Origin of the sequence: Brevibacillus sp. B_LB10_24, assembly GCF_046036945.1 — a bacterium.
Lineage (GTDB): Bacteria > Bacillota > Bacilli > Brevibacillales > Brevibacillaceae > Brevibacillus_C.
On sequence record NZ_JBJQOQ010000013.1, the window covers coordinates 1 to 57,086 of the forward strand.

Sequence of the window (57,086 nt, forward strand, 5' to 3'; positions counted from 1 at the left end):
TTTGACGATGCGGTATGATTGTTTGTGCAAAAAATCCTTGCGCTGTTGCGCGACTTTTTGGTGGATTCTCGCAACCTTCCGTTTGGCTTTCTGCCGGTTGCGGGAACCGCGTTGTTTGCGGGATAGCCGCCGTTGGGCACGTCTCAACCGCTTTTCCGCTCTTCGCAGATACCGCGGGTTGTCCACCTTCGTCTCATCGGACAGCGCCGCAAAGGTACTCAGCCCTACGTCGATGCCCACCGCCGTTTCTATCGCCTGGCCTGCTTCCGCTGCCTCCGTTTTCACGCCGATGTTGGCCATCCACCCGTCCGCATACCGTTTCACATTGATTTGCGTCACATTCGTCCGGTCGAAAGGACGGTGTGCATGCATGCGGACAAAGCCGATTTTGGGCAGATAGACGAATCCGTCGCGGGCGAATGTCTTGCTTACCGCACCAGGCTGCGGGAACGTAAAGGAGAGGTACCGGTCGGTCGACTTGTAATGGGGAAAGCCCGCCTCCCCGCGAAAGAAACGCTGATAAGCATCATCCAGACGCCGCAGGCAGTCCTGGAGCACTTGTGAATGAACTTCCTTGTATGCGGGGAATTCCTTCTTGAAGGCGGGCAATTCATTCTGCTGCATGGCATAGGTGATGGTTTTGCCCTCTCGGTTGTAGGCGGTATCCCGTTGTTCCTTGGCTCGATTGTACAGCTTCCGGCACAAGTCCAACGTTCGAATCATGAGCTGTTCCTGTTCGGGAGTCGGATAGAGTCGAAACTGAAACGTAATCTGCACGAAGGACCACCACCTTAACGGGAACGTATATTCCTACTTTATCACAAAAACCTCCGTCAGTCGTCTCTCTCTTAGAAAATAAGACAACATTTTTTTGACGATGGACGACTCAGGCAATAGCCAAGTGCATGTAGGCTTCGCCTAACCAAGATTCATCCCCTACCTGCAGAGGAAGGGGACTTCTCTCGGAAACATGTTAAATTTCCAGCATATACTAAAAAGAGCCTTTGCTGCTCAAACAACAAAAGCTCTTTAAGGGAAGCTGTGGACACCCACAGCGCGCTAATGATCAGTCTTTCAAAGAAGCGAACCCACCGAGGCGGCCAACCTAAGCGGTGGGTTTTCGCTTGTTACGCTTGCGTTTCCACATGCGGAGAAGCTTCCAGTCTCTCTTTACTAGCCTTAGTGCCCCATGTCCTCCGCAGCGCGGAACATGGGGCACTCGCTTTTTATGTTCGCAGGCCGGCCAACTCTTCCGGCTTGTAGATCCCGGTCTCGGTCACGATCGCTGTGATCAGTCTGGCCGGGGTGACGTCAAAGGAGGGATTGTACACTTTGATCCCATCTGGCGCCACCTGCTTGCCCAACCCGTGGGTGATCTCTTCAGCCGGCCGCTCCTCGATCGGGATTTCCGCACCGGTCGGCGTGTCCAGATCGATCGAAGAAAACGGAGCCGCGACGTAGAAGGGGATGCCGTGAGCGTGGGCCAATACCGCTACGCCATACGTCCCGATCTTGTTGGCGACATCGCCGTTGGCTGCCACCCGGTCCGTTCCGACGATGACTGCCTGCACCCTTCCTTGAGCCATGACGGTTGCCGCCATATTGTCGCAGATCAGCGTCACATCGATCCCCGCGCTCTGCAGCTCGTAGGCGGTCAAGCGCGATCCCTGCAGGACGGGGCGTGTCTCGTCTGCGTACACCCGCAAATTCCAGCCCCGCTCCTTCGCCAGGTAAAACGGAGCCGTCGCCGTCCCGTAGGCGGCCGTTGCCAGCGAGCCGGCGTTGCAGTGGGTCAGGACCCCGATCCCGTCCTGCAGCAAGGTCAGCAGGTTCTCACCGATCGCGCGGCAGACGCGCTCATCCTCTTCCTGAATGGCCAGCGCCTCCGCCAGGACAGCCTGCTTGATCTCTTCGATCGGCTTGCCCTCTTCCTGCCTGACCCGCGCCTTTACCCGGTCTAAAGCCCAGAACAGATTGACCGCCGTCGGTCGGGAGGAGGCCAGATAGTCGGCTTGTTCTTCGACGTGCCGCCAAAAATCGCCAAAGTTCCCTGCCGTGCTCTCCCTGATGCCAAGGTAGAGTCCGTAAGCCGCAGCCATGCCGATGGCAGGCGCGCCCCGCACCTGCAGGTGGCGGATCGCCTCCCAAACTTGCTGTACCGTCGTCTGCTGCAAATAGACCTCTTCGACTGGTAAACGGGTCTGATCGAGGAGCCGCAGATGATCTCCCGCCCATTCCAGCGGCACCAAACGTTTTGCCGCACTACTCATAAGACTGCCTCCTGTCCAAACGCTGCCGTCACCCGGCATGCGAGATCGCTGATGTCAGTGCTGCCTTTTAACGAGCGGCGCTCCAGGATCAGAGCCTGCCCGATCGCCAGCGCCAGCCGCTCTGCATCGGCCCGGGCCGCATCGTCCTGAATGCTGTTCAGGTCGGCAACTCCGGCCAGCCCGATCACTCGGCGAAGCATCTTGCAGCCGGCATACCCTGCGCTGTCAGCCAGCAGGTTGACCACGTACTCCTGCCAGAATCCTTCTACATGGGCACTGCGCTCTTTTGCCTGGCGATGCCAGAGTTGCACAAATTGCGAGACGAATTCTTCCCAAACGTTTTCCGCCGTCTCCAGGAGGTATTTCCGGTACTCCTTGCGCTGTTCCTGATCGCTTTGCAAGCCGGACTGGGCGGCGTAATTGAGCAGCAGGTTGGCGATCACGGCACCGATGTCAAAGCCGATCGGCCCGTAGTAAGCAAACTCCGGATCGATCACCTTCGTGCTCGTTTCCGTGACGAAAATGCTGCCCGTGTGCAAATCGCCGTGCAGCAGCGCCTCCGCCTTCGTCAAGAAGCCGTACTTCAGATGGGCAATCTCCCGCTTTAATTCCGCGTTGTTCCAGATCGCTTCCACTTCCTTGCGGATCAGCGGGTTAAAATTGTTGGTTGGAGCATCTTCATAAGGATCAGTAAAGACCAAATCCTCCGTGATTTTGCACAATTCCGGATTGATAAACTTCCCTACCAGCGCTTTTTTCTCGAACGGGTCGCAGCCCAGGTCGGAAGTAAAAAACAGCGTATGGGCTATAAAACGTCCGATGTGCTTGGCAAACAGCGGATAGCGGTTGCCCGCGATCAGCCCTTGGCGCATGATCACGTGGTTGCTCAAATCCTCCATCACCGTCAGCGCCAACTCGCTGTCGTAGTGATAGACCAGCGGAACCAGCCCGGGTGCCAGCTTGTGCTGAATCTTCAAAGCTTCACTCTCAATCCGGGACCGGTCCAGCGTCAGCGGCCAAGACTCGCCGACGACTCGGGCATACGGCAGCGCTTGCTTGACGATCACACTCTTATCCGCTCGATCATCTCGGATGTGAAATACCAGGTTCAGGTTGCCGTCGCCAATCTCACGGCTTGTCAATGCGGCATTACGGTCAAATAGATCAGGCAAATTCCTGACGTATTCAACGGCTTCTTGTTCAGACAACGGACGATAAGCCATATCCTCTCTTGCTCCCTTCGGCTGATAATCAATCAAAAATGAAAAAAAACGACCTCTTCCCCGGAGAGAAGAGGTCGTTGTATCCAGTAGTCAACGTTATTCCCCTTATCTTCCAGAATTGTTTGTTTCTGCAGGATTTAGCACCGTGCATTGCGACTGTTGTGATCTGTCGAAATGTCGGTTGCCGGGTTTCATCGGGCCAGTCCCTCCACCGTCTCTGGATAAGGTCATCCAAGTCGTATGTGATTGTTAGTTGAATCTTACACAGTGGAGCAGCATCTGTCAAGATTCTTCCGCACGCATTTCAACTGGCAGCAGCGGGGCGGCAAACTCAGGCTTGACGCTTGCAGTTAAACGTCATATGATTTTACTAGCAACAGCGAAAGTGACAAACGTATACTTCCATAAACTCTTATCGCGAGATGGCTGAGGGACTGGCCCGATGATGCCCGGCAACCGGCGCGCTGCTTTTCATAAAGTGCGAAACGGTGCTAAATCCTGCAGAACCGCATGTGGTGCGGCTTCTGAGAGATGAGAGGAGAACGCTTGGAAACCCTGCCGCCTCTCCTCTCGTAGGCGGTTTTTTTATTGTCTTATATCCGAAAGGAGGCCTGCGCACGTGAATGAGGAACGCATCCTGGTCACCTACTTGACGCAAGCGAAAGATCTGGAAAAAAAGGCTGCTGCCATTGCTGTCGGCATGACCGTAGGCTCGTGGACCGACCTGCCCGCGGCCAAACAAGCGGAACTTCGCCCATATCTCGGCGAGCCGGCCGGCACCGAGCCGCTGTCCGTGCTTGAAAACGGCGAAACCCGCGGCCTGATCACCGTAAGCTACCCGGTTCGCAACTTTACCAAAGACATCCCCTCGCTCTTGACCGGTATATTCGGAAAGCTGTCGATGGACGGAAAAATCAAGCTGATCGACGTCCAGTTCCCGCCTTCCTTTACATCCGCCTTTCCCGGCCCCAAGTTCGGAATTGACGGACTGAGAGAGCTGACAAAGGTTCACGGACGGCCGCTCTTGATGAGCATTTTCAAATCGTGCCTGGGCCTTCCTTTTGACGACTTGAAAACGCAATTTCGCGCACAGGCGCTAGGCGGCGTCAACCTGATCAAGGACGATGAAATCTTCTTTGCCGACGACCGCGCCCCGTTCCTCGAACGCATATCCGCTTTCGGGCAAATCGCCAAAGAAGTCGAGGCAAAGACCGGCAAACCCGTTCTCTACGCTGCCAATCTGACCGGCCCGAGCCACCAGCTGCCGGAAAAGGCAAAGCGGGCGGTCGAAGCGGGAGCCACCTGCCTGTTGTTCAACGTGTTGGCATATGGCTTTGACGTGCTGCACCGCCTGGCTGCCGATCCCGACATCACCATCCCGATCATGTCCCATCCGGCATTGGCGGGAGCCTATTACCCTTCGCCCGACTACGGCATCGCCACGCCGCTTTTGCTGGGCAAACTGATGCGGCTGGCCGGCGCCGACCTGGTCTTGTTCCCGTCGCCGTACGGCAATGTCGCCCTGGATAAGTCGGATGCGCTCAAACTGGCAGACAGTCTGACGCAGCCGCATCAGACGTTGAAGCGTCCCTTCCCTGTGCCGTCTGCGGGGATTCATCCCGGCCTTGTGCCCCAGCTCTATGCCGATTTCGGCGTCGATCAAGTGGTCAACGCAGGCGGCGGTATTCACGGCCATCCGGGCGGTGCCACTGACGGAGCAAAAGCGTTCGTCGCGGCGATCGATGCTGCCGTCAGCGGAATTTCCCTCGAGGAAGCTGCCAGACATTCCGAACCGTTGGCGATCGCGCTAGAGAAGTGGGGTGGCGCCAAGTGAGCAAGCAAATTATCCTGTTCTGCGACTTTGACGGCACGATCACGGAAAAGGACAACATCGCTGCGATCATGCGCCGTTTTGCCCCGCCGGAAGCGGAACCCCTGATGCAAAAAATCCTGACGCAGCAGATGAGCATCAGAGAAGGAGTCGGCCAATTATTCGCCATGCTGCCTTCTGCTTTAAAAGATGAGATCGTTCAGTTTATCGTCAAAGACGCGAAGATTCGCCCAGGTTTTGAACAGTTCGTCCGTTTTTGCGACGAGGCGGGCATTGAGCTTTTGATCACCAGCGGCGGCATCGACTTTTTCGTCTACCCCATCCTCGCCCGCTTCCAGCTGGAAAATCGGATTTACTGCAACGGCAGCGATTTTTCGCAGGATCGGATCACGATTACCTGGCCGCACCGCTGTGATGAACACTGTTCCAACGACTGCGGCATGTGCAAAACAGCGATCATCCGCGGTTATGATTCCAAGCGTTATCAGCGCATCGTAATCGGAGACAGCATTACTGATCTGGCGGGGGCAAAAATCGCCGATTTTGTCATCGCCCGCTCTCTCTTAGAACAGAAATGCCAAGAGCTGGGCTTGCCTTACCAGCCGTTCGCGACGTTTTACGATGTGATTCATATTCTGCAAAACTTGCAAACAATTGAGGAGGTGAAACTGTCATGATGACAACGACTACTCTCGAACAGCGCACAGATGCTTTTCGGCGTCTGGACGAGGCGAAGCTGAACTTCGCCAAACGTGACTGGTTTCCCGGGACCAGCGGCAATCTCTCCATTCGATTGTCCGATCAACCGCTTCGTTTCGCGGTCACAGCCAGCGGCAAAGACAAGACCAAGCTGACAGCAGAGGATTACCTGATCGTCGACGGCGACGCCGTACCCGTGGAGCCTACTTCCTTGAAGCCGTCTGCGGAAACCCTGATCCACGCTGTGGTCTACAAGCGGATCCCGGAGGCTGGAGCCTGCTTTCACGTCCATACGCTGGGCAATAACCTGATCTCCGAGCTGTACTTTGGCCACCGGGCGTTTTCGATTCAAGGTCAGGAATTGATCAAGGGCCTCGGGATCTGGGAAGAAAATGCATCCATTACTGTTCCGATCGTGGAAAATTACGCTGACATTCCCAAACTGGCGGCTGCGATTGACAAAGTGATTACCGCGGAGGTTCCCGGCGTGTTAATCCGCAACCACGGCATTTACGCCTGGGGGAAAAACGATTTTGAAGCGAAGCGCCATTTGGAGTCGTTTGAATTTTTGTTTGAGTACCAACTGCGTTTGCTTCAGCTGCGCAGCGCCGTCGCTCCGGCACAGGCCAGCGTCTAACCAATCCATAAAGGAGGATGTAAAAAATGGCAAAGGTTCGTTTTCACGACACCAATGAGTACATCGAGGGCAGAGAAGCTGTCGAGAGCTTCCTCTCCTCCCAGGAAGTCATCTACGAACACTGGGGCGTTGACCGTCTGAATGACCGCCAGCGCAACGACTACGATCTAAGCGATGAGGAAAAGAACGAAATCGTCGAAGCGTTCCGCAAAGAGATTGACGACATCAGCACCCGCCGCGGATACACGACCGCCGACCTCATCATGCTTTCAGACAAGACGCCCAATTTAGACGAGTTGCTGAAGGTTTTCCTCGGCGAACACCACCACACTGACGACGAGGTTCGCTTTTGCGTTGACGGACATGGCATTTTCGCCATCAAAGGAAAAGATGGCCGCTATTTTGACGTTGAGCTCTCCGCCGGGGATTTGATTTCGGTTCCTTCCTACTACCGCCATTACTTCACCCTGATGGACGACCGCAAGATCAAGGCGATCCGCTTGTTCATCACACCGGCCGGCTGGCAGGCCATCTACGAAGAACCGTCCGTACAATAAGCCCGAATAAAACGCTGGAGTCTTGCAGAAGTGCACTTCTCCAGCGTTTTTTGTACCGCTTGCTGGATGGCCAAAAAGTCCCTTCATACACGCCGAAAACGGGGATAAGCTATATCTGCAAGGACAACAAATCAACAATGGAAAGGTGGTACCAACAGTGAAAAAGATTGTTTCGATCGCCCTTGCTGTTTGCTTTGTGTTCACCTCGGCTTCGGCATTTGCCGAACATCAACCTGGCCATCCAGGCAAGCACAATGTACAGACGAAGTCCACAAAAACCCATAAAATTCATACCAAAGCAAAAACCCACAAAATTCATACCAAAGCAAAGACCACCAAAAAGCTTCATATCAAGGAAGCTCCGGGAATGCCTAGCACCGGTCTGGGCGGAACGAGCAACTAAAAGAGGGATCTTCCCTCTTTTCCTACGTTTTATGGGGAAGCGTGAACAATGCTGAAACACTTGTGTCTCATCCTGGTGCTTGCCCTATTGGTTTTGCCGGGCTGCACTTCAGCGCCCCCGCCTTCAGCGGTTGAACAGCCACCGATTGAATACCAGCAGAGCCTGCCGGAAGCAGGCAGCGCAGCGGAACCGCCAGATATGGCACAGCCGGCTCCAGCACTCCCCATGGAGATGACTCAACCGGCTCCGACACCGCCTGTACAGATAGCGGCGCCCGAACCTCTTTCGAAAAAGCCGCCTGCTAAGCGAGTCGGAATCACCCCTGCCCGTCTGGAAATCCCGGCCATCAAACTCAACGCTCCCGTCGAGCCGGTCGGAGTATTGGAAAATGGGCAGATGGGCGTACCGAAGGCGTTTGATCGCGTCGGTATCCTCATGCCGTGGACAAAACCGGGAGAGAACGGAAGTGCGGTCATTGCAGGCCATCTGGATCACTATACGGGACCGGCCGTGTTTTACGGCCTGAAGAAGCTGAAGCCGGAGGACAAAGTGATTGTCTCAGATAAAAATGGCCGGAAATTAAACTTTGTCGTCAAGTCGGTGGAATTTTTTCCTGCTGCCAAGGCTCCGCGGCAGCGAGTATTCGGAGAGTCGGACACCCCCCGGCTGAATTTGATCACGTGTGCAGGCAAATTTAATAAAAAGACGCAGCAACATTCGCAGCGGTTGGTCGTATTTACCCAACTTGCCGAAGAACAAGAAAAAGCTGGGGAATAGTCCCCCAGCTTCACGTCATTTAGACTGCATACCCGTCTGCTTTGATCACCCGGTCGGCAATCGTTCGCTTCAAGTGAATGACATTCACCGGATTGCGGCGAGCCAGCTTTCTCAAAATGGACAGCCGCAGGCGCAACTCGTCTCCTTCCTCCATCGCCGCCAGCGCTTCCTTCGCCCACGCCTCCACCTTGTCAAACGCTTCGTGCACGAAGACGGTGGTCAGCTCCCATTTGTGCTGTTCCTTATCTGTACCGTTTATCCCAAAGGCCTTTTCTGTCCGCTTGACAACGCTGTCCATGGCATAAAGCTGGATAATCGTATCGGCGACAAGTGACAGCAGTTCCTGTTCTTTGGCAAGAGCCTGCTGGTATTTCCTCATGGCCGAACCGGCCACCATCAAGATGATTTTGCGGGTCATCGCCAACAGGTGCTTCTCAGCCGCCAGCGGCGCCTCTTCTACCTCTGCCGGATAGTATTGCAGCAGTTCCTCCTGCAGCCTGGCCGCCTCCGCGAGCAGCGGCAGCTCTCCCTTCATCGCTTTTTTGGCCAGCATGTCGGGTATCAGCAGGCGATTAATTTCATTGGTTCCTTCAAAAATACGGTTGATTCTGGAGTCGCGGTACATATGCTCGATCTCATACTCAGACATAAACCCGTAGCCGCCGTGAATCTGCAGACCTTCGTCCACGCAGTAGTCCAGCATTTCTGAGCCGAACACCTTGTTAATTGAGCACTCAATCGCATAATCGGCAATCGCCTTTGCCGCTTCGCCGCCGATTTCCGCTTTTTCCCCCAGCGCAGACATCGCGGAATCAAACAAGCCAACGGTGCGGTAGACGGAGCTTTCGGCGGCGTAGAGCTTGATCGCCATATTGGCCAACTTGTTTTGGATCAGAGGAAAATTGGCTATCGCGGTTTGGAATTGCTTCCGGCCTTTTGCGTATGTCGCCGCAAGCTGAAGGGCGTGCTTGGCTGATCCGACAGTCCCCAATGCCAGCTTGTAGCGTCCGATATTGAGGATGTTAAAGGCAATCACGTGCCCCCTGCCCGGCTCGCCCAAGAGATTTTCCACCGGCACCGGGACGTCCTGCAGGATGACGGTCCGCGTCGACGAGCCCTTGATCCCCATCTTCTTCTCTTCCTGCCCAAAGGAGACGCCGGGAAACGTCCGCTCGACGATAAACGCCGTAAACTGTTCGCCGTCGATCTTGGCGTAGACGATGAATACATCGGCAAAACCGCCGTTGGTAATCCACTGCTTTTCTCCGTTGAGAATGTAGTGTTTGCCGTCCGCGGAGAGGCGGGCCACCGTCTTGGCGCCGAGCGCATCAGACCCGGAGCCCGGTTCAGTCAGACAGTAGGCCGCCAAGCGGGCGCCTGAGGCCAGATCAGGCAGGTACCTGCGCTTTTGCTCTTCGCTGCCAAAGTAGACGATCGGCAGGGAACCAATGCCCACATGTGCCCCGTAGCTTATCGCAAAGCTGCGGGCGAGTGCAAATTTCTCCGTGATCAATGCCGAGCTTACCTTGTCCAGTCCCAGGCCTCCGTACGCTTCCGGCACGTCCGCGCCGAGCAGCCCCAGCTTTCCCGCTTCCTTCAACAATTGGACCGAGAGATCAAAATGCTGTTCCTCGATTTCATCCAGACGCGGGCGAACCTCGTGGATGATAAAATCCTCTGTCGTTTTGGCAATCATCCTATGTTCTTCGGAGATGTCCTCGGGTGTAAACACTTCCTCGCACGACCCGGTATCAATGAGAAAACTGCCGCCGCGAATCACGTTACTTTTCGTTTCCGCCATCTCATTCACTCTCCTTCACAAGAGACTGTCAAAGCAGTTCAAACACACCTGCCGCTCCCATGCCGCCGCCGATACACATCGTCACAACTCCGTATCTGCCGCCCTGCCGCCGAAGCTCCTGAAGCAGGGAAACAGTTAGTTTGGCGCCAGTGCAGCCGAGCGGATGTCCCAGGGCAATCGCTCCGCCGTTGACGTTTATCTTCGCCGGATCCAAGCCCAGTTCGCGGATCACAGCCAGAGACTGCGAGGCGAACGCTTCATTCAATTCAAACAGATCCACATCGGCAACAGATAATCCCGCCATCTTGAGCGCTTTGGGAATCGCCACGACTGGACCGATCCCCATGACGTCGGGATCGACGCCCCCTACCGTAAACGAGCGGAAGCGGGCAAGCGGTGCAATCCCCAGCTCAGCAGCTTTGTCGGCAGACATGACCATAACGGCTGCCGCTCCGTCACTCGTCTGCGAGGCGTTCCCCGCTGTAACTGTGCCCTGCGGGTGAAATACCGGCTTCAGCTTGGCTAATCCTTCCACAGTCGTGTCGTAGCGAACGCCTTCGTCTGTATCAAACTGAAATTCCTTTACATGCACCGCTCCATCGTCGTCGACGTGGTGCTGCTTTACCTGCAAAGGCACGATTTCTTCAGCAAATTTTCCTTCCCTGATTGCCGCCGCTGCCCGGCGATGGCTTTCCGCCGCGAAGGCATCCTGGTCTTCCCGGCTCACCTGATAGCGCCGCGCCACCTCTTCCGCCGTATGTCCCATGCCCATATACGCTTCGGGCATCGTCTCCACCAGCGTCGGATTCAGCGCCACTTTGTGCCCCAGCATCGGCAGCAGGCTCATGCTCTCCACTCCGCCGGCGACGATGACGTCAGCTCCGCCGGCGATGATCTGCTGTGCCGCGTAGGCGATCGTCTGCAGCCCGGAAGAACAAAACCGGTTAATCGTGATACCTGGCACAGACGTCGGCAATCCGGCGCGAAGCCCGATCAGGCGGGCCATATTCATGCCCTGCTCGGCCTCTGGAACCGCTGTCCCCATGATCACGTCCTCGATCAACGCCGGATCAAGAGCAGGCACCCGGCGCAGCAGGTCGCCGACTACAGCCGCTCCCATATCGACCGGGTGCACGTCCCTCAGGCTGCCCCGTTTTGCTTTGCCCACCGCGGTCCGCGCCCCGGCGACGATGACTGCTTCTCTCATGCTCTCTCCTCCTTGCAATCTGATCAGTTGCGCAGCGCCTTGCCCTTGGCCAGCATGTGCTGCATCCGCTGCTGCGATTTCTGCGTCTTGATCAAGTCCATAAATGCCTGTTTCTCCAACTCCAGGATGTACGCTTCACTCACTTCCGTACCGGCTGGCAGACTGCCTCCCGACATGACGTAGGCCAGCTTGCTGGCGATCAGCTCGTCATGTTCACTGATCAGCCCGCCGACCCGCATTGAGTACAGATTTTGCCGCAGGTTCGCGTAGCCGGTCTCGCCGATCACGCGGATTTTTCGCGGCTGGCGCGTCCTGTATCCGGCTTTGTCCATGGCCAGCACAGCCTGCTTGGCGTCGTAGAGCAGGTAATCGGGATGAATGCTGATGCCGTCAGTCGGACGCAGGTAGCCGAGCTGGACGGCCTCGTGGGCGCTCGTCGAGACTTTGGCCAGCGCAATCGTTTCAAAGGCCCTGACTACGAACGGGAAGGGATCGACGGGAAACGTTCCTCCCTGCGGAACGTTCTCCATGGCGCGAAACAGCATCTCCGCTGTGCCGCCGCCTGCCGGAATCAGTCCCACCCCGGCCTCAACCAGCCCCATATAGGTCTCGGCAGAAGCCTGTACGCGATCCGCCAGATAGCATAGTTCCACGCCCCCACCCAGTGTCATGCCGAACGGCGCGGCGACCACAGGACGTCCCATTTGCCTGAATGCCTGTTTCACCGCATGAAACTTTTTCACCAAAAGCTCCAGCTCCGGCCAGTTTTCGTCCTGTGCCTCGACCAGCGCCATCGCCAGGTTCATGCCGACGCAAAAATTCTTGCCCTGATTGCCGATGACCAGTCCGAGGAAGTCCTGCTTGACCACATCGATTGCTGTATTCGCCATGTGCAGGATGTCCATGCCCAAAGCGTTGTTCGGGGAGGTTAATTCCAGGCAGGCGACTCCGTCCCCTAAATCGATCAGCGCAGCCCCGGCGTTCTTCCTGATCAGTTTCCCCTGCTCTTTTAACGCTGCAAGGTTGATTATCTGCTTGTTCTCCTCGATCAAGGCGTATTTGCCGCTGATCGCAAAAGCTGCGATACGGCCGTCTGTGTACTCGTAAAAGCTGGTTTTCCCGCTTGCCAGCAGTTCTTCGACCAAGGGCGGGATCGCTTCCCCCTCCGCCCGCATCCGGGCGACCGACTTCTCGACGCCGAGGGCATCCCAGGTTTCAAACGGCCCCAGTTCCCAGCCGAAGCCCCACTTCATCGCCCGGTCGATGGCGACGATGTCGTCAGCGATTTCTCCCACTTTGGCAGCCGAGTAAAGCAGTACCTTTTTGAACAGGTTCCAAATAAACTGACTTCCTTTGTCGCTGCCCCAGGCCAGAGTCCTGAGCTTCTGCGGCAAGTCTTTGGACGATTTGGCCGCTGCCAGCGACGGAAAGTTCACCTTGACGCGCGGACGGTATTCCAGCGTCTGGTAGTCGATGGCCAAGATCTCTTTGCCTGCGGCTGTCTGTTCCTGTTTAAAGAAGCCTTGCCCGCTCTTTTGCCCGATCCAGCCCTTTTCCACCATACGCAAGATGAATTCGGGCACTTCAAAAACAGCTTGCTCCGCCGGATCGCCGCTTTTCTCCTGTACGTTGCGGGCGACGTGCACATACGTGTCCAGGCCGACGACATCCAGGGTGCGAAACGTAGCGCTTTTTGGCCGACCGATGACAGGACCGGTCAGGGCGTCTACCTCATCGACGGCAAGTCCCAGCCGGACCATTTCGTGAATCGACACTTGCAGGCCGTAGGTCCCGATGCGATTGGCAATAAAATTGGGCGTATCTTTGCAGAGGACCGTCCCTTTGCCCAGGACGGTTTCGCCAAACCGTTGCATGAAGCGGACAACGTCCGTGTCTGTCTCGCTGCCGGGAATAATTTCCAGAAGTTTCAGATAGCGGGGAGGATTAAAAAAGTGAGTGCCGAGAAAATGTTTGCGAAACTCGTCAGAACGCCCTTGGCACATCTCGTTGATGGAAACGCCCGAAGTATTGGAAGAGACGATCGCACCTGGTTTCCGGTAAGCCTCGACCGCAGAAAAAACTTGTTTTTTTACTTCCAGGTTCTCTACCACTGCTTCGATGATCCAGTCCGCCTCCGCCAAGAGAGAAAGGTGATCCTCCATATTGCCTACCGTTATCAGAGCGAGATTGGCCCTGTCGTAAAGCGGCGCCGGCTTGGCCTTGAGCAGCCTGTCTTTGCCTGATTGGGCAATCCTGTTTCGCACGGCAGGATGCTCCAGTGTCAGCCCCTTTTTCGCTTCCTCCGCCGTCAATCCGCCGGGGACGACATCCAATAAATACGTCGGAATCCCTGCATTTGCCAAATGGGCGGCAATCCCCGCTCCCATCACCCCGGAGCCGAGCACAGCGGCTTTGCGAATTTTGCGTTCCATCAAGTACCCTCCTTCTTTGCTTTCTCTCATCTTAAGCCTATGTTCTGTTCCCGCACCTCATGTGTTCGCAGCATTTTGAATGAATATTCATTCATTTTTGGTTAAAAAAAACACTCCACTGCCGTCTAGAGAAAAAGCCCCTCTGATTGCGTATTCGTGGAATGTTTTCGCTGCGTTGCAAGGAAATGAATATCTGTTCAGATTTATTCTAAAACATTTAAAATCCTGTTGCAATGCGAATTTACGTCTGCGGTACAAACGTGCCATCCCGCAGCATGGTCAGTTCTCCCAGGATAAAGGCGAGGTCTTCAGACTCCTCCATTTCGCCGCTTTCATCAAGAGCCTCGAGACGGCGCAGCAGGATGTTGGCAAAATCCTGGATTTGCACGGGATGCGCTTCCAGATCGGCTTCGTCAAGCACTTCAAAGCCGGTCATTGCCTCCAGATGCGTACTGATGTGAAACCCGCCGATTTCCCCGAGGTACTCGCGCTTGTTGAGCGGCGATTTTTGCAGTTTGCGCAGCATGCTGACGATGTCATTCGCATATGTGCTGGGAAATACCACTTGATAAAAATGGCGGTTCGCCGACTCCTCTGTTTTGATGATCAACATATCTATGCCATCCAGCTTTTTTGCCTTTTTGCCAATACCAAACATCAATACCACCTCATTGCCGAAATTGATCACACTTTATCCATCATAGTGGTAAAACCCCAAACAAACAACCCCTTCCTCCCGATTTGCCCGGCATATGACGACAGGAAAAAGTTAACGTGGTTATCCTGCCAGCCGCTTCACATGCTAAAAGCAGAAAATAGCCGACAGGTGTGAGGTGGAAAAGATGAGAAAGTGGCTGTTCATCCTCGCTTTGGCTGTCGCCGTATCAGGCTGCGGCGGACAGCAAGGCACGCAGAAGGCCAGCGAGAAAACGAAATCAACCCAGACAAAGAGCAAAGACACAAAAAACAAAGACACGAAAAACAAAGACTCTAAAAACAAAGCCAAAGGAACGAAAACCGCCGGCACGCAGAAGCCTGCTGCGAAAGATGACAAGAAACTGAAGACAACCGCAATCACCAATCTGGACAAGGACAAGTCCGAACTCGTCCTGTTCTTGAATAAAGCCGAACACGTCGTCCAGGACGTCCTCTACGCGGCAGCCGCGCTGCCAACCGGCAAGACGATTACAGAAGACGGTGTGCGCTACCGTCAGCTCCCGCCGGAGTACGACAGCAAGGAAAAGGTGATTGCGCATTTTTCCACGTTTTGGAGCCACCCGCTGGCCGTAAAAATGTACGACAACCTGACGACGCGGATGGAAAACGGAAAATTGTACATCGCCGCCCCGCAAGTCGATTATCCGGTCCTCATCTCCCTGCGCAATACGACGGCAAAAGTTGACCCGTCCGGCATTACTGCTGTGGTGCAAGGTGCAGCTCCGGCCAACTTTGCGGGAAACCAGTCGATTACCTACCACCTGGTTCGCGACCAAAAGACCGGGAACTATGAAATTGACAAGCGGACGGGCGAATACGGCCAAAGAATGTTCCGCTAAATGAATGCCCCCAGGGACTTGACATAATTATTCACCTGGGGGCATAATGATGTCTATATATAAATGGATATCAGTGAACGCGATGATGGGGAATAGTAAAACCGACGCGTCTGGTTTTAGAGAGCGAATTCCGGCGGCTGAAAGGATTCGCCCAGAAGTGGTTTGAACCCGTCCCGGAGCGGCTAGGGATGACCTAGAACAGGATCCTTTCCCCTGTTATCAAGGAAAGCGCCGCGGCATGGGCCCGGCGAAAAGCCGGACAGCTTTGTTTTTTTATCAGGCTGTCAAATAAGGTGGTACCGCGAAAGCAGACCCTTTCGTCCTTATGTGGATGAAAGGGTTTTTTTGTATATCCGGAATAGAAAGGTGAACCGTCAATGAAAAAGCGAATTGTGGTCAAGGTGGGCAGCAGTTCCCTCGCCTCTCCTCTGGGAGGATGCGATCCTGCAAAACTTTCCGCCATCGTTTCCAACATCTCCCGTCTGCATGCGGATGGACATGAAACTGTACTGGTTTCTTCCGGGGCGGTAGCCAGCGGGTACGCCCAGCTCGGTTACAAACAGCGGCCCCGTACACTGGCGGCCAAGCAGGCAGCCGCTGCCATCGGCCAAGGCATGTTGATGCAGCAGTACGCCGCCTTGTTTGGGCAAAACAACTGCACGGTTGCGCAAATTCTGCTGACGCGGGGGGATTTTTCCGATCAGGAACGCTATCGCCACGCTTTCCAGACTATCTCCCTGCTGCTGTCCCGCAAAGTCCTGCCGATCATCAACGAGAATGACACGGTTTCCGTCGCCGAATTGACGTTTGGCGACAACGACATGCTGGGCGCATTGGTCGCCGGCCTGGTCCACGCCGATCTCTACGTGATATTGACGGATACGGACGGCTTGTACGACAAAGACCCGCGCAAACACCCCGACGCCCGGCGGATTCCCTTTTTGCGGACCGTCACGGCAGAAGCGGAAGCGCTGGCGGGAAGCGCCGGGGCACTTGGGACAGGCGGCATGGCCTCCAAGCTGAAAGCGGCGAAAACTGCCCATTCCCTGGGCATCCCCTGCTTCATCGGCCGGGCAAACGGCGATGACGGCCTGCTGTCCATCCTGGCCGGCGAAGGCGTCGGAACGTATGTAGGCATGACCCAGGAACAGACGAAAAAGTGGAACGTCTCTACGCGAAAGCAGTGGATCGCCCTGCACTCCGCCGTCCACGGCAAACTGCACGTTGACAAGGGAGCTGCCGATGCCCTGCTCAACAAGAACAAAAGCCTGCTGGCAGCCGGCATCCAAAGCGTCGAAGGCTCGTTTTCGGCAGGGGAAGTCGTCGAGGTACTCTGCGGCGATGCGCTGATCGGCAGAGGGATCAGCCGCTACGGAGCAGAAGAGCTGCGCGAAGCACTGCCTTCATCGGAAGGAAACCGGCTTGAAGGCGAAGTGATCAATCGAGACTACTGGGTGACGCTGTTGGCAGTATCCAGTTAGAAAAATAGGAAGAAACCGGAGAGGAGTGTTTTACATGGACAAAGCACAAATACGCGAAGCAGTCGCACTTCAGGCGCAGGCGGCCAAGCAGGCGGCCCGGGACTGGGCATTGCTGCCTGGCGAACGGAAAAACGCCGCGCTCAGGGCCATTGGCGAGCAGCTTCTTACGGATGAAGCAGCCATTCTGGCTGCGAATGAACAGGATCTGCAAGCGGCTGAGGCAAGCGGCCAGCCGGCGAGCTATCTGGATCGGCTGCGGCTCAATCACGAACGGATCCTCGGCCTGGTGCAAAGTCTGGAGGAACTGGCTTCGCTGTCCGACCCGATCGGCAGCACCACGGCCAAGTGGGAGCGTCCCAACGGCCTTGTCATCCAGTCGGTGCGGGTGCCCCTCGGCGTGATCGGGATGGTTTACGAGGCTCGCCCCAACGTTACGGTTGATTCCGCAGCCATCGCGCTGAAGACGGGGAATGCAATCCTGCTCCGCGGCAGCCGCTCTGCCGCCCGGACAAACGTAGCGCTGGCGGCCAGCATCCGCACGGCCCTGCGCTCTCTCGATTTGCCCGAAGAAGCTGTGCAATACATCGCTATCGAACAGCATGAGTCAGTCGATGCGATGTGTACGTTGAACGGATTGATCGACGTAATCATTCCGCGCGGAGGTGCGGCATTGATCAACCGCGTCGTAAAGACATCGACTGTGCCCGTGCTGGAAACCGGGGTAGGCAACTGCCACATCTACGTAGACGAGTCCGCGAACGGTCAAATGGCCGAAGCGATTGCCGTCAATGCCAAGACGAGCCGGCCTTCTGTCTGCAATGCTGCCGAGAGTCTGCTGCTGCATCGTAAGTGGCCGCGTGAACAGCGGAAAGCTCTGCTCCGCTCCCTTTGGCAGGCCGGGGTAGAAATCCGCGCCTGCGAGATAACCAGAGAGGATTTCCCCGAGCTGCAAGAAATCCTGCAGCCCGCACAAGACGAAGACTGGGGCAGCGAGTACCTCGGCATGATCATCTCCGTCCGGACGGTCGAAAGCCTGGAAGAAGCCCTCGCCCACATCGCCAAATACGGAACCGGGCATTCGGAAGCGATCGTCACCGAAAACGACCAGGCTGCCAGACGCTTTCTCGCTGCAGTAGACGCCGCCGCCGTCTACCACAACGCTTCTACCCGTTTTACCGATGGCGGCGAATTCGGCTTCGGGGCGGAGATCGGGATCAGCACGCAAAAGATTCACGCACGCGGTCCGATGGGACTCGAGGCGCTGACCTCGATCAAGTATCAGATCCTGGGCACAGGACAAATACGCTAAAGGAGGAATCCAGATGCAAACCACCTCTTATGAAACCAAACTTCAAACGCTCCGCATCGGTTTCCTCGGTGCCGGATCGATTGTCGAAGCGATGATGGACGGCATGTTAAAAGAAGGACTCCTGCCCGCAGAGCAGATTTGGGTGACCAACCGCAGCAATGCGGAGCGCCTGTCCTACCTGCACGACCAGTACAACGTGTGTGCCGTAAACGACAAAGAACAACTGATTCGCTCGGTCGACCTCCTGATCCTGGGGATCAAGCCCGCCGATGCGGCGAAAGCCTGCCAAGAGCTGCGCGGTCTTGTCCGCCCGAACCAGCTGGTTATCTCCGTCGTCGCCGGTGTATCGACTGAATTGATCGGTTCCTGGCTGGGGACAGACTGTCCGGTCGTCCGGGCGATGCCGAGTACTTCTTCGGCTGTCGGACTATCGACCACAGGGATAGCTCCTGGCCGCTACGCCGACGAAACCCACCTCCAGCTGGCCCGCCTGCTCTTCTCCTCCATCGGCTACGTCCATATTGTGCCGGAGCAGGAGATCGACATCATCACGGGCCTGGCAGCCAGCGGCCCGGCTTTTATCTACTATCTTGTGGAGGCGATGGAGGGCGCCGGAGTGACCGCTGGCCTGTCCCCGGCTATGGCCCGGGAAATGACGGTGCAAACCCTGCACGGAGCCGCCCAAATGCTGATGCAGACGAAGACGGAACCTGCCGTGCTGCGGCAAAAGATTACCAGTCCCGGCGGTACAACCCAGGCCGGCCTGGAAGTGTTGAACCGATACGACTTCCAAAAAGCGGTCAGCTCCGCGATCCTGCGGGCGACAGAGCGTTCCCGCGAGCTGGGAGCCCAGCACGAATAGACTTGGCTTCCATTCTATGTGTGTTATGCTAGTGAGACACCGATTCGTGAGGAGAGGGCATGCATATGGAAGTGTACGCATTATACGGCTCCAGCGGAACAGGCAAAAGCTCGAGTGCGCTGGAGCTTGCCCACCGGCTGGAAATTGAGGCAATCATCGATGACGGCATCCTCATTTACCAGGGGCGAAAGGTGGCCGGTACTTCGGCCAAATACGAAAAAACGAAAATCCAGGCAGTGAAACGGGCGATCTTCTTCTACCCTGACCATACGGAGGAAGTAAAGCGGATCATGGGCCGGCTCCCGATATCTCGGCTGCTCGTCATCGGCACCTCCAAGCGGATGATTGAGCGTATCGTCACGACACTAGAACTGCCTGCTCCCGCCCGGTTCATCTCCATCGAGTCGATCAAACCGGCTCAAGAGATCAAAGCGGCCCGGTACATCCGGGAAACACAGGGAAAACACGTCATTCCCGTGCCGCGGGTCGAGGTGGAAAAGGACTTCTTCCAGCGAATTATCGCGTCTGCCCAGCAGATCTTCTCGACCCGAAAAGAAGTGATCGGCGAGACGACAATCGTGCAGCCTGCTTTTTCCGGCGGGCGCATTCAGGTGTACGAGCACGTGCTAAAAAAAATCGTCCAGGCGGCTTGTCTTCGCTTTACCGAAGTGGCGCAGGTACACAAATCGACCTATACGTTTCATGACCTGCCTCGCCTCTCGGTCAACCTGACGCTGTCCGTTCCCTTCGGCACGGCCATCCGTCCGATCGTCCGCCAGCTGCAGCAGGCCTTGTACGACGAACTTGACTACTGTTTGAATATCGCTCCGGCGTCGATCGACGTTACGATTCAATCTGTACAGATTGAGGCAAGTCTGACATCCAAATAGTTATCTTTCGTTTTAAGGATATCGCTGGGCTCCCTCTCAATTTCCAAAATTTTGGAATAAAAATAGGAAGACGCTAAGGTTTGCCGACCTCGTCTTCCTATTTTCCCTATAGATTTCCGTTTATTTTACCATTTTTGCATTCCAGAAAACTGGTCCTGCGAAGCCCATTATTCCCTCTACCTTGTCCGATGCGCCATATAGGGTTTGGTAGTTACTTAGTATCGTTACAGGCAGATGCTCCTTCCATGCATGCTCTTGCAATTCATTCCATAGTTTCGTCGCTTCCTCTTGGGAAGATGCATCCTTAATGCCCTTCAACAAATCGATCGACTTAGCGTCAGTAATCCCCCCGGCATAAGTAGAGCTAAGATAGAGAAGTTGCGGCGGCGTATTTACGTATGCTGCTCCAGCGACCAATGCATCCCAATCTCCCACTTTACTTTGTTTCTCCTGTACGGTTGGCCAATCATAGACCTCTAACTTCACATTCATTCCAAGCTGTGTTAATTGTTCCTGGATGATAACTGCCGCATTATAAAAATGAGGGTAGTCTCGTGATGTCAAAATCTTGAATTCTTCATTATTATAACCTATTTCCTCTAATATTTTTTTCGCTTTCTCAGGATTTTTCTGGTTATAGAATTCACTGCCTGCATCACTCGCCCAGTTCTTCATATTATAATACATGTACCCGGGTTTTAAATTGTATAGGTCGTCCGTCGTAAAGGTCGCATGCATCACTTTATCTAAATCCAATGCCGTGTTAATCGCTTCCCGCATCTTGAAATTAGATGAAAGACCCTTTTTTTCATTATAGTACATAACGAGTTGGCCATAGTTATCTAAAACCGGTCTCAAATTCGGGGAATTTTTCAATTGTTCATAGTTGTCAAAGTTAATGGTATAAGCAAAGTCATACTTTCCTGTTTGCAGACCAGTCAATCGCGTAGAAGCATCCTTCACAACTTCAAAATATAAATCGTCAATCAAGGCTTCTTTCTTACCAGCCAGTCCATCCGGTTTTCCCTCGGCAGATTGATAGCCATCGTATTTCGTAAAATGAATGTATTGATCCTGTTTCCATTCTACAAATTTGTAAGGGCCTGTCCCAATATATTCAGACACCCCTGAAGGAGTCGCTGCATCAACCACCGATTTCGGCATAATGGCAGCTGCCATATTTGGTGAAGCCATGGCGTCTAAAGCAAGTACGGAGGGCTGCGCTAAATGTAAGACAACGGTGTAATTATCCTTCGCTTCGAAAGCAGCCCCTTCAAAGATTTTGCCCGCTGACGATGACTTCTGTGCCCATCGGGTCATCGAGGCAACGACATCCTCCGCCGTCATCTCATTGCCATTATGGAATTTAACCCCTTTTCTCAAATGAAACGTAATCGTTTTATGATCGTCACTCACGTCATAAGATTCAGCAAGACTAGGTGCGACTTGGTAGGATGAATCGACAGTGACAAGGGTTTCAAAGACCAATCTCGCCATATCACGCGAGACAGCAGTTGAACTAATTGGCTGGTCGATTGTCGGCGGCTGAACGGATAAGGCAATCCTTAATTCTTTCGGTTTGTTATCACTCTTATCACCTGCATTCGTTGCTGGTTCTGAGCCGCATCCTGCGATCACAAGCATCATCGCTAAAACCAGGATGAATATTCTAAGCTTTCTCTTTTTCATTTCCTACATCTCCCCGTTTTGCATTTTTTTTAATGAAGGATAAACCATTAATGCAAATGACAAGCCACAATGTGTCTCTTCAAAACCTCTTTCTTGACAGGTACTTCGGTCTTGCATATATCCATGACAAATGGACAGCGTGTATGAAAAACACATCCGCTTGGAGGAGATAATGGAGAAGGAAGTTCACCCTTTAAGACGATCCGTTCTCTCTTCACCCTTGGGTTGGGCAGCGGTACTGCAGCTAACAGTGCTTTCGTATAGGGATGAAGCGGATTTTCAAATAAGCTGTCGGTGGGCGCTTCTTCAACGAGCCCTCCCAAATACATCACACCGATTCGATCGGAGATATGGCGGACCACACTAATATCGTGGGCAATAAAAAGGTAAGTCAGCTTCATCTCGTTTTGTAATTCCCGCAATAAATTGATGATTTGCGACTGAATGGATACATCAAGAGCAGAAACGGGTTCATCCGCAATCAATATTTTGGGATTCACGACTAAAGCTCTTGCAAGCCCGATCCGTTGCCTCTGCCCTCCGGAAAGCTCGTGTGGATATCGGTAATAATGATCCACTCGCATCCCTACTTTATGCAAGATATCCATCACAATTTCAGTACGTTCTTTTTTATTGCCCATAGAGTGGATCGCTAATGGCTCTTCTAATATACTTCCTATACGCTTGCGGGGGTTTAGAGATGAATAAGGATCCTGAAACACCATTTGCAACTCTTTTCTCATGTTGTGCAGATCTTTACCCGTCAGTCGAAAAATATCTTGATTTTTATAAAACGCACTCCCATCTGTTGGCTCAATCAAACGTAATATCATTCTTCCAGTCGTACTTTTACCACAACCTGATTCACCGACTAACCCAAAAGTTTCCCCCTCATAGAGCTGGAAAGAAACATTATTGACAGCCTTAACGTGTCCTTTTATCCCGCCTAGTGCCCCTTTCACAGGAAAATGTTTCTTTAGCCCTTGAACATCCAGCAATGGGGTTTGGGACTCATCAGTTTGAAGTGGCATACTGCTCTCTCCCTTCGCTTGCTATTTTGTCGGCATGCCAACATCTGACTTTTTGAGATTTTGTAATCGACTTGAGTTCCGGCATCTTCTCTTTACACAAATCATCGGCATAGGGACAACGCGGGGCAAAGCGACACCCTTTCGGAATATTGTCCAGGGCAGGGACAACCCCTTTAATGACATGTAATTTTTGCGAACGATCCCCATCTAATTGCGGTATGGATTTAATCAACCCATTTGTATACGGGTGAAGCGGATTTGTAAATAGACTGTCGGTATCCGCTTCTTCGACGATCTGACCAAGGTACATAACGACAACACGCGAACATATTTCAGCAACGACTCCAAGATCGTGGGTAATAAAGATAACTCCCATCCCGAGATCTTGATTCAATTGGACGATGAGGTCCAGGATTTGCGATTGAATCGTAACATCCAACGCCGTCGTTGGTTCATCGGCTATCAAGAGCTTCGGTTGGCAAGAGAGCGCAAGGGCAATCATCACTCGCTGCTGCATCCCGCCTGATAACTGATGCGGATATTCGTTGACTCGTTTTTCTGGCGCCGGAATCCCAGTAAGTCTTAGCATCTCTACTGCCTTTGCATAAGCTTCCTTTTTAGAAACTTTCTGATGCAGCAAAATAGATTCGGCGATTTGGTAGCCGATGGTGTACACCGGGTTGAGCGAACTGAGAGGATCCTGAAAAATCATCGCAATATAATTTCCACGAATTTCCTGCATCTTATCCGTCGAAAGTTGAAGCAAATTTGTCCCTCTAAAGTTAATTTCACCTTCGTATTGTGCAGTATGCTTTTCATCAAACAGCCTCAAAATAGACTGGGAAGTTACACTTTTTCCACATCCTGATTCCCCAACAACGCCTAATATTTCACCTTCCTCAACATGGAAACTAACCCCATCCACTGCTGTGACACGACCGCGTTCTGTATGAAAATGGGTTTTCAGCTCTTTTACATTTAAGAGAGGCTGTTTATGCACGAAAATCACCCTATCTCGTTTTTTAGCCTGTATCTATTTGATTTATTTTTTTCCTTTGGCAGTGTGTGGATCGATTAAGTCACGAAATCCATCACCTAGCAGATTTAATCCTAATACAGATAAAATAATGGTAATGCCTGGAAATACAGTCATCCACCAAGCATTAAAAATGACCATCTTGCCATCGTATAAAATATTTCCCCAACTTGGATCCGGTGCTGGAACCCCTGCTCCCAAAAAACTCAATGCCGCTTCAATAATAATCGCATCCGCAAAAATAAAAGTGGCTTGAATAACTAATGGCGAAATCGTGTTAGGCAAAATGTGCATCCATATAATCCGCAATTGGCTTGCCCCTTGAGCTTTCATCGCTTCAATATACGTTTGCTCTCGAACAACGATTGCCGCTGAGCGAATGACGCGTGCGATTAAAGGGGTAAACACGATCGTCAATGCGGTAACCACATTTTGGGTATTAGGACCTAACGCTGCCATCAATGCAATGGCTAATAAAATGGCGGGGATGGCCATCAGGCCGTCGCAAATACGCATGAGAATATGATCGAGGGTACGGTAATAACCCGCATATAACCCGATAACCAATCCAAAAAGAGAGGAGAGTGCGGCTACGGAAAAGCCAACTCCCATCGTAACTTTCGCTCCGTATACGATACGTGTTAAGAGATCACGGCCAAATTCGTCGGTCCCTAACCAATGAATGGCATTCGGTGCTTTCAGACGATCCATGACTTCCATTTGATACGGACTATAGGGCACGAGTAATGGCCCAATAAAGGCCAATGCTGTTAAAAAAATAAGAATGAGGCCTCCACTGACCATTTGTTTATTCGTTAAAAGTCGCCGGATAAATAATTGTCTTTGTGATCTTTTTAACTCTTTTTTGATATGGGACTGTTGAGCGATTTCTGCAATGACCTCCATATTTATCCCGCCTTTCTATTTTGAATGTAAACGGACACGAGGATTAATGTAGCCATATAACAAGTCGACGATTAAGTTGATAAATACGTACGCAGCAGTTATAAATAACACGACTCCCTGGATGACGGCATAGTCACGTCGTTCAACCGCATTGATAATCAACTGACCAATTCCAGGAATATTAAAAATCGTTTCTGTTACAACAGCACCAGCCACCAAAGTGCCAAAGGTTTGACCAATCACCGTCAAGATCGGAAGAAAGGCATTGCGCAAGGCGTGTTTGTATATGACCTGATGTTCTTTGACGCCTTTTGCACGAGCTGTTTTAATAAAATTTGCACTAAGAACATCCAACATAGATGTTCGTGTCATGCGCGCTATAATGGCAGCCTGGATGGCACCCAATGATATTGCCGGCATGATGAGGTACTTTAGATGATTCCACAATCCATCACTTAAGGGTTGATAGCCTGCTACGGGCAGCCATTTCAATTGAACGCCGAACAGTAAGATTAAAAAAAGACCAAGCAAAAAACTAGGCACTGCCATCCCCACTAATGAGAGTCCCATAATGGATTGATCGGTCATTGCCCCCCGATTTTTCGCTGCTAAAATACCAGCAGGAATAGCAATCAATAAGGCCACGATCTGAGCCAGAATGGAAAGGGAAAGGGTTGGTACCAGATGACTTGTAATGGAGCTAAATACTGACTGTTTCATAAAATAAGAGTTGCCTAAATCCCCCTGAACAACATGGCCCACCCATTTCAAATATTGTTGAAATACGGGTTGATCAAGACCAAGATTCGTGCGCATTTCCTGGATTTGTTCAGGTGTTGCTTCTTCTCCCAACATAACGGAAGCTGGATCACCAGGAGTGAGATGAATAATCAAAAAGATGACCACTGAAACGACAAATAAAACGGGTATAAGTGAAAGAAAGCGCTTAAATATGTATACATGCAAAGGTAACTCCTCCTTTTGTTAATCAATGTTTGAGCTGCTGCCATACACTGCCTTTCCATTCAATGTTCCCATCGTAATCCAAAGGGAAATACTCCTGATATTTGTTCAACATGCGAGAATATTTCGAAAGTTTTAGTTAGGTATTATTTCCCTCCGGTAATTATAGTATAGTGTTACTTTATTGACAAGATTTAAAATAGTCAAAAACTCACGAATTTAAAGTAATCAATAGTTTTACTTCCATAGTTTCCAAACTTTAGGGACATTATGTACGCCGTGGTATGTTGATCGTTGTCAATACCCACCCCCTGTTTTTTCCACTCATACAAAACTGGGTTTCCTTCCCATACTAGGAGTATCTGCGAATAAGGAGATGACTGTCATGTCTAACCGGTTTCCGCGATTACACCTGGTAGGGTACCCCCTGTTTGCCTTGGGGATGATCCTCTCCCTGCTGTCCCTTCACGGCTTTTCCTCGTCTAAAACCTCCACTGCGTCCACCGGGGTCAAGCTGCAGTCGGTAACGATTACCAGCTCCGGCTTTTTGCCGCAAACATTAAAATACCACGAAGGAGAAAACATTTCCCTCGTGGTAGTCAATACAGACCAACGTCCGCATAACCTCGTCATCAAGTCGCTGCAGATCGAGTCGCCCTCCTTGAAACAGGGGGAAGCGACTACGCTGTCCTTCACGGCAGCCAAGAAAGGCGCTTACTCGTTCTACTCGGACGCGCCGGGCTACCCGGAGGCCGGATATCGGGGGACACTCGTCATTGAGTAGCAGGAGTCCGGCGAAACGGACCGAAGCGGATCAAGAGCAGCGGGATCAACCCCAACACAGTGATCACCGCCGTTATCCCTTCACGGTTGGAAGCAGTTTATCCATATTGACTGTCCGCTTTTTCTCCCATGTCGCAGGATCAGCCTCATCGTACTGTTCGAGGAAGTTGATGACCTCTTTGGTCAACGGCGTCGGCGTAGAGGCACCGGACGTGACGGCTACTTTTTTCTTGCCGTGCAGCCACTCCAGATCCAGTTCAGACAAGTCGCCGATTCGGTAGGCAGGAACGCCGGAGATCTCATCTGCTACCTGGGCCAGCCGGTTGGAGTTGTTGCTGCGCGGATCACCCACGACAATGCACAGGTCTGCCTCCCCTGCCTGCGCAGCTACGGCTTCCTGCCTTACCTGTGTCGCCAGACAGATCTCATTGTGAATTTCCACCTGGGGAAAGCGCTGGACAATCGCATCCATCAGGTGTTTCACGTCCCATTGGCTCATCGTCGTCTGATTGGTGACGATCAGCTTATCCGTCGGGAGCTGCAGCCCCTCGATCTCTTCCACTGTCTGCACCAGGTGGACGCGGTCAGGAGCGATGCCTATGGCCCCCTCCGGTTCCGGGTGCCCTTTTTTGCCGATGTAGATGACGTGGTAGCCCTCCGCCACTTTTTCTCTGATCAAATCATGCGTTTTCGTTACGTCCGGGCAGGTGGCGTCGACGATCGTCAAACCTTTTTCCTTTGCCCGCTTGCGCACTTCAGGCGATACGCCGTGCGCCGTAAAAATGACGGTCCCTTTGTCGATTTGCTCCAGCAAGGCCAGACGGTCCTCGCCATCCAGCGTGATAATGCCTTCTTTGCGAAATGCCTCGACCACATGGGCATTGTGTACGATCATGCCGAGAATGTGGATCGGGCGCGGAAGATCAAAATTTTTCGCCGTCGTCAGCGCCAAAACCATCGCGTCGACAACGCCGTAACAGTATCCTCGCGGCGAGATTCGAATCACTTCCATCAGGCAGCCCTCCTTCCCCTTTATTATACCTCTTCCCGGGCGGCGCGCTTGATTTCGTAGACTTTTAGATTATTGTAAACAATCTGCAGAAGCGGTGCGCTCACTCCGTGCTGCTCAGCCAAACGGAGCAGGTACCCCTGCAAGTGATCCGCTTCGACAGGCAGCCCCTTTTCCATGTCGCGCAGCATTGATGATTTCATTTTATATCCTTGTTTTCCAAAAGTATCCATTTGTTTATCGACAATCTGGCTGTCAATCGACGCTCCCGTCGCGCGGATCACGGCGGCTGTCTCCTCAAACAATTGGCGAGTCAGCTCCGGGCCGTACTGCGACTCCCGGATCGGTCCGACAGCGGCCTGCATGAGCGTCGTCATCCCTGACATCGTCGCGATGAACATGTACTTGTGCCACATCTCCCGCACGATATCTTCACTCAAGACGTAGCTGGCGTTGGCGTCGGCGAACAGCTCTTCCAGCGCCTCTACCCTGGATGAGCGGCCGCCCCGCCACTCTCCGTACAGCAACCGGTGGACAGGACTTGTCTGAATGACGTCCCCGTGCTCGTTCAACGTCGATTCGATAAAGCAAAGACCGCCCAGCACGCGTTCCTCGCCAAACCTTTGCTGCAGCAGCTCCATGTGGGCGATGCCGTTTAAAAGCGGTAAAATCAAGCTGTGCTCTCCCACATAGGGGGCGACACTTTCCACGGCTGCCAGCAGTTGTTCGCTGCTGTACGCCTTAGTCGACAACATGATGAGATCGTACGGCTCTACTGCCTCACCGCTGGTGATCACGTTCGGCTCCAGACGGACATCGCCGTGGACGCTCTCGATTCGCAGGCCTCTCTCCGCCAACTGCTGCTTCCGTTTCTCCCGGACCAAAAAAGTCACGTCCGCTCCCTTTTCAGCCAGTCGTCCGCCAAAATAGCCGCCTACCGCTCCGGCTCCCAGCACGAGTACCTTCATCAGAATCCCTCCTATTTATGATCTGCGCCCACCGCTTCGCTGATCGTGGCAAAGCCGTCCCGCTCCATCAACTGCAGCAGCCGCTTGTTGATTCGCTTGACGATGCCCGGCCCCTCAAAGATCATCCCGGTATAGACCTGCACCAAGCTGGCCCCGGCGCGAATTTTTTCGTAGGCGTCATCCCCGGTAAAAATCCCGCCGACGCCGATGATCGGCAGTTTGCCGCCTACCTCCTGGTAAATTTCGCTGATCCATGCCGTCGAACGCTGGGTCAGCGGCCTGCCGCTCAGACCTCCGGCTTCATCGGCGTGGACGCGTTCAGACAGACCGTCGCGGGATAAAGTCGTGTTAGTCGCGATTATCCCGGACATTTTTTCTTCCAGCGCGACGCGGATGACATCGTGCATCTGTTCATCCGACATGTCAGGCGCTACCTTCAACAAAATCGGCTTGGCCTTGACTCCCCTCTTCTCCAGCTCCGTCGCTTTGCTGCGAACCCGGCGCAGCAGTTCCCGCAGGCTTTCTGTCTGCTGCAGGTCGCGAAGATTCGGCGTGTTGGGAGAGCTGACGTTGATCACGAAGTAATGGCCGTAGCGGTACAACATGTCCAGGCACTTTTCATAGTCATCGGCCGCCAACTCGTTTGGCGTCGTCTTGTTTTTTCCAATATTTACGCCGACCGGTACGTCGGCAAACGCATAATCTATCAAGCTTTGGGCGGCGATATACGCTCCCTTGTTGTTAAACCCCATGCGGTTGATCACCGCTTTGTCATCCACCAGGCGAAACAGGCGCGGGCGGCTGTTTCCCGGCTGGGCGATCGGCGTAATCGTCCCTGTCTCGATGAATCCAAATCCCAGCGCCGCCAAAGCGAGGTACACCTCTGCATTTTTGTCGTATCCCGCTGCCAGTCCGACAGGGTTAGGAAACTTCAACCCCCATAACTCAGTCGCCAAACGTTTGTCGCGAAACCCGTACAACAGCCGCATCAAGGCCGTCCCCGCCGGATTCTTCTGAGCAAGGTGCAGCGCTTCGATGGTCTTTTCATGTGCTTCCTCCGGGTCAAGCCCAAACAGATACTTCTTCATTAGTTGGTACAAGTTTAGCCCACTCCCTGTTGCATTTTATCTGCCTTAGAGCATACCACATTCCACATTAATAGAAAACAAAAACAGGACCTCACCCGAGTAAGCGGGGTGGGTCCTGCCTGATTGTATCAAGGCCTGTTCTTAATTTTTTACCAGCAAGACATCTTGAATGGAATGATATGGCAATCCGTGCGCTTCCGCCACTGATTTATAAACGACTTTGCCATCGATGACGTTTACGCCCTTGGCCAGAGCAGCGTTTTGGATGACGGCATCTCGGTACCCTTTGTTGGCGAGTTGGAGAGCGTATGCCATCGTCACATTGGTCAGAGCCAGCGTGGATGTACGGGCGACTGCACCAGGCATATTGGCTACAGAGTAGTGGATGACGCCGTGTTTTTCGAAGGTTGGGTTGTCATGTGTGGTAATCCGGTCGCTGGTGGCGATGCAGCCGCCTTGGTCGATTGCCACGTCGACGATGACCGAACCCGGGGACATCGTTTTGACCATCTCTTCCGTAACGAGACGCGGAGCGCGGGCACCAGGGATGAGCACGGCGCCGATCAGCAGGTCGGCTTTCTTGACGGCATTGGCAATGTTGTAGCTGTTGGACATCAGGGTTTGCACCTTGCCCTGGAACAGGTCGTCCAACTGGCGCAAGCGATCTGCACTGATGTCGAGGATGGTCACGTTAGCGCCCAGTCCCGCAGCCATTTTAGCCGCGTTGGTACCGACGATTCCGCCTCCGACAATCACGACTTCGCCCTTCGGCACGCCCGGAACGCCGCTCAACAAAACGCCTTTTCCGCCGTAGATTTTTTCCAGGAACTGCGCACCGATCTGCACGGACATGCGTCCTGCAACCTCACTCATCGGCGTGAGCAGCGGCAGAGCACCGTTGTCCAACTGAATGGTTTCATATGCAATCGCGATGACCTTCTTGTCCATCAGGGCTTTGGTCAACTCCGGCTCCGGCGCGAGGTGCAGATAGGTAAAGAGGATCAGTCCTTCGCGGAAATACTGGTATTCGGACGCGATCGGTTCTTTTACCTTCATCACCATATCCGCTGCCCAAGCATCTGCTGCCGACGGGACGATTTTTGCTCCTTCGGCGGCGTAGTCGCTGTCATTGAAACCGCTTCCGAGACCAGCGTTTGTTTCGACCAGCACCTGATGTCCGTTCTGGACGAGAGCCGTTACCCCCGCGGGAGTGAGAGCGACGCGATTTTCATTGTTTTTTATCTCTTTGGGAACACCGACGATCATGAGAAAAGCCTCCTTTTACATCCGCTAAATTCTTGCATATCTTTATTGTACTGCGACTTTTTTGATTTCTCATTGGTGATTCCCTTGATTCTACGGTTGTTCATTTGTGGATTTTCACAAAACGCCGTCACAGTTGACTACTCCCGCAATTTCTCCAGCTTCAGATCGAGGTAAAGGCTGGTCCGTTGATTTTGATCCTCCAGGTCTACGCCGGTAATCTCTTCAATCCTCCGCAGGCGATAGCTCAGCGTATTGATGTGGATGTGCAGCTTTTGTGCCGTGACGCTGGCCTTGCCGGCGGCATCGAGAAAGCTTTCCAGCGTTTCCGTCAAGTTGGTCAGGTTTTCGCGGTCGTACTGGCGCAAAAGCGAAAGACGTTCGTTTTCGTACCCTTCCGCATCAGCCCATTTTTTTAGCTGGGGCAAAAAGCGGTATATCCCCAAATCGCGAAAGCCGTGCACATGCCTGGTCTCCACCGGAAACAACCGTTTGATCTGCAGGACCTGCAGCGCTTCCTGATAACCGTGTTCGATATCGCGATACGTTTTGTGGGCGCAGCCGTAGACTTCTGTCACTTTGTGTTCTTTGCCAAACCGATCGCGGATCTGGGAAAGCAGCTCCGTCAAAAACTGTTCGGCGTACTGGGCCAGGGTTACGCCCTCCGCTTCGGCGACAGGAGACAGGCCAAACAGCATGATGATCTGCTGTCCGTCTGTCACCCACAGCAGTTTGTGCCGCTTTAACCACGGATAGAGAAGCTGTTCCAACTGCGGTACCGTCGATTCGACGATGCATACCAGGAAGGGTGTGGGAAGCCGCAGCTGCAGACTGTCTGCCTTCTGCTTGATCGCGGCCTCGCTCGTGTGATTGCCGAGCAGCAGTTCCCAGAAAAACTCCTTTCGCCGCTGTTCTTCCGCCTTCCCTTTCCCCTGCCGTTGAAGCAGGCGAGGGACAGCCGCTTTTGCCGCTTGCCGCAGCACTTCATCGTCTTCTGCAGTAATCGCCCGATTTACTTCCTGCGCCCAGATGTAGCCGAGGATATCCGGCCCTTTGCGAATCGCGATGGCCACCCGCTTTCCGAGGCCCACTTCATCCTTTGCGGGAATGTGAACCGGGTCATCCTGGGTGAAAAGCTGTTGGAACACTCCGTCCTTCCACAGCCTGGTCAGCACCTTTTCCGGAACGCGGCGGCCCAGGATCGTGGATGACCGCGCCAGATCCGTGCTCTCCCCGTGCGAGCTGTAAGCGATCAGCTTGTGGTCCACATCTTCAATCGTGATGGGATTTTGCAGCAGTTCGCCGATCACATCGGCCAGCTCGTCTATGTCAGCATGTTGAAATTGCAAAAAGTAATTCGGTTGTGAGGTCATTCGAGATTCACGCCCTCTTTTAAGTAGCTTCGCTTGGACTCTTGCAACAAAGGAGCCGTTTCCTATTATAACGCCTCGCGTCTCTACACCCAACGGGCAATAGCATCGAGCAGCCTTTCTTTTTGGAAAGGTTTGGTGATAAAGTCTTTCGCTCCGCATTTGATTGCTTCCAGCACCATTTGGCGGTATCCGATTGCCGAACATATCAGAATTTTCGCATTTGGGTCGAAAGAAAGAATCCGTCTCAGGGCCTCGATCCCCTCCATGTCCGGCATGCTGATGTCCATCGTCACAATATCCGGCGACAACCGTTTATACAGGTCAACTCCTTCAAAGCCGTTAGCCGCTTCTCCGCACACCTCATGAACGCCTTCTAACATTTTTGCAAGCAAATGTCGCATAAAAGCTGCATCGTCAACTATTAGCACCCGAGCCACCGTGACCCTCCTCGACGATCCTCTATTTTACCTTTAACTTATACAGAAACAAATGGAATTGTCTATTCCTTTTTTCAAGGGAGTACACTTTTCAAGGATGCAAAAAGGCAGCCGCCCGGTTCGTCCGGCCGGCTGCCCTGTTCCACTTCCCCGTTATAAAATCGGGGTATGTGCTTGCGGATTATCGGGCGTTTGCGGATGGGGTGTCGTCTCCCCGATTTCAGGCAGGTCTACCTGGGTAAATTCGTCAGGGACATCTACCTGGGGAATTTCCGGAATCGGTTTTTCCATGTCTGCCCTCCTTCCAACCTGGATCAGACCAGGGGCTGTTTATTGCATGGTTGCCTGATAGGGGAATTGCGTGGAGTAACCGCTGAACTGCTGATAAGCTTGATCCAGTTTTTGCTGGTCTTCCGCCTCCAGCTTGTACCAGCCCTTTTGAAACATCAAGTCAAACATATTTCGCTGACATTGATGCGTCTCGTTGAGAATCGTCATCATGTCCTGGTAAAGCTGGTTGTGGCTCGCCTCCCGCACAGCCGTGTTAAAACTGTCTGTCAGGTATTTCTCCGTGGCCAAAATATCGTTCAAGCGATCCCGGTCGTTCATTTCCGGCCCTTTTACCTGCGGTTCGTTCGGCGGTTTCGGGTTTTTTATCTGATTGTTTTGCATCAACACGATTCACGCGCCTCCTTATTGGGAACCTACAGGCTGCGGTACGCCTGTCATCGCCTGCAGATTGTTGTTCTTGCAGTGTTTGAGCAGCAAGTTATAGTGGCGCAGATGCATTTGTCCGGCCCTGTCGATCGCCTGTCCAATCTGGGGATCGGTACACTCTTTGGCAAAGTGGGCGCACTTCTTCATTGCCAGCAGGGTCCAGGACATGGCGTCCTTGAGATAGGCCAAGTCTTTCGTCGTGACAACCGCCGGCGGGGTCATCATCATCGGCTGTTGTTGCTGTTGCGGCTGTCCGGTGGTTTGCAGCATAAAAAAACACTACTCCTTTCACCCGTTTATTGGTTCAAAGGTAGTGTTTGCAAAGTAAACCTTTTTCATGTAACCTCTTTCAGCCGGTCGGCATTAGCCCGATCCCGCTCATCAACGCAGCCTGCTCCTCCGCTGCTCCCGGGCTTTTCATTCAAGATCTAAAAGCCCCTTCTTTAACGCGTACTTCACGAGTTCCGGCCTGCTTTTTACCTGCAGCTTTTCCATGACGTGGGCTTTATGTGTTTCTACCGTTTTGACGGACACGTGCAGCAGCTCGGCAATCTCTTTGTTGGAGTAGCCCTTGGCAATGTAGGTGAGGATTTCCCGCTCCCGCTCCGTGAGAACCTGGTAATCGTCCAGGTCCTTGCCCTGGTCGACCCGATGCAGAAATTCCTGGATCAGGGTTCTGGCAGCGGAAGGGTACAAGTACGCCGCACCCTGGTGCACTGTCCGGATCGCAGCGATTAATTCATTGTCCGCAGCGCTTTTCAAGATATACCCTGACGCTCCTGCCTTCAGGATGCGAAAGAGGTATTCCTCGTCATCATGCATCGTCAAAACCAGGACGTTGATCTCCGGCTTCGCTTCTTTCAGCCTGGCAGTGGCAGATAACCCGTTTTCGCCAGGCGGCATGCTCAGATCCATGATAACCACATCCGGGTTTAATCTGACGGACTTGTCAAACGCCTCTTTGCCGTCTGCCGCCGTATCGATCACTTCCATATCCGGCTGTGCCTGGATCAGCATCGACAGCCCTGTCCGGACGACAGCGTGATCATCCGCGAGTATGATCCTGATCGACATAAGAATCTTCACCGCCTTCGTTCAATGGTACGGCTACGTACACCTCTGTTCCTTCCCCCGGCTTGGAGCGAATCTGCAGCAATCCTCCGATCAGGTGGGCTCGTTCCTTCATCCCGTACAACCCGAGCCCGGTCCCCTGTACCTCCAATTTGTCAGGGTTAAAGCCGCATCCGGCATCCTTGATGCACAGCTCTACCTTCTCACCGGTATCCAGCAGCGAGACTTCTATTGTATCCGTCTGAGCGTACTTGGCAGCGTTCGTCATCGCTTCCTGGCAGATGCGGTACAACGCGGTTTCCACCTCGGGACGAAAACGCCTCCTGCCGCCGGCAGCTTGAAAGGTTGAGATGATGCCAAACGTTTGCTCGAACCGTTTGACGTACGAGCGGATCGCCGGCGCCAACCCGAGATCGTCCAGGGTCGAGGGGCGAAGCTCTACCGCCATGTGTTTGACCTCATCCAAAGCGCTGGACGCGAGCTGATCCATGTCAGCCAGCAGTTTGCGCATGGAATCCTCCATCTCAAGCCCGTTCACAACTCTTAATCCGACCAGGACGCTGTATAACGTTTGTCCGATACTGTCGTGCAATTCCCGGGAAATTCGCCTGCGCTCGTCTTCCTGGGCCTGGATCATCCTGCTGCTCATCATCCGGCGAAACCGTTCCCGCTCGATTCGCTGCTGCTCGGTCATATCGCGCAAGATCAGTGCCAACGCCCCCATGGCTTCGTCCGGAAGGCGGGTCGAACTGGCGGCGACGGGAAATTCCTCTCCGCTCTTGGTCCGCAGGCGCATCTCAAAAGACGCCAATCGCAGCTGACTGGCAAAGCAGTCCTCACAAGCGGCTTCCTGTGTACACGTTGCCATCCCGCGGCAAATCGTACATAAGTGTACCTTGCCGACCAACTCCTCCGACGTCCAGCCCGTCAGCCGCTCGGCAGCTTGGTTGACGCCAATCAGAAAACCGTTGGTATCGACAATCAAGACGGCATCCGACATATGCTCAAACAGGGTTTCCAAAAAATGGCCCTTGGCGGTATTCTCACCGATCCAATTCAATGTGCCCATGACTTTCCTCCCAAGAAATATCTCCTTGGTGCTTCTGTATAAGACCATTATATCGCTCGCTTGCCGATTAGCCGGAATCCAACTGTGTCCTTTTTGGGAAACTTTCACATGAAAAGTCTGTAAGAGGGATGGGCCAGTTCCCCGGCCTCAGCGATAATGCGCAAGACCGCTTCAGAGTTCAGTTGGCGATCCTCCCTGCATCCTGCCAGCAGCACACCGGCCCCCTGTCCAGCCGGACCGAACGGCACGATGACAGCAGAGGTCAGGTTCTCTGCCAACAAGATCGGGTAGTTGCTGGGGTCATCTCCGCTCCGCGGAGCAAATGCATGGTAGATGACCGGGCAGCGCGACATGATCGCCTTCCCGACAAATCCTTTCCCCGTACGCGTGACGATTCGCTTGTAGCGGTCATTCCTGTTTCCCGATACGTACCTCCAAAAAAGCCGGTTCTTCCCATCAGGCAATGCCAAAGCGACAAAATCTGCGGAGGTTTCCTTTCTGAGCTGATGAAGCCTGACTTCAATCTCTTCCCGCTGCCCCACCGCATACTCCCCCTTTCCGGAAAGCGTCTGTACATGCAAGTCGTCCACCAGGAATAACAGGGTTGTTAGAGGAAAACGCCTCCGCTTGGCACGGAGGCGATCAAACTGACTGCAAACAGCATCTTGCTCACGCTCTGATCTAGCTGCCTACCAGGTGCGGATCGGCGGCGAACCGGGCGGAACATGGGTGACTTGATCCATAATCGGCATTCCGTAGGCGATAAGGATCAAGAAAACCGAAATGCCAATCCATACCGGCCATTTCTCCAGAATCCGCGGAGTGACCAGAGAGCCGGCCGCCTCTTCGCCGATCGGATACTCAGTCACACCCTTGGGTGCAAAGTATGCGAGGTAGATGACGATCCCGACCATCAACGCGGCAGCCAGGAAGAGCAGCACACCGCCAATCGCCATCAGTTGGTGGTACGGCATCCAGCCCAGGGCGGCGGCGCTGTCGCCATACGTCGTATAAGCCGTGCGGCGTGGGGCTCCCATCAGCCCGAGGTAGTGCATCGATCCGGACATGATCAGCATCCCGATCGTCCACAGCACGGTTTGCAGGATGCCGAGACGGTTGATGCCGGCCGTCAGCGTTCTTCCCGTCAGAGCCGGGATCAGCCAATAGCTGACTCCGAAAAAGGTTAGGGTGACACTGGTCGCTGCCGTCAAGTGGAAGTGGCCGGTGACCCAGATCGTGTTGTGGACGACCTGGTTCAACTGGTTGCTGGCGTTGATAATGCCGCCTGCCCCAGCCGGGATAAACGTCAGCATCCCGATCATCGGGGCAAAAAAACGCACGTCCTTCCACGGTAAATAGGTAAACCAGCCGAACAGTCCTTTTGCCCCTTTGGCCCGGCCGGTCGTCTCAAATACGGCGAACAGCGAGAACGCCGTCATCAGCGTTGGAACGACCACCGCAAAAGTCAGGATGACGTGGACAAATTTCCAGTCGGCAGAGACGCCGGGTTCCGTCAGCTGATGGTGAAACCCGACCGGTATCGAGAACAGAATCAAGAGCAAAAACGAGAGTCTGGCAAGCGAATCGCTAAACAGCTTTCCGCCGATAATGCGCGGAATGTTGACGTACCAGGCGATATAAGCCGGCATCAGCCAGAAGTACACCAACGGATGGCCAAAATACCAGAACAGCGTGCGAGTCAAGAGGACGTTGACACGATCGACCCAGCCAAACGACCAGGGGATCAGTAAAAAGACCACCGATACGGCAACGCCAATCGTCGCGATAAACCACAGGACGATCGTCGCGACCGCCATAAACGAGAACAGCGGCGAAGGCTTCCCGGGATTCCGTTTCCGCCAAGCCCGGTAACTGGCAATAATGCCGATCCCTGCGACCCAGCTTCCCACCACGAGCAGCGCCGTGCCGATGTAGAAATACGGAGAAGCTTTCATCGGCGCGTAAAAGGTGTACAGCACAGACGCGTCATTGAGCAGGATCGTCACGACGCCCATCAGCGTACCTACCGTCATCAGCGCCCAACCTACCCAGCCCAATCGGAGCGATGCCGGCGTCAAGGCCCCGCCTGTCGTCCGGGCAACGCCGGAGAAGAGGAACCCGACGATAAAAAAGGTCGTAAACACCAGTCCCATCAAAACGCCGTGAGCCGTCAGCAGTTGATAGTAGTTGATCCCGCCCGGCAAAGTGACCATTCCGCCGCGGACAAGCCCCTGCAGGACACCGGCAATCGCGGCAAGTCCAAATGCGATAAACGCGATCAACAGATACGCCATGCTAAGCGAAGAAGCGGCCCGGTCTACACGTGCCTTTTGAACGGCCGCCGTATCTTTGCGTTCCTCCATCACGATTCCTCTCCTTCCTTACCCTTGACCACGATCCGGGTCGCCATCACTTGGTGGCCAATCCCGCAATACTCGTTGCACAGGATCAAATACTCTCCCGGATCGGAAAATGTATGCGTCAACGTACTGATATAGCCTGGCGTGATCATCATGTTGACGTTGGTGCCGGGAATGGCAAATCCGTGCACCACGTCTTTGCTGGTCACCTTGAACGTGACCTTGGCTCCTGCCGGAATTTCGATCTCATTTGGCGTATAACCGAAAATAAATGCCGTCATTACAAGCTCATATTCGTTGTCGCCCACCTGCTTCAAACCCGGGTTGTCAAACGGCGGCGTTTGATCCACCTTCGTCGGGTCGATCATCTCCATGTGGCTGGGCGGCGTCATTCCCATGGCGAAGCTGTTTACCGATAAGATGAGAAGAAAGAGAACGAGGACCCCGCCTCCGAACAACAGCCAGATTTTTTCATACTTGTGCAAGTGCATTTGTTTCTCCCTCCATCCTTGCCGTAATTCTGCCCCTCGCCCCTAGCTGCGGCTGAGAAACAGAAAAAATATGCCGAACCAACTGACGACGATAAATGCCCCGACCAGCAGCACCGAGACAAGCGTTCCTTTCAGCGATGTGTTGCTGCCCGTCTTTTCCTTGAACTGCGGCACGTTTCGACTCACTTGCTTCAACCTCCTTTACTTCCTCATTCTAGAGCGAAGCAGCAGGAGAGTATGTCGGGGAACTCCCTGATAACCAAAAGGAAAAAGCCTGATTTTTGCTGACGACAAAAAACCAGGCCTCTCCTCGCTTGAAAGAGGAGCCAAGTTCGACGAGTATTCATATATTTAACTGAAGGAAAAACTTTTGCATCTAGAAAACAACGGGCAGGGAGTGATCTGGCATGCTGACCGAGCGCTGCGAGCGTTTTTTCCTGGTGTTGCTGCTCGTGTTTTTCTGCCTTTTTATCATGGCGCCGTAATAGGTTCACAGAAAAAAGAACGAGCTTCCTTGAGGGCGGGAGGCTCATTCTTATGGTGAGTTTCCTTTCGGATCAAACAATCAATACGCGGCTTCCAATAACCGAATGATATCTTCTTTGTTGGTTTCCCTTGGATTTGTTCTCAGAACGACCTCTTTCAAGGCATCCTCGGCGATCCGCTCAAACTGCTCCCGCTTGACGCCAGCTTGTCCTAACGACGGAATATTTACAGTCTCGGCGAGCCGCTTTACAGCCTCTACAAGCTTTGCCGAAGCTTCCTCCTCCGCAAGTCCTTCTGGGCCAAGTCCGATCGTCTTGGCGATTATCCCGTATTTTTGCGCTACTGTTTTGAGTTGGGCGTTGTACTCCATGACATACGGAAGAACCGACGCATTGGCAACTCCGTGAGGCAATCCGCAATGGACGCTGAGCGGATGGGCTATGGCATGGACAAGACCTAAATGAGCAGAATTAAAAGCCATTCCGGCCAATACATTTCCCAGCATCATCGCCGAGCGAGCTTCAACATTGCTGCCGTCGCGATATGCGGTCCCTAAGTGGCGGAAAATGTACTCGATTGCCTGCAGGGCATATAAATCTGTGGGAACCGAGGCTTCTTTGGAGACGAATGATTCGATTGCATGTGTCAGCGCATCCATTCCCGTCGCTGCCGTAATCGCCGGAGGCAGGCCATAAGTCAGCTCCGGGTCGACGAGAGCCGCCGCTGCTGATACATGGCGGCCCGAGATTCCTTTCTTCTTTAAGCCGATCGTGTCCGTGATAACAGCTACATCCGTGACTTCCGACCCTGTTCCAGCCGTTGTCGGAATCGCAATTAACGGCTTTGTCGGATGGCTGACGATATCGCGTCCGAAGTACTGCCGAACCTGTCCTGGATTGGATAACAAGACATTAATGGCTTTGGCGCAATCCATCGAACTTCCTCCGCCGATGGCAACGACTCCGTCGACATCCGTTTCTCTCGCCAAAGCGGCCCCCTGCTCCACCGTTTGGTCTTCCGGATTCGGCTGAACCTTGTCAAATAAAATCGTTTCAATCCCAGCCTCATGTATATTGCTTACGACTCGATCGACAATGCCTGCTGATTGTACGCCCCGATCAAATACACAAAACACTTTCTTCATCTGATAGCTTTGCAAGACTTCGCCAATTTTCCTGGAACTGCCCGCACCAAAAATGACTTTCGTCGGAACACTGAACGTAAATTCCATCAAAATTCCCCCCTGATGTTTCAATAAATGAATCAAGACTGCAGAAGTTTCACAAGTTTGACAGTAGTTTGACATTATCAATTGACATTAGACATATCTTATTTTAAAATATCAGATATGTAAACAGTGTTTTATATTTAAAACATAACGAAAAACAACGATAAGAGAAAAGGGTGGTCTATGGCTCGCACGAATGTTTCGTGTTACCGGGTTGCTTCCATTGAAAACGGTTTCAACTTCAGGAATCATATTTTCTACTCACTCTAAATTGTAAAGGGGACTCATCATGATGAAAGCAAAATTAAAGTTGGCAAGTTTTGCACTTCTAGCGAGCGTGATGGTTTTTACTGGATGCGGCAGTCCGGGGACAAACAGCAACACTAGTAATGCCGGGCAGCCAAGTCAAGGTGCTGCTGAAAAAACGGAAAGCAAACAGGTAACACAATTGACGTTTAGTGAACCTGTCCGGGTGCTATCCTTTGCTCCTTTATACGTCGCCATTGAAAAAGGCTACTTAAAAGAGGAAGGATTCGACGCAAAAATCGTTTCCGGCGGCGGCGGCGCACAGGTTTCCGCCACGCTCATCTCCGGCCAGGCCCAATTCGGCGTCGCGGCTCCCCAAGCTGCTCTGAAATCGATGGGAGTCGGCAAGGAAACAACCGTGATACAGTCCATCAACTCGTCATTGACTTATGATATTGTGCTTTCAAACAAATATCTGGAGAAAAAAGGGCTTGATCCGACGAAGCCTTTGTCGCTGAAGGAAAAGGTCGAAGCTTTAAAAGGCGCCACCATGGCGACCGATAACATCGGCGATTCCGGAGACGTATTCATGCGTTATCTGATGGAACTTTACGGCCAAAATCCAGATGATCTGAAAGTGGTCAAACTGGCCGGCCGCGGCCCCAAAATTGGTGCGATGAAGGAAGGCGTCATCGACGGCGGCATCAACAGCGCCCCATTCTCGCTCGAAGCCAGCGATAAAAATGTCGGGGCCCAGTGGATTAAAACAATGGACGTGCCCGAATATTCCAATATGACCTGGGAACTGATCTTTACGATGAAAGATTACGCGGAAAAAAATGAGGATCAAATCGTCAAAGTCGTCAGGGCGATCGGCAAAGGCATTGAATTCACCCGGGAAAATCCAGAAGAAGCGGCAAGCTTAATCGCGAAAAAGTACTTTGACGGAACGGATGAGAAACTTATCCAAGAAGGATTGAAGCAGCTGAACGGAACGTTTGTCGGACATGGAGAGATGACCCAGGAAGCCTGGGAAAACGCGGTTAAGCCGATGGTTGAATACTCGGATTTGACCGGGCTGCCAAAAGAAGTGGATACGACTCCCGGCAAGTTTTGGACAAATAAATACATCGAAGAGGCATTCAAAAATTAATTTGAGGATGTGGATGACATGTTAAGTACGGACGGCATCAGAATGCAACACGGTGATTCCACAACACCCAAACTTTTGGCGCAGCACCTTGATGTAGTATACGTGAATCATAAAACCGGTGCGGAGACGGTCGCCCTTAAAGATATTTCCCTCGACATCAAGAACGGCGAATTTATTTGCATCGTCGGCCCGAGCGGATGCGGGAAGACGACGTTTCTCAACACGGTCGCCGGATTGATCAAGCAAACCCGGGGATCTCTCATGATCGACGGGCAGAAGGTAAACGGTCCCGGAAAAGACCGCTCGATGGTTTTCCAATCGGCCAGCCTCCTGCCTTGGCGAAACGTTTTGGGCAACGTAGTGTACGGATTGGAGCTGCATGGCAGACTGAACAAGGAGACCAAAGAACAGGCGCAGGAATACATCAACATGGTCGGATTGAAAGGTTTCGAGAACTACTACCCCCACGAGCTTTCGGGGGGTATGCAGCAGCGGGTAAACCTGGCCAGAGCATTGGCTGTCGACCCGCAGATCATTCTCCTGGACGAACCGTTTGCCGCCTTGGACGCGCAAACCCGGGAATTTATGCAAAAAGAACTGCTGCGGATCTGGAGCGAGACGAAAAAAACAAGTCTATTCATCACACACCAAATCGACGAAGCCATTTACTTGGCTGACCGGGTGTTTATTTTCGGCGCCCGGCCGGGCCGGCTTGTCGATGTGGTCGATGTAGATATCCCGCGTCCGCGCGACTTAAACATAAAGCGGAATCCGAGATTTTTGGAGCTGGTCGACTACGTTTGGTCGATCATTGAAGCTGAATCCAGCAAACAGGGGTTTGACGATCGTCACTAAGAAGGGAGAGGAGTTGCCGCTGATGGAAAATGCAGCTCAACTGACATCAAATGCTGAACAGAAGAAGAACATGAATAAGAAGAAAAAATTTCTAAAGGATCAAAAAGGCTTTTTTCTAAGTACTGCCTCCGTCTTCGTCGCTTTGTTGATATGGGAAATCATTTCCCGTACAAGGATTGTTGACCCCCTGTTCATCAGTTCTCCCACAGAGATTGCCAAGGCAGCGTCGCAAATGGTTTTCGAAAGCACATTTTGGTATGATCTGGGGATCAGCGGCTACGAGTTTATCGTCGGCTTCACATTGGCCGTCCTGTTCGGTATTCCCTTCGGTATTTTTTCCGGGTGGAACAAGACGTTTTATCACTTGTTCAACCCCTACATCTCCGCCTTGTACATGACGCCCCGGGTAGCCTTCATGCCAGTCATCATCATAGCATTTGGGATTGGCCCAGCGTCAAAAATTGTCGTCGTGTTCCTGATGTCGATTTTTCCGATTATTATCAATGCGCAAAAAGCGATGAACACGCTGGATCAAAACCTGGTAAAAGCTGCTCGTGCTTTTACTGCAACAGAATGGCAAATATTTAAAACAGTCGCCCTTCCTTCCACGGTTCCTTTCCTGATCACCGGCATTCGTCTGGGAATCGGTCAAGGACTCATTGGGGTCGTCGTCGGCGAATTGTTCGCATCGATGGCCGGGATTGGCTTCCAGCTTACGAACGCGGGGCAAAACCTGCAGACGGACCGCATGTTTGTCGGCGTCCTGGTGATCACGGTTCTCGGCGTCGTCTTGACGAGTCTGGTCGAAATCGTAGAAAAACACTTCTCGTCCTGGCGCCCGGAGAAAGACCGTTAAGCTTCAAGAAAAAAGCAGCTCTTTCGTTTGCAGAAGAGCTGCTTTTTTGTGTTTGGCTGCTGTTCGATAGTACTTCAGTTGTAATAAGGCCATAGCCTCCCTGCTTTCTTATCGTATTGTAAACCGTCGTAACATCCCTTGCGACAGAAAAAAAACAGCTTCCAGTAAAAAACGGCAGCTGTTCACTTTCTTCCCTCTGCTACCTGCCGTACCCTGAGAGTACCATTGCTGTTTCACGAACGGCAGGAATGACTTTTGTGGAGAGGATTTCCTGATCAAAAGCATTGATAGGCGCCGCTACGTTGACCGCAGCACTGATCTGGCCCGTATGGTCAAAAATCGGAGCGGCCACCGAACAGACGCCGATCTCCAACTCTCCGTTGCTGATCGCGTATCCATTTTTGCGAATCAGTTCCAGCTCACTCTTTAACTCAGGTACGAATGTTTTCGTCTGGCTGGTGTATGCTTGCAGATCGATCGATGCAATCAGCTCGTCCAACTGCTGGTCAGGCAAAAACGCCAACAGCGCTTTTCCGATTGCGGTGGCGTACGCAGGCAGACGGGAGCCGATCATGACGTTCAGAGTAGAAAAATTGTTCGCCGTGGCTGCGCGTGCTATATAGACGACCTGTGTACCATCCAGAATCCCGATGTGGGCGGAGGCATTCGTGTTATCGCGCAATTTTTCCAAATACGGGCGGGCCAGCTCCGGAAGCTGCAGGGTGCTCAGGTAGGCAAAACCCAGCTCCATCACTTTCGGCGTCAGCTGATATCGTTTGGTTACCTCATCCTGGTAGAGGTAGCCAAGGTTTTGTAGTGTATAGAGAAACCGAAACGGTACGGTTCGGCTCACTCCCATTTTTGCTGCGATTTCGGCAAGGCTTAACGTGGAGTGAGCGGCGTCAAACATCTTCAATATCTCCAATCCCCGGATCAAGGAATTAGACAGGTACCGATCTTTTTCCGTTTTAGACATGGGCCATATCGCTCCTTTCACAAGGGTGGGAGGCAAAGTATGCCATCTTACCTATTGTAGTATTCCCACCGCTTTGTGCCAAGAGGATTTATCCGATGCAGATTCGCTCCGTCTGTTTCTTCAACGTGGACAGGGCACTAAGAGCCGCGAGGTAGCTTGTCTTGGGATTTCCCGGCATCGGATCGTTTTCCAGCTTGACGGCCATCCTGCCGAAGGAACCAACCGCTTCGATGAAATGAGTGTTTCTGGTCGCGCACGGATCCGCGACGATTTTCACTCGCGTCCGTTCACTGCCGAGTCCAGCCAGCGACAAGACGATCGCGACGTTGATGTTTTGCGGAAAGCGGCTGATCGCTTCCTTCGCTGACCCTTCAAAGACGACCTGCTCCGCAGTCAACGATCGCCCGAGCAGGGCTTCGGGGGGCTTGCGCGTGGTGATCGTTACCGATTCCAGCTCATTCATCACCATGGCCGACCTGATGACATCCAGACCGCCGATCGCCCCTGACGGCAGCAGCACCCTGGCTTGATTTTGGCAGCACAGCTCATTCAGCTGCTGGTACAAAGCCGCGTCTACCAGCGCGCCGACGCTGATCAGCAGCAAATCCTTGCCCTGTTCCACAATTTTTTCCGCGTAGCGGCGGACAGCATCCACATTGGCCGCTTCCACCACCAGGTCAATCCCCGAAGCGAGAAAGGCCTCCAAATCGTCATAGGCGGCTGTTTGATACGTACTGCACAGCTCATCCGCTCGATCCCGCTGTCTGACCAGAACTGATTCAATCCGGCAATCCTGGAGTTTCCGGTCGAGATTGACGCTTTTCAATAAAAACTTCCCGATGTTGCCGCCGCCGATTAAGCCGATTTTCATCTGCCACCCTCCCCGTCGCCTGACTGTGCCACCCCTTGTAAAAAGGTGCGAACATGCGTGTTGAATGCTTCCGGTTGCTCCAGATAGCAAACATGCCCTGCCTGCGGAATGAGAACCAGCTTGGAGTCTTTGATTCCCTGCTGGACAGTTACTGACTCCTTAACAGGGGTAATGATGTCGTCCTCGCCGCATATGACCAGCGTAGGTACTTTGATATCGGCAAGCAAAGGGGTCTGATCGGCATGATAGAGAGCGTAGGAGACGGAGCGGTAGCCGCTTGCCCGCACCTGGGCCATAATGCTTTCTGCGTATTGGCGAACCTCGTCGGAAGCATATGGCGACAATGTCTGCGGCACCCTTTTGCGGGCGAGCTCTGCGGGTGTTTCCTGCTCGATCATCCGCAGCCGGTTTTGCAGCTTCTCTTCATTGGTCTTGGGGTGAGTCCGCCCGCCCAGCGTGGTGGCCGCCAAAATCAAGGCTTCCACATACTCCGGGTACATCGAACAAAACTGCAGGGCAAGCGCACTTCCCATCGAATGGCCAAGCAGATGAATTTTCTGAAGTCCCAACCCGTCCAGGAAAGCTTTTAAAATATCGGCCAGCTCCCGAAACGTCCGAAACTCCGGATCAGGATCAGAGCTTTTGCCATATCCGGGTGTGTCCCAGGCGATGACCTGAAAGTGCTCCTGTAAGCCGCTTAGCTGATGTTTCCAGGACCGCGAATTGTTCCCTAAACCGTGCAGGAGGATCAGCGGCATGCCGTTGCCGGCCGTCTCATAATGAATCGTAAGGGAACCTGTCTGTAAAAAGGGCATTGCGATCACCTCTCTCATTTTCGCTTGCCAATGTCACTGTTGGCAAACATTCCTTTTCCGCTGGAATGGAAAAGACCCGCAACTGCGGCAGGCCTTTTCTTTCTCGTTTATTCCTTAAGCTTTGTACAGCAGTGTGTGAACGATTCTGTCCTTACTTCTGCTGTGCCGCTTCTTTTGCTTTTGCCCGCTCAATGCGGATTTTCTCCAGCTCGCTGCCTTCCGGATAGGACGGGAGTTTCGGCTTATCTGCACCCAGCATAACGGCCATGATCGCTTCCGTATCGCCTACGTTGCGAACTCCGCGGTAATAGCCCGGCGGGGTCCAGATGCAGTCGCGCTCTTCCAGCGGAATTTCGTGAATGGTATCGCCGATTTGCACCAGTGCGTTGATCTTGCCGCGAATGACGAAAAAGACTTCTTCCACGTCAGTGTGCAGGTGCAGCGGACCTTCCGCGCCGGGAGGCAGGATCATGTTGCTCAGCGTAAAGTGCTCCGATTGGATCACGTTCATATCATCTTGCGCTGCAATTCCGCCCGTGCCGACATAGCGTACTTGCGCACGGCGATAGGCCGGGTTTACCTGCTCTTGGAACGACAGGACATTGAAGTCCACTTTTCTGGTTTTCAGACGGGCCACGTATTTTTTCTCAAATTCTTCAATGGAAATGTTTGGGGTAGTCATCTTGATATCCTCCTTCGAGTGTTTTAAATAAAAAACAATGTTTTATATTTAAAATTATAGAACCCAACTTCTTTGGTTGTCAATGATCATTTTTTCAAATTGGCGAAATTTTCGCTGCCCTTCTGGCGGCCTGCCCGATGCTTGCCCGGCCGGTAGCCGAAGAAGGACGAGAGCTGCTCCGCCGCTTCCAGGATGGCCGGAAGAGCGAACACTCGCAAGAATTCATCCGGCAAAATCGCCTCCGGAGCAGCCACGTTAACTGCCGCGATGACGTCACCGGCGTTGTCGAAAATCGGGGCAGCGATCGAGCGAATGCCGCTCTCGAACTCCCCGTTGCTCAGCGAATACCCCTGCTTGCGTATCACTTCAAGTTCCTGCAAGAGATCGTTGATCATCGTCTTGGTCTGTGTCGTATACGGCTGCAGCTCGGCGTCGATCAGCATCTCTTTTATCTGCTCCTCAGACTGAAAGGCGAGCAGGCTCTTCCCCAACGAGGTGGCATGAGCCGGCAGGCGAGAGCCGACCGTCACCGTAATCGTCGTCACTCCCCTCGCCGGGACGCGAGCCACGTAAACCACCTCTCTGCCATCCAAGACCCCGATATGGGTAGACGCCCCTGTTTCGTCCCGCAGCCGTTCCAGATAAGGCCTGGCGATATCAGGGAGCTGCAAGGAATTCAAATAGGCAAAGCCCAATTCCAGTACCTTCGGCGTCAGCTCATACCGTTTGGTGTTCTCGTCCTGGTGCAGGTACCCGAGTGATTGCAGCGTAAACAGCAATCGAAACGGCGATGTACGGCTGACACCGAGTTGGGAGGCGATCTCAGCCAGTGACATGGTGGGTTGCCCGGCGTGAAACAATCGCAATATCGCAAGACCTCTCACCAGAGAGTTGGAACTGTATCGATCATTTTCTTTTTTTGTCACCCCGTCCTTCCTCTCTTTCTCGACGGTAGCCTAATTGGCAAAACCGAAAGAATCGGCAAATAACTCCAGTCCGCACCACCTGGTTTCCCGGCTCAATCCGCTTTCCTTCAGTCCGGGGAAATCGAGGTGGAGATCCTGGAAGATCGTGTGGTTATTGTGGAAAACAGCTCCTGCTTGCAGTCGGTCGGCAAGTTCCTCTGCCTTTTGGCTGTCAGCCGTCCAGACAGATGCGCGAAGTCCGAATTCCGTGTCGTTTGCCAGCTCAACCGCCTCTTCCACATCGGCATAAGGAATGATCGGAATGACAGGACCGAACTGCTCGACGCGAACCAGTTCGCTTTGCTGATCCAGTCCCGTCACCAGGGAAGGGAGCAGGAAGTAGCCATTCTCCCATGTGTCCGGATCCAGCTTGTGGCCGAGTGTCTCCACCTTGGCGCCGGACTGCTTGGTCCTCTCGATCAGGCCCCTGACAAAGTCAAATTGCGTCTTATTGTTAATCGGTCCCATCAGGGCGTCCGGGTGGATGCCATTGCCCACGATCACCTGGTGAAACTCCTTTTTCAGTTTGTCTACCAGCTCGTCATAGCGAGACTCGTGGACGTAGACACGCTTAATGGCGGAACACACCTGTCCGGCTGCGCGCAAAATGCCCATGCGAATGCGCAGCATCGCGGTTTCATCCAGTACAGCATCAGGCAGGATCAGCGCCGGGTCGTTTCCGCCCAGCTCCATATACAGCTTCTTTACCGTGCCGGATGCCAGACTCATGATACGCTTGCCCGTATCTGTACTCCCGGTAAAAGCGATTGTCCGCACGCGCGAATCACTGCACAATATCTCCCCTACCAGTCCGCCGGAACCGGTCACAATATTGATGACACCGGGCGGGAAGTGAGCAGCGACGACCTGCAGCGTGCTTAAGACCGTCAGCGGGCAGTCGGTCGCCGGTTTTACCACGACGGTGTTGCCGGCGAGAATGGCCGGGATGACGCGTTTGAAGGTGAGAATCATCGGGGAGTTCCACGGGGAGATAACGGCCGTTACTCCACGGGGACGCTTGCGGATTTGCACCATCTGTCCGCCCGGGATAGACTCTGGCTGCCACCACTCCAAAAGAGCATCCGCCGCTTTGCTCATAATCTCTACACAGCGCAGCAGATCCTTTTTGGCTTCAGCCAGTACCTTGCCGTTTTCACGGACGAACAAGGAGACATGCTCATCGATCGCCTCGCTGAGCTTGTGGGCAGCCGCTTTCATTCGCGATGCGCGTTCTTCCGCTGTTGTCCGCGACCAGCTGCGAAACGCGCTGTCAGCCGCATCAACCGCCTGGATTACATCTTCTTTTGAACACAGTGCCACCTCGCCGACGACCTCCGTGATGTTTGCCGGATTGATTACATCCGTTATCCTCGCCCCTTTGATCCACTCGCCGTTCACCAAAAAACGGCCGGAGATGACGGGAAATGCGCTGATTGCCATGGTCCATTCCTCCTCTATATTTTTTTCGGCCGGAAGGCTTCCGCCGCTCCCGGCGGCCCGCCAAACGCTTTGGCCATCGGACCGACAGCTTCCATGTCGACGACAATCATGGACGGCTTACGCCTTGCCACTGCCGCTTCCAGCTCAGCCACAAACTCCTCTGGAGAACCAATACGATTGGCTGCAAAACCCATCGCCTGGGCCAGCTGGACAAAGTCCGGACTGACCAGATCGACCGCGACTCTTCGCCCGTAGGCCGCATCCTGAATATTTCGCAGGACGCCATACCCGCCATCGTCAAACAAAATGACGATGATCGGCAGATTCTCTTGTACGGCAGTCGGCATTTCACCCACATTCACCATATAGCCGCCATCACCGGCCATCAGGACCACCACGCGGTCCCGCTGCCCCATCTGCGCGCCGATGGCAGTCGGCAGTCCCTGTCCGATGCCTCCTCCGGACGCGTGGATGGATGTCCGCGGTTCATAGATTTCAAACAGGCGGCTGCCCCAGACGTTTGCCGGCACCGTCACATCCCGTACTAAGATGGCATCTCGCGGCAGCACCTGTCTCATGCCGTCGACGAACTGCTCGTAGGGACCCAGTGTTTCCCGCAGGACGGCACGCACCTTGTTGCGTACCGCCAGCACTTCTTCCACGTAAGCAGGTTCAGCAGAGGCACCTGCCTCGTCGACTGCCGCAATCAGCTTTTGCAGGATAGACTTGGCGTCCCCGAGCAGGCCGTATGTTACCTCATAATTGCGGTTAAACGCGCTCCAATCCGCATCAATACTGATGTGGTCCGCTGGTACGCAGACTTTCCAGTTGGACGTTTCATTGCCCCGAAAGCGTACACCGACGCTGATTAACAGATCTGCTTGCTTCAGCAAGTCTTTTACCGCTTCATAAGAGGCAAAGTGACCGATGCACTGCGGGTGGTCTTCAGGAATCGCCCCTTTTCCGGATTGGCTGGTAATCACGGCGGCACCGATCATTTCCGCCAGCTTCGTCACTTCACCGGAAGCGTTCGCAGAGATTGCGCCGCCGCCTGCCCAGATGACGGGACGACGCGCTTGCGAGATTTTCTTGCCAAGGTCCTCCGGTATTGCCGGACTGATATCCGCCGATTGTGCCAGCACAGTCTCCGCCGTACTGATTTGGCTGTTGGGGATGATCGCTGATTGAAAATCGATCGGGATCTCCAACGAGACTGGACCGCTTGGCATGGCCAGAGCTTCCTGGATCGCTTTTCTCACCATTGCCGCTGCCTGTTCCGGCTTCCATAGACGATACGCCTGTTTACAGCATCCCGCCATCATCGAAAGCTGGTCCTTGCACTCGTGGATGTACCCTCTGCCCGTCCCCAGGTAGGGGGAAGCCACTTCGCCGGTCAAATGCAGCACCGGAGCGCCGGCGCTCCACGCCTCCACCAAAGAGCCGGCTGCATTGCCCGCACCCGTGCCCGTACTGGTAATGACAACGCCCAATTTCCCCGTGGATCGCGCGTATCCATCCGCCATATTGGCGGCTCCGCTCTCGCCCCGCGCACATACGATGCGTATCCTGCCATCCCGCAGCAGCGCATCGTAAATGGGCATATTATGGATGCTGACGATGCCAAAGACCACCTCTACCCCGGCTCGAACCAGCTCCGCTGCGACAGCATCCGCCGCCGTAAATTCCACTTGCCTTTCTGTCGTCATGCTTCATCCCGCCTTTTCCCTTATAGCGCTTTTCCTAAAGCTCCTGCTGCCTCAATGGTCGATCCCGATACGTAACTCGCCTGCTTGGAAGCCAAAAAGAGAATGACGCTGGCCACTTCCTCCGGCTCACCGACCCGCCCCAAAGGGATATTTCGCTTCCGGGCCAGCTCATTGTAGTACGCCTCTGGTTCCATGTCGGGAGCGTTCTTCAGCCTTCTGCGCTCCCACTGGTCCGTGCGGATGAGTCCCAGGCTGACCGAGTTGACCAGAATATTGTTCCCGGCCAACTCATGGGACAGGGTTTTGCTTAAATTCAGCAAGCCTGCTCTCGTCGCCGCTGTCGCAACCATGTGCCGTTCCGGCTCTTTTGCCAACGTTGCATTGATGTTGACGATGCGTCCGCCTCCCCGCTTGACCATGTACGGGAATACCGCCCTCACCGCATAGATAATCGCAAAGTACTTCAGGTCGATCTGTTCCCGCCACTGCTCGTCGGTTATATCGAAAAAGTGGCCCATCACGCTTTGGCCGGCCGAGTTTACCAGGATGTCGATTCCGCCGAAGTTCTCCGCCGCCTGGTTGATGAACCGGTTCACGTCCGCTTGACTTGTTACATCACATGTTTGGGCAAACACCCGATCAGAAGAGCCAAATTGCTGCAGATGTTTGCAAGCGCTTTCCATTCGATCCTGATTGCGCCCGCAGATAGCTACCATGGCCCCTTCCTGCAGGAACATTTCCGCTGCTTTCATCCCCACTCCGGAGGTTCCCCCCATAATGACCGCTACTTTATTGCTCAGCCCCAAATCCATCTTCTTCCACCTCTTTGTGCGCTATTCCCTTTCGCTCTTCGTCCTGATCATCTGTGCTGTTCATCCCATGTCAGGTTCTTCCGCCATCGCCAGCGCCCGCTTCAGGTGTCGGAGAGCCGACATGCAGATTCAGGATATGGTGTTCCTTATGCCATCCATCCCCTTTGTAACTAGATTTAGTTTCGTATTTAAAACAGTGTTTTTATATATTCATTTTAGAGTTGTGAATATAGAAAGTCAATGTGTAACAGTTAGATAATTCTAAACAACCATGTGATATCATCACCAATAAACGCCTTGCAGGGCAGGGGCAGAGACATACATAAAATAAAAAAGCCTTAGACGCTCGTCTAGGGCTTTGATTTGGCTGTTATGAGGCTTCGTCTATCTTTTTAAGCTTGTACCTCTTCCTGAATTTCCCGTTCAGGTGCTGGAGCATTTTTTGACTGTCCATTCACAATCCCTTGTTCACAGGCAAGTTCTCTCGCCACCTTAGGCGCTGTCCACATTAAAGGAAACAGAATAAACGAAACCGGAACCGCCGTTACGACAATAAACGACTGCAAAGCAGCGATCCCCCCGTTTCCAATGGCTACAAGAATCGAGGCTATGGCCCCCATCATCAACGACCAAAAGACTCTCACTCCTACTGAAGGATTCGCTGTTCCCGTCACCGAAGCAGACATCGTATAGGCCATAGAATCGCTCGTGGTTATGACAAACAAGATCGTCAATACGAGGAAAGCGGGACCCGCGATCGCGGAAAGCGGCATCTGTTTTGTAATGGAAATCAGCGCTGCCGGCAGCCCAAATTCGTTTAGGGCTGTGGAAATGGAACCAGGGTTTTGCAATTCGAAGGAGATACCCGATCCGCCTAAAACGGTAAACCAAAAACACGTCACAATCGGGGCAATAATCGCCACCGCTATAATAATTTCCCGAATGGTTCGTCCCCGCGAGATGCAACTAATAAAGATAGCCATCGCCGGACCGTATCCTAGAAACCAACCCCAGAAAAAGACCGTCCATACCCCGAGCCATTCCGAATCCCCCCGAAAGGTGCTCATCGGGATAAAATTTTGCAGGTATTTGCCAAAAGAGGAGAGAAAGGAGTTGAAAATAAACTCACTGGATCCGAAAAAGACCAGGAACGCCATCAAGACAACAGCAAGATTCACATTCAATTTGCTTAAGAATTCAATTCCTTTATGCAACCCGGTTACTGCTGAGATGGTCGATACAATCACCACTGCAATAATAATGCCCAGCTGGGTCATGTACGTATCGGGAATCCCGAGTACCTCTTGCAAACCAAAACTTGCCTGCAAGCCCAAGAATCCAATCGGTCCAATCGTTCCGGCTGCTACCGCGAGCAGTGAAGCAGCATCCACTACGGTTCCCAGTGCGCTTTTCTTCATAATCTTTTCTCCCAAAATCGGATAAAGCAAGGTTCGCGGCTTCAGCGGCATTCCCTTATGGTAATGACCGTACATCATGACAATCACACTGATTGTCCCCAGAATGGCCCAGGCTAAAAAACCCCAATGCATGAACGATTGTGCCAAGGCAGGACCTACAGCCTCAGCCGTTCCTCCCATCACCCCTGCAAACAAGGGAGGGGGGCTCATAAAATGATACATCGGTTCTGCCGCGGCCCAGAATACTCCTCCCCCTGCGAGCAGGGTCGTCATGATCATCGCAATCCATTCAAATGTTTTAATATTCGGCCGCTCCATTTTACCTAAACGAACATTACCGTATTTCGAAAAAGCCAATCCGATCGCAACGAAAAAGGTACCAAGCAACAAGATTTGCCAAAACGCACCGAAATACTTAACGGAAAAAGCAAAAGAAGTGTTGACAAACGCCGAGACGGAATCAATGCTTACAGCAGAAGCCAAGAGAAAAATCAGAAGCAAACCGCCGCTGAGACCAAAGACCGGCCAGTCGATTTGGGACTTCACATGTTTCACTACTATTCCCCTCCTTTTCTATTCCACTTCGATAACCATTTCCAACTCGATTGCGGCTCCTCTGGGCAAAATCGCCCCTATCGTCGTCCTTGCATGCATTCCCACTTCCTTCCCAAAGACCTTGACCAGCAGATCTGAAGCTCCATTCATCACTTTCGCATGTTCCGTAAAGTCAGGGGTACAGTTGATAAAAGCTAACACCTTGACAAGCTTTTTTACCCGGACCAAGTCTCCTATCTCTTGTTTGATCGTCGCCAAGGCTTGCAATGCGGCTTCCCGTGAAGCTTCATAGCCTTGTTCTACAGTAAATTCTCTCCCCAATTTTCCAATGTGGCTGTAGGAAAGACTTCCGGAAAGAAAGAGAAGATTGCCTGTTTGAACGGCCAATTCGTAGTTTCCGCCCTTTTCCTTTTTCTCGGGAAGAGCCATTCCCAATGATTGCAATTGTTGCTCAGGATTCATCTGAAGCCCCCCATTGATAAGTGATTGACAGCGTTTTCATTTTTAGGAAGAAAGGCCGGGAATGACCTTTCCGAATCCTTATTGAAAAGATGCTGAAATAGCTCGGGTCGTTTGCAGTAAAGTGGGAACAAATGCTTTCATGGTATTGCGATGCCAGCGGAAGATCGGACCTGAGATTGAGATCGCTCCAATGACTCGCTTTTGCTGGTCAAATACCGGGGCAGAGATCGCCCCCACATTAGGGGTGATTTCTTCTTCATTAATGGAATAGCCATCTTGAATCGTGTCCATGAGCAGCTTTCGAACAGCCTCTGACTGTTCCCCCGGCAGCGTGCTCAACACGCGTTCTTGCATCTCTTCATCCATGAAAGATAAAATGGCCCTGCCGCTTGCCCCCAGATACAGCGGATGCCGCCTTCCGATCCCAACGCTGCGCCTTATTTCTTGCTTGCTTTCATATTCCATGGCACAAATCCTCACGTTGCCGCTAGGCACATAAAACCCGACGGTTTCCCCGGTGATGTCGCGCAGCCGCATCAATTGCGGCTCGATAAGCGGCGCAATCGGCATCTCGGTCATAATTTTATTCGCATAGTCCAAAAAGATGGTCCCGAGTGAGTATAATTTGGTTCGAGGATCCTGAAACACAAGCCCTTCCGTTTTCAGGGTTGTTAACAAACGGTGTACGATCGTGGAAGACAGCTGCAAATGCTGACTGATATCTGTCAATCCCTGGGAACCTGGAACCTCTTTCAAATGGTTTAAGATTTTGATAGCACGCAAAACGGTCAAAGAGACTTCTGACTTTGGTTTCGATTCCATGCTCTCCCTCCAACAAAAGTTACCTGCTTTTTATATAACCGGTTTTGGTACGGCAATAAAACTCGATGCCTTCCCGGCCCAGTTCCTTGTAAATCCCCGAACTGGAGCTTTTAAATCCGCCGAATGGCGCCTGATAGGATGTGCCGGTGGTCGTCATGTTGACCTTCACTACCCCCGCTTCGATTTCCTGCATGCATTTGGCCATGCGATCGAGACTGTTCGTGCAAACCGCTGCTGATAAGCCATACTCTGTTTGGTTGGCGATCTGAATGGCCTCATCAACCGTCGCCGCTTCCATGATGCAAAGCACGGGACCAAATACTTCTTCTTTTGCAATGTCCATGGCAGGGGTAACATTGCCCAGAACGGTCGGATTTACAAAATAGCCGTGTGCCGTCTCCGGCGTATCCGGCACGTCCCCGCCCGCGAGCAGGACCGCCCCTTGAGCGAGAGCGCCTCTAATCAACGTCAGCGTAGACTCCAACTCCCCCGCATTCGCCTGTGGCCCGATATCCGTTCCCTGCTCCATCGGATTGCCAACTTTGATCTGCTTTGTTTTCTCGACCAGTTTTTCGGTAAACTGCGGCAACACGGAGGATTGCACGATGACCTTTCCTGTTGCCGTGCACGCTTGACCGGTCTGGCCAAATCCGCCCAGAACCGCCAGCTTCGCTGCTTCGTCCAGATTGGCATCGTCAAGGACGAGAAGCGGATTCTTTCCGCCCATCTCCAGTTGGACCCGCTTCATATCATCGCTGGCTGCAGAGTAGATCAGGCGACCGACAGGATTGGACCCTGTAAAGGTCACGGCTTTGACTGCCGGATGCTTAATCATGCCTTCTACAAGTCTACCGGGCCCGATGATCCCGTTCATAACGCCATCCGGGATTCCGCACTCCTGCATGATTTCCAGCAGCCTGACCCCGACAAGCGGTGTATCGGAAGACGGTTTGTATACCACTGTGTTCCCTGCTGCCAGTGCGGGAGCGATTTTCCAGGCAGGCGTAGAGAGCGGGTAATTCCAAGGCGTGACCACAAGGACTACACCAAGAGGTTCTCGAACGACCTGAATTTGAATATCCGGGCTGTCGGAAGCAACGATGCTACCGTTGAGACGAGCCGCCTCACCCGCGTAGAAACGGAAGACATTTACTGCATAGCCCACCTCTTTTCTTGCATCCGCAAGTGTTTTCCCTTCTTCGCGAACGATCAGCTTGGCCAATTCGTCCTGCCTGGCTTCCAGCTTCTCGGCGATTTTAAAGAGGTAATGGCCTCTCTGTGGAGCAGCGACCCGTTTCCACTTGGGAAAAGCCCTATGCGCCGCTTCAACAGCCTCCCGCGCATGCTCTTCCGTCGCCGGTTGAATCTGTGCGATCACATCTCGCGTATCGGCCGGATTGACGTCGGAAATCGGATTGGTTCCCGAAGATACGATCCATTTTCCATCAATCAAATTTTTCAATACTTCCATTATGATCATCTCCCTTTTGTCATGCTAGTTCGCGTTTTCTCCTGCACCTTGAAGGCGTGATCGTTCTGTTGCCGCTATGAGTACTCGGTTGGACACCCGCTCCAAATCTCTCCAAATCCCCTGATCGATCTCTTTGCCATACTGCCAGGCCTTCTCCCATTCGGCCTGAATCGTTTCCGGGCGTACGATGCTGATATTTTCTGGTTTTATCCCCTTTTCGCTTAGCTCTACATGGAATGGATATTTTTCCAGGTTATAGCAAATGATCGAGAATGAATCTGCCCTTCCGGGTTCGGCTAATCCTTTTACCGATGTCCTGACCAGGTACGGCTGCTGCCGAGCAGGAAGCATGACGGCCTTGTTTCGGCGGTGCGGCTCGCTCCATTCAATCGAGCAGGCCATACCGCGTTTTCCCATCTGTACGGCATTTTGAATCAAGAGATCAGACCCTTGGCAATTCACTACCTGAGCGACGCCTGTATCCTCCTCCCGCGCTTTTGCATAGACGATATCTGCAGCAAGCCGTCCACACAACAAACTGCTTTGCCCGCCGCCATCGAGGCAGACGAATCGGCTATCTTCAGAAATCACCCTGATTTTTGAGACATCTGAAGCTTCGAGTGATAAGATCTCTGCTTGCAGCCTGGCTAATCCGGACAGGCCGGAAAATTCTCCCCATGCAGCCATTTGCGCTCCTTCTTCCACAAAGCCTAACGGGAGACCGCAACCTTCCAGCACTTTTTTACAAAAAGCTGTCAATTCTGAATAGCTTACACGCATAGTTTCACTTCCTTATCCGGCGCAAACGATTCAGAAAAGAAGTGGAGCCAGTTTCCTCCCATTACGGCTTCTACTTCTTTTCGCGAAAAGCCCCTTGCTAATAGTACTTCAGCTATATTGGGGAAATCCGCCGGACCCTGGAACCAGGAAGGCCATACAGGCCAGGAGGGATTCGCAGCCGACCCTGCACCGTATTCCATTTTGTTCGTCCATCTCCCCATCCGCATCCAATGCAGGAAATCGTCTCCCCATTTCAAGGTAAGGTCCGTTCCGATCGCCACTTGATTGATCCCCATAA

Annotated in this window: 57 protein-coding genes and 2 riboswitches (1 of these 59 running past the window's edge); of the genes, 15 read left to right on the top strand and 42 right to left on the bottom strand. The window is 53.0% G+C overall.

Going from position 1 to position 57,086, the window contains the following annotated elements; translation table 11 throughout:
* The 3 genes from ACI7RC_RS13550 to mtnK all read right to left on the bottom strand — a co-directional run.
* Positions 1-777: RNA-guided endonuclease InsQ/TnpB family protein (locus tag ACI7RC_RS13550; RefSeq protein ID WP_408108761.1), on the bottom strand; the 777-nt coding region annotated here is incomplete at its 3' end.
* Between the two features lie 449 nt (positions 778-1,226).
* Positions 1,227-2,270 carry an S-methyl-5-thioribose-1-phosphate isomerase gene (gene mtnA / locus ACI7RC_RS13555; RefSeq protein ID WP_408108762.1) on the bottom strand — a complete coding sequence of 348 codons (1,044 nt, stop codon included), beginning with the start codon at positions 2,268-2,270 and terminating at the stop codon, positions 1,227-1,229.
* Entirely contained in the window at positions 2,267-3,493 is a 1,227-nt protein-coding gene (mtnK, locus tag ACI7RC_RS13560) for an S-methyl-5-thioribose kinase (RefSeq protein ID WP_408108763.1), read from the bottom strand. Before mtnK ends, mtnA begins: the two co-directional genes overlap by 4 nt.
* 102 nt (positions 3,494-3,595) lie before the next feature.
* A riboswitch (SAM riboswitch) is annotated at positions 3,596-3,721 on the bottom strand.
* Between the two features lie 181 nt (positions 3,722-3,902).
* Positions 3,903-4,031, top strand: a riboswitch (SAM riboswitch).
* A gap of 81 nt (positions 4,032-4,112) precedes the next feature.
* On the opposite strand from mtnK, the gene ACI7RC_RS13565 reads away from it, so the two are divergent.
* The 6 genes from ACI7RC_RS13565 (at position 4,113) to ACI7RC_RS13590 (ending at position 8,397) form a co-directional block, all read left to right on the top strand.
* On the top strand, positions 4,113-5,327 hold the full coding sequence (locus ACI7RC_RS13565) for a 2,3-diketo-5-methylthiopentyl-1-phosphate enolase (protein WP_408108764.1): 1,215 nt from the start codon (positions 4,113-4,115) through the stop codon (positions 5,325-5,327).
* Positions 5,324-6,001, top strand: coding sequence for a 2-hydroxy-3-keto-5-methylthiopentenyl-1-phosphate phosphatase (locus tag ACI7RC_RS13570; protein ID WP_408108765.1), 678 nt, complete (start codon positions 5,324-5,326; stop codon positions 5,999-6,001). Before ACI7RC_RS13565 ends, ACI7RC_RS13570 begins: the two co-directional genes overlap by 4 nt.
* Entirely contained in the window at positions 5,998-6,660 is a 663-nt protein-coding gene (locus ACI7RC_RS13575) for a methylthioribulose 1-phosphate dehydratase (protein WP_408108766.1), read from the top strand. Before ACI7RC_RS13570 ends, ACI7RC_RS13575 begins: the two co-directional genes overlap by 4 nt.
* 26 nt (positions 6,661-6,686) lie before the next feature.
* Positions 6,687-7,217: a cupin domain-containing protein gene (locus ACI7RC_RS13580; protein ID WP_408108767.1), complete on the top strand. Its 531-nt coding sequence runs from the start codon at positions 6,687-6,689 to the stop codon at positions 7,215-7,217.
* Between the two features lie 157 nt (positions 7,218-7,374).
* The gene (locus tag ACI7RC_RS13585; RefSeq protein ID WP_408108768.1) at positions 7,375-7,620 is read left to right on the top strand and encodes a hypothetical protein; all 246 of its coding nucleotides are present in this window, start codon (positions 7,375-7,377) and stop codon (positions 7,618-7,620) included.
* Positions 7,621-7,668: 48 nt separating this feature from the next.
* Positions 7,669-8,397, top strand: a complete 729-nt coding sequence (locus ACI7RC_RS13590) for a class F sortase (RefSeq protein WP_408108769.1) — start codon at positions 7,669-7,671, stop codon at positions 8,395-8,397.
* A gap of 19 nt (positions 8,398-8,416) precedes the next feature.
* On the opposite strand, the gene ACI7RC_RS13595 is transcribed toward ACI7RC_RS13590, so the two are convergent.
* The 4 genes from ACI7RC_RS13595 to ACI7RC_RS13610 all read right to left on the bottom strand — a co-directional run bounded on the left by ACI7RC_RS13595 (position 8,417) and on the right by ACI7RC_RS13610 (position 14,495).
* Entirely contained in the window at positions 8,417-10,198 is a 1,782-nt protein-coding gene (locus tag ACI7RC_RS13595) for an acyl-CoA dehydrogenase family protein (protein WP_408108770.1), read from the bottom strand.
* Between the two features lie 28 nt (positions 10,199-10,226).
* Positions 10,227-11,405: an acetyl-CoA C-acetyltransferase gene (locus ACI7RC_RS13600; RefSeq protein WP_408108771.1), complete on the bottom strand. Its 1,179-nt coding sequence runs from the start codon at positions 11,403-11,405 to the stop codon at positions 10,227-10,229.
* 23 nt (positions 11,406-11,428) lie between these two features.
* Complete coding sequence (locus ACI7RC_RS13605; protein WP_408108772.1) at positions 11,429-13,837, bottom strand: 3-hydroxyacyl-CoA dehydrogenase/enoyl-CoA hydratase family protein; 2,409 nt, start codon at positions 13,835-13,837, stop codon at positions 11,429-11,431.
* A gap of 241 nt (positions 13,838-14,078) precedes the next feature.
* Positions 14,079-14,495 (bottom strand): hypothetical protein, encoded by a 417-nt coding sequence (locus ACI7RC_RS13610; protein ID WP_408108773.1) that lies wholly within the window; start codon positions 14,493-14,495, stop codon positions 14,079-14,081.
* Between the two features lie 184 nt (positions 14,496-14,679).
* Between ACI7RC_RS13610 and ACI7RC_RS13615 the strand changes: the two genes are divergently transcribed.
* The 5 genes from ACI7RC_RS13615 to ACI7RC_RS13635 all read left to right on the top strand — a co-directional run bounded on the left by ACI7RC_RS13615 (position 14,680) and on the right by ACI7RC_RS13635 (position 19,935).
* The gene (locus ACI7RC_RS13615; RefSeq protein WP_408108774.1) at positions 14,680-15,393 is read left to right on the top strand and encodes a hypothetical protein; all 714 of its coding nucleotides are present in this window, start codon (positions 14,680-14,682) and stop codon (positions 15,391-15,393) included.
* Positions 15,394-15,770: 377 nt separating this feature from the next.
* On the top strand, positions 15,771-16,874 hold the full coding sequence (gene proB / locus ACI7RC_RS13620) for a glutamate 5-kinase (RefSeq protein ID WP_408108775.1): 1,104 nt from the start codon (positions 15,771-15,773) through the stop codon (positions 16,872-16,874).
* A gap of 34 nt (positions 16,875-16,908) precedes the next feature.
* A complete protein-coding gene (locus ACI7RC_RS13625) occupies positions 16,909-18,183 on the top strand; it encodes a glutamate-5-semialdehyde dehydrogenase (RefSeq protein WP_408108776.1) in 1,275 nt (424 codons plus the stop codon).
* A gap of 13 nt (positions 18,184-18,196) precedes the next feature.
* The gene (proC, locus tag ACI7RC_RS13630) at positions 18,197-19,045 is read left to right on the top strand and encodes a pyrroline-5-carboxylate reductase (RefSeq protein WP_408108777.1); all 849 of its coding nucleotides are present in this window, start codon (positions 18,197-18,199) and stop codon (positions 19,043-19,045) included.
* A gap of 65 nt (positions 19,046-19,110) precedes the next feature.
* Entirely contained in the window at positions 19,111-19,935 is an 825-nt protein-coding gene (locus ACI7RC_RS13635; protein WP_408108778.1) for a hypothetical protein, read from the top strand.
* Between the two features lie 120 nt (positions 19,936-20,055).
* Here the strand turns inward: ACI7RC_RS13635 and ACI7RC_RS13640 are convergent, their stop codons facing one another.
* Genes ACI7RC_RS13640 through ACI7RC_RS13660 form a run of 5 tightly spaced genes read right to left on the bottom strand, consistent with a single transcriptional unit; the run spans position 20,056 to position 25,563 of the window.
* Complete coding sequence (locus ACI7RC_RS13640; RefSeq protein ID WP_408108779.1) at positions 20,056-21,624, bottom strand: ABC transporter substrate-binding protein; 1,569 nt, start codon at positions 21,622-21,624, stop codon at positions 20,056-20,058.
* A gap of 47 nt (positions 21,625-21,671) precedes the next feature.
* Positions 21,672-22,655 carry an ABC transporter ATP-binding protein gene (locus ACI7RC_RS13645; RefSeq protein WP_408108780.1) on the bottom strand — a complete coding sequence of 328 codons (984 nt, stop codon included), beginning with the start codon at positions 22,653-22,655 and terminating at the stop codon, positions 21,672-21,674.
* On the bottom strand, positions 22,639-23,655 hold the full coding sequence (locus ACI7RC_RS13650; protein ID WP_408108781.1) for an ABC transporter ATP-binding protein: 1,017 nt from the start codon (positions 23,653-23,655) through the stop codon (positions 22,639-22,641). The genes ACI7RC_RS13645 and ACI7RC_RS13650 overlap by 17 nt, the downstream gene beginning before the upstream one ends.
* Positions 23,656-23,697: 42 nt before the next feature.
* Positions 23,698-24,597, bottom strand: coding sequence for an ABC transporter permease (locus tag ACI7RC_RS13655; protein ID WP_408108782.1), 900 nt, complete (start codon positions 24,595-24,597; stop codon positions 23,698-23,700).
* 15 nt (positions 24,598-24,612) lie between these two features.
* Positions 24,613-25,563: an ABC transporter permease gene (locus ACI7RC_RS13660; protein WP_408108783.1), complete on the bottom strand. Its 951-nt coding sequence runs from the start codon at positions 25,561-25,563 to the stop codon at positions 24,613-24,615.
* A gap of 382 nt (positions 25,564-25,945) precedes the next feature.
* On the opposite strand from ACI7RC_RS13660, the gene ACI7RC_RS13665 reads away from it, so the two are divergent.
* Entirely contained in the window at positions 25,946-26,344 is a 399-nt protein-coding gene (locus ACI7RC_RS13665; RefSeq protein ID WP_408108784.1) for a cupredoxin domain-containing protein, read from the top strand.
* A gap of 72 nt (positions 26,345-26,416) precedes the next feature.
* Here ACI7RC_RS13665 and ACI7RC_RS13670 read toward each other — a convergent pair whose 3' ends face one another.
* The 16 genes from ACI7RC_RS13670 to ACI7RC_RS13745 form a co-directional block, all read right to left on the bottom strand.
* A complete protein-coding gene (locus ACI7RC_RS13670) occupies positions 26,417-27,355 on the bottom strand; it encodes a 4-hydroxy-3-methylbut-2-enyl diphosphate reductase (protein WP_408108785.1) in 939 nt (312 codons plus the stop codon).
* A gap of 23 nt (positions 27,356-27,378) precedes the next feature.
* Positions 27,379-28,320: a 2-dehydropantoate 2-reductase gene (panE, locus tag ACI7RC_RS13675; RefSeq protein WP_408108786.1), complete on the bottom strand. Its 942-nt coding sequence runs from the start codon at positions 28,318-28,320 to the stop codon at positions 27,379-27,381.
* An 11-nt stretch (positions 28,321-28,331) separates the two neighbouring features.
* Positions 28,332-29,420, bottom strand: a complete 1,089-nt coding sequence (locus ACI7RC_RS13680) for a quinone-dependent dihydroorotate dehydrogenase (protein WP_408108787.1) — start codon at positions 29,418-29,420, stop codon at positions 28,332-28,334.
* A 129-nt stretch (positions 29,421-29,549) separates the two neighbouring features.
* Positions 29,550-30,674, bottom strand: coding sequence for an alanine dehydrogenase (ald, locus tag ACI7RC_RS13685; RefSeq protein WP_408108788.1), 1,125 nt, complete (start codon positions 30,672-30,674; stop codon positions 29,550-29,552).
* A gap of 137 nt (positions 30,675-30,811) precedes the next feature.
* Complete coding sequence (locus ACI7RC_RS13690) at positions 30,812-32,044, bottom strand: PucR family transcriptional regulator (protein ID WP_408108789.1); 1,233 nt, start codon at positions 32,042-32,044, stop codon at positions 30,812-30,814.
* A gap of 83 nt (positions 32,045-32,127) precedes the next feature.
* Entirely contained in the window at positions 32,128-32,481 is a 354-nt protein-coding gene (locus tag ACI7RC_RS13695) for a response regulator (protein ID WP_408108790.1), read from the bottom strand.
* Between the two features lie 153 nt (positions 32,482-32,634).
* Entirely contained in the window at positions 32,635-32,772 is a 138-nt protein-coding gene (locus tag ACI7RC_RS13700) for a hypothetical protein (protein ID WP_019121325.1), read from the bottom strand.
* A 39-nt stretch (positions 32,773-32,811) separates the two neighbouring features.
* Complete coding sequence (locus ACI7RC_RS13705; protein ID WP_408108870.1) at positions 32,812-33,156, bottom strand: spore coat protein; 345 nt, start codon at positions 33,154-33,156, stop codon at positions 32,812-32,814.
* A gap of 18 nt (positions 33,157-33,174) precedes the next feature.
* Positions 33,175-33,468: a hypothetical protein gene (locus ACI7RC_RS13710; RefSeq protein WP_408108791.1), complete on the bottom strand. Its 294-nt coding sequence runs from the start codon at positions 33,466-33,468 to the stop codon at positions 33,175-33,177.
* A 147-nt stretch (positions 33,469-33,615) separates the two neighbouring features.
* A complete protein-coding gene (locus tag ACI7RC_RS13715) occupies positions 33,616-34,272 on the bottom strand; it encodes a response regulator (protein WP_408108792.1) in 657 nt (218 codons plus the stop codon).
* Entirely contained in the window at positions 34,244-35,338 is a 1,095-nt protein-coding gene (locus ACI7RC_RS13720; RefSeq protein WP_408108793.1) for a PAS domain-containing sensor histidine kinase, read from the bottom strand. Before ACI7RC_RS13720 ends, ACI7RC_RS13715 begins: the two co-directional genes overlap by 29 nt.
* A 104-nt stretch (positions 35,339-35,442) precedes the next feature.
* The gene (locus ACI7RC_RS13725) at positions 35,443-35,880 is read right to left on the bottom strand and encodes a hypothetical protein (RefSeq protein WP_408108794.1); all 438 of its coding nucleotides are present in this window, start codon (positions 35,878-35,880) and stop codon (positions 35,443-35,445) included.
* Between the two features lie 147 nt (positions 35,881-36,027).
* Positions 36,028-37,701, bottom strand: a complete 1,674-nt coding sequence (locus ACI7RC_RS13730) for a b(o/a)3-type cytochrome-c oxidase subunit 1 (RefSeq protein WP_408108795.1) — start codon at positions 37,699-37,701, stop codon at positions 36,028-36,030.
* Positions 37,701-38,189: a cytochrome c oxidase subunit II gene (locus ACI7RC_RS13735; RefSeq protein WP_408108796.1), complete on the bottom strand. Its 489-nt coding sequence runs from the start codon at positions 38,187-38,189 to the stop codon at positions 37,701-37,703. The genes ACI7RC_RS13730 and ACI7RC_RS13735 overlap by 1 nt, the downstream gene beginning before the upstream one ends.
* A 42-nt stretch (positions 38,190-38,231) precedes the next feature.
* Positions 38,232-38,375, bottom strand: a complete 144-nt coding sequence (locus tag ACI7RC_RS13740) for a cytochrome c oxidase subunit 2A (RefSeq protein WP_408108797.1) — start codon at positions 38,373-38,375, stop codon at positions 38,232-38,234.
* 379 nt (positions 38,376-38,754) lie between these two features.
* On the bottom strand, positions 38,755-39,906 hold the full coding sequence (locus tag ACI7RC_RS13745) for an iron-containing alcohol dehydrogenase family protein (RefSeq protein ID WP_408108798.1): 1,152 nt from the start codon (positions 39,904-39,906) through the stop codon (positions 38,755-38,757).
* 286 nt (positions 39,907-40,192) lie between these two features.
* On the opposite strand from ACI7RC_RS13745, the gene ACI7RC_RS13750 reads away from it, so the two are divergent.
* From ACI7RC_RS13750 to ACI7RC_RS13760, 3 genes are read left to right on the top strand one after another with little or no spacing between them, the layout of a single operon-like run.
* Positions 40,193-41,302, top strand: a complete 1,110-nt coding sequence (locus ACI7RC_RS13750) for an ABC transporter substrate-binding protein (protein WP_408108799.1) — start codon at positions 40,193-40,195, stop codon at positions 41,300-41,302.
* Positions 41,303-41,320: 18 nt separating this feature from the next.
* A complete protein-coding gene (locus ACI7RC_RS13755) occupies positions 41,321-42,157 on the top strand; it encodes an ABC transporter ATP-binding protein (protein ID WP_408108800.1) in 837 nt (278 codons plus the stop codon).
* A 22-nt stretch (positions 42,158-42,179) separates the two neighbouring features.
* Entirely contained in the window at positions 42,180-43,013 is an 834-nt protein-coding gene (locus ACI7RC_RS13760; protein WP_408108801.1) for an ABC transporter permease, read from the top strand.
* Positions 43,014-43,212: 199 nt separating this feature from the next.
* Here the strand turns inward: ACI7RC_RS13760 and ACI7RC_RS13765 are convergent, their stop codons facing one another.
* The 14 genes from ACI7RC_RS13765 to ACI7RC_RS13830 all read right to left on the bottom strand — a co-directional run.
* Positions 43,213-43,989 carry an IclR family transcriptional regulator gene (locus ACI7RC_RS13765; RefSeq protein ID WP_408108802.1) on the bottom strand — a complete coding sequence of 259 codons (777 nt, stop codon included), beginning with the start codon at positions 43,987-43,989 and terminating at the stop codon, positions 43,213-43,215.
* An 88-nt stretch (positions 43,990-44,077) separates the two neighbouring features.
* Positions 44,078-44,860, bottom strand: a complete 783-nt coding sequence (nadX, locus tag ACI7RC_RS13770; protein ID WP_408108803.1) for an aspartate dehydrogenase — start codon at positions 44,858-44,860, stop codon at positions 44,078-44,080.
* Positions 44,857-45,675: an alpha/beta fold hydrolase gene (locus tag ACI7RC_RS13775; RefSeq protein WP_408108804.1), complete on the bottom strand. Its 819-nt coding sequence runs from the start codon at positions 45,673-45,675 to the stop codon at positions 44,857-44,859. Before ACI7RC_RS13775 ends, nadX begins: the two co-directional genes overlap by 4 nt.
* A gap of 151 nt (positions 45,676-45,826) precedes the next feature.
* Positions 45,827-46,357, bottom strand: coding sequence for a cupin domain-containing protein (locus ACI7RC_RS13780; RefSeq protein WP_408108805.1), 531 nt, complete (start codon positions 46,355-46,357; stop codon positions 45,827-45,829).
* Between the two features lie 86 nt (positions 46,358-46,443).
* Positions 46,444-47,283, bottom strand: a complete 840-nt coding sequence (locus ACI7RC_RS13785) for an IclR family transcriptional regulator (RefSeq protein ID WP_408108806.1) — start codon at positions 47,281-47,283, stop codon at positions 46,444-46,446.
* Between the two features lie 30 nt (positions 47,284-47,313).
* Positions 47,314-48,762 (bottom strand): aldehyde dehydrogenase family protein, encoded by a 1,449-nt coding sequence (locus ACI7RC_RS13790; RefSeq protein WP_408108807.1) that lies wholly within the window; start codon positions 48,760-48,762, stop codon positions 47,314-47,316.
* Between the two features lie 14 nt (positions 48,763-48,776).
* Positions 48,777-50,468, bottom strand: a complete 1,692-nt coding sequence (locus ACI7RC_RS13795) for a thiamine pyrophosphate-binding protein (protein WP_408108808.1) — start codon at positions 50,466-50,468, stop codon at positions 48,777-48,779.
* Between the two features lie 20 nt (positions 50,469-50,488).
* Positions 50,489-51,280: an SDR family oxidoreductase gene (locus ACI7RC_RS13800; RefSeq protein WP_408108809.1), complete on the bottom strand. Its 792-nt coding sequence runs from the start codon at positions 51,278-51,280 to the stop codon at positions 50,489-50,491.
* Between the two features lie 392 nt (positions 51,281-51,672).
* On the bottom strand, positions 51,673-53,253 hold the full coding sequence (locus tag ACI7RC_RS13805) for a BCCT family transporter (protein WP_408108810.1): 1,581 nt from the start codon (positions 53,251-53,253) through the stop codon (positions 51,673-51,675).
* A gap of 18 nt (positions 53,254-53,271) precedes the next feature.
* Positions 53,272-53,715 (bottom strand): RidA family protein, encoded by a 444-nt coding sequence (locus ACI7RC_RS13810; protein ID WP_408108811.1) that lies wholly within the window; start codon positions 53,713-53,715, stop codon positions 53,272-53,274.
* A gap of 78 nt (positions 53,716-53,793) precedes the next feature.
* Positions 53,794-54,537, bottom strand: coding sequence for an IclR family transcriptional regulator (locus ACI7RC_RS13815; protein ID WP_408108812.1), 744 nt, complete (start codon positions 54,535-54,537; stop codon positions 53,794-53,796).
* 19 nt (positions 54,538-54,556) lie between these two features.
* Positions 54,557-56,008 carry an aldehyde dehydrogenase family protein gene (locus ACI7RC_RS13820; protein ID WP_408108813.1) on the bottom strand — a complete coding sequence of 484 codons (1,452 nt, stop codon included), beginning with the start codon at positions 56,006-56,008 and terminating at the stop codon, positions 54,557-54,559.
* 24 nt (positions 56,009-56,032) lie between these two features.
* The gene (locus ACI7RC_RS13825; RefSeq protein ID WP_408108814.1) at positions 56,033-56,788 is read right to left on the bottom strand and encodes a DUF3726 domain-containing protein; all 756 of its coding nucleotides are present in this window, start codon (positions 56,786-56,788) and stop codon (positions 56,033-56,035) included.
* Positions 56,779-57,086, bottom strand: partial view of a dipeptidase gene (locus ACI7RC_RS13830; RefSeq protein ID WP_408108815.1) — the final stretch only. 706 nt of this gene lie beyond the right edge of the window; only the last 308 of its 1,014 coding nucleotides appear in the window; its start codon lies off the right edge, out of view — the gene reads right to left on this strand; the stop codon is at positions 56,779-56,781. The genes ACI7RC_RS13825 and ACI7RC_RS13830 overlap by 10 nt, the downstream gene beginning before the upstream one ends.

What these genes read in the sequence shown, in the direction of transcription:
- mtnA (WP_408108762.1), bottom strand. Translation starts at nt 2,270, where the DNA reads ATGAGTAGTGCGGCAAAACGTTTGGTGCCGCTGGAATGGGCGGGAGAT.
- mtnK (WP_408108763.1), bottom strand. Translation starts at nt 3,493, where the DNA reads ATGGCTTATCGTCCGTTGTCTGAACAAGAAGCCGTTGAATACGTCAGG.
- ACI7RC_RS13575 (WP_408108766.1), top strand. Translation starts at nt 5,998, where the DNA reads ATGATGACAACGACTACTCTCGAACAGCGCACAGATGCTTTTCGGCGT.
- ACI7RC_RS13580 (WP_408108767.1), top strand. Translation starts at nt 6,687, where the DNA reads ATGGCAAAGGTTCGTTTTCACGACACCAATGAGTACATCGAGGGCAGA.
- ACI7RC_RS13590 (WP_408108769.1), top strand. Translation starts at nt 7,669, where the DNA reads ATGCTGAAACACTTGTGTCTCATCCTGGTGCTTGCCCTATTGGTTTTG.
- ACI7RC_RS13595 (WP_408108770.1), bottom strand. Translation starts at nt 10,198, where the DNA reads ATGGCGGAAACGAAAAGTAACGTGATTCGCGGCGGCAGTTTTCTCATT.
- ACI7RC_RS13600 (WP_408108771.1), bottom strand. Translation starts at nt 11,405, where the DNA reads ATGAGAGAAGCAGTCATCGTCGCCGGGGCGCGGACCGCGGTGGGCAAA.
- ACI7RC_RS13605 (WP_408108772.1), bottom strand. Translation starts at nt 13,837, where the DNA reads ATGGAACGCAAAATTCGCAAAGCCGCTGTGCTCGGCTCCGGGGTGATG.
- ACI7RC_RS13610 (WP_408108773.1), bottom strand. Translation starts at nt 14,495, where the DNA reads ATGTTTGGTATTGGCAAAAAGGCAAAAAAGCTGGATGGCATAGATATG.
- ACI7RC_RS13615 (WP_408108774.1), top strand. Translation starts at nt 14,680, where the DNA reads ATGAGAAAGTGGCTGTTCATCCTCGCTTTGGCTGTCGCCGTATCAGGC.
- proB (WP_408108775.1), top strand. Translation starts at nt 15,771, where the DNA reads ATGAAAAAGCGAATTGTGGTCAAGGTGGGCAGCAGTTCCCTCGCCTCT.
- ACI7RC_RS13625 (WP_408108776.1), top strand. Translation starts at nt 16,909, where the DNA reads ATGGACAAAGCACAAATACGCGAAGCAGTCGCACTTCAGGCGCAGGCG.
- proC (WP_408108777.1), top strand. Translation starts at nt 18,197, where the DNA reads ATGCAAACCACCTCTTATGAAACCAAACTTCAAACGCTCCGCATCGGT.
- ACI7RC_RS13635 (WP_408108778.1), top strand. Translation starts at nt 19,111, where the DNA reads ATGGAAGTGTACGCATTATACGGCTCCAGCGGAACAGGCAAAAGCTCG.
- ACI7RC_RS13640 (WP_408108779.1), bottom strand. Translation starts at nt 21,624, where the DNA reads ATGAAAAAGAGAAAGCTTAGAATATTCATCCTGGTTTTAGCGATGATG.
- ACI7RC_RS13645 (WP_408108780.1), bottom strand. Translation starts at nt 22,655, where the DNA reads ATGCCACTTCAAACTGATGAGTCCCAAACCCCATTGCTGGATGTTCAA.
- ACI7RC_RS13655 (WP_408108782.1), bottom strand. Translation starts at nt 24,597, where the DNA reads ATGGAGGTCATTGCAGAAATCGCTCAACAGTCCCATATCAAAAAAGAG.
- ACI7RC_RS13665 (WP_408108784.1), top strand. Translation starts at nt 25,946, where the DNA reads ATGTCTAACCGGTTTCCGCGATTACACCTGGTAGGGTACCCCCTGTTT.
- ACI7RC_RS13670 (WP_408108785.1), bottom strand. Translation starts at nt 27,355, where the DNA reads ATGGAAGTGATTCGAATCTCGCCGCGAGGATACTGTTACGGCGTTGTC.
- panE (WP_408108786.1), bottom strand. Translation starts at nt 28,320, where the DNA reads ATGAAGGTACTCGTGCTGGGAGCCGGAGCGGTAGGCGGCTATTTTGGC.
- ald (WP_408108788.1), bottom strand. Translation starts at nt 30,674, where the DNA reads ATGATCGTCGGTGTTCCCAAAGAGATAAAAAACAATGAAAATCGCGTC.
- ACI7RC_RS13690 (WP_408108789.1), bottom strand. Translation starts at nt 32,044, where the DNA reads ATGACCTCACAACCGAATTACTTTTTGCAATTTCAACATGCTGACATA.
- ACI7RC_RS13700 (WP_019121325.1), bottom strand. Translation starts at nt 32,772, where the DNA reads ATGGAAAAACCGATTCCGGAAATTCCCCAGGTAGATGTCCCTGACGAA.
- ACI7RC_RS13710 (WP_408108791.1), bottom strand. Translation starts at nt 33,468, where the DNA reads ATGCTGCAAACCACCGGACAGCCGCAACAGCAACAACAGCCGATGATG.
- ACI7RC_RS13715 (WP_408108792.1), bottom strand. Translation starts at nt 34,272, where the DNA reads ATGTCGATCAGGATCATACTCGCGGATGATCACGCTGTCGTCCGGACA.
- ACI7RC_RS13720 (WP_408108793.1), bottom strand. Translation starts at nt 35,338, where the DNA reads ATGGGCACATTGAATTGGATCGGTGAGAATACCGCCAAGGGCCATTTT.
- ACI7RC_RS13730 (WP_408108795.1), bottom strand. Translation starts at nt 37,701, where the DNA reads ATGGAGGAACGCAAAGATACGGCGGCCGTTCAAAAGGCACGTGTAGAC.
- ACI7RC_RS13735 (WP_408108796.1), bottom strand. Translation starts at nt 38,189, where the DNA reads ATGCACTTGCACAAGTATGAAAAAATCTGGCTGTTGTTCGGAGGCGGG.
- ACI7RC_RS13745 (WP_408108798.1), bottom strand. Translation starts at nt 39,906, where the DNA reads ATGGAATTTACGTTCAGTGTTCCGACGAAAGTCATTTTTGGTGCGGGC.
- ACI7RC_RS13750 (WP_408108799.1), top strand. Translation starts at nt 40,193, where the DNA reads ATGATGAAAGCAAAATTAAAGTTGGCAAGTTTTGCACTTCTAGCGAGC.
- ACI7RC_RS13755 (WP_408108800.1), top strand. Translation starts at nt 41,321, where the DNA reads ATGTTAAGTACGGACGGCATCAGAATGCAACACGGTGATTCCACAACA.
- ACI7RC_RS13760 (WP_408108801.1), top strand. Translation starts at nt 42,180, where the DNA reads ATGGAAAATGCAGCTCAACTGACATCAAATGCTGAACAGAAGAAGAAC.
- ACI7RC_RS13765 (WP_408108802.1), bottom strand. Translation starts at nt 43,989, where the DNA reads ATGTCTAAAACGGAAAAAGATCGGTACCTGTCTAATTCCTTGATCCGG.
- nadX (WP_408108803.1), bottom strand. Translation starts at nt 44,860, where the DNA reads ATGAAAATCGGCTTAATCGGCGGCGGCAACATCGGGAAGTTTTTATTG.
- ACI7RC_RS13775 (WP_408108804.1), bottom strand. Translation starts at nt 45,675, where the DNA reads ATGCCCTTTTTACAGACAGGTTCCCTTACGATTCATTATGAGACGGCC.
- ACI7RC_RS13780 (WP_408108805.1), bottom strand. Translation starts at nt 46,357, where the DNA reads ATGACTACCCCAAACATTTCCATTGAAGAATTTGAGAAAAAATACGTG.
- ACI7RC_RS13790 (WP_408108807.1), bottom strand. Translation starts at nt 48,762, where the DNA reads ATGGCAATCAGCGCATTTCCCGTCATCTCCGGCCGTTTTTTGGTGAAC.
- ACI7RC_RS13795 (WP_408108808.1), bottom strand. Translation starts at nt 50,468, where the DNA reads ATGACGACAGAAAGGCAAGTGGAATTTACGGCGGCGGATGCTGTCGCA.
- ACI7RC_RS13800 (WP_408108809.1), bottom strand. Translation starts at nt 51,280, where the DNA reads ATGGATTTGGGGCTGAGCAATAAAGTAGCGGTCATTATGGGGGGAACC.
- ACI7RC_RS13810 (WP_408108811.1), bottom strand. Translation starts at nt 53,715, where the DNA reads ATGAATCCTGAGCAACAATTGCAATCATTGGGAATGGCTCTTCCCGAG.
- ACI7RC_RS13815 (WP_408108812.1), bottom strand. Translation starts at nt 54,537, where the DNA reads ATGGAATCGAAACCAAAGTCAGAAGTCTCTTTGACCGTTTTGCGTGCT.
- ACI7RC_RS13820 (WP_408108813.1), bottom strand. Translation starts at nt 56,008, where the DNA reads ATGGAAGTATTGAAAAATTTGATTGATGGAAAATGGATCGTATCTTCG.
- ACI7RC_RS13825 (WP_408108814.1), bottom strand. Translation starts at nt 56,788, where the DNA reads ATGCGTGTAAGCTATTCAGAATTGACAGCTTTTTGTAAAAAAGTGCTG.